The sequence below is a fragment of the Pseudomonas sp. HAR-UPW-AIA-41 genome (genome assembly GCF_002304225.1).
GTDB lineage: Bacteria > Pseudomonadota > Gammaproteobacteria > Pseudomonadales > Pseudomonadaceae > Aquipseudomonas.
Genome location: NZ_NSLB01000001.1, coordinates 794454 through 850405 on the forward strand (window position 1 = coordinate 794454; position 55952 = coordinate 850405).

Genomic DNA, 55952 nt, shown 5'->3' on the forward strand with positions numbered 1-55952 from the left:
TGCTGAAGGATCTGAAACTCCTCGACAAGATGGAGCAGAAGGTCAACCTGCACGGTGGCGCCATCGCTCTGGGTCACCCGTTCGGCTGCTCCGGTGCCCGTATCTCCGGCACCCTGCTGAACGTGATGAAGCAGAACGGCGGTACTCTGGGCGTGTCCACCATGTGTGTGGGTCTCGGCCAGGGCATCACCACCATCTTCGAACGCATCTAAGCGGTCTAAGATGAAAAAGCCGGGGCTATGCCCCGGCTTTTTGTTTTTCCAGCGAACAGAAATGTGCGGAGTGCAGATGAATATTCAGCCGGGCCTCTATCGCCACTACAAAGGTCAGCAGTACCGGGTGTTCGGTACGGCGCGGCATTCGGAGACCGAGGAAGAACTGGTGGTTTACCAGGCACTCTATGGCGACTATGGTCTGTGGGTGCGGCCGCTGAGCATGTTCTGCGAAACCGTGCTGGTGGATGGCGAGCAGATTGCCCGCTTCGCCTTGCTGACTGCCGAGTCATCTCCTCTGCTGGACCAGAGCGGCACAAAGGCCAAGTAGCAGCGCGCTTGACCTGCCGATACTGGCCACTATATATAGCGGTGCCGCTGTAGACGGCTCCCGCCTTCTTTCTTTTTATTGCATTCAGGAATTTTCCGATCCATGGGCAAATCGCTGGTCATCGTGGAATCCCCGGCCAAGGCCAAGACGATCAACAAGTACCTGGGCAACCAGTACGTGGTGAAGTCGAGCATCGGCCATATCCGTGACCTGCCCACCAGTGGCGGAGCCAAGGAACCGGTCAAGCGTGGCAAAGCTGCGGCTGCCGAAACTCCTGCGCTGTCGCCCAAGGAGAAAGCCAGGCGCCAGCTGGTTGCACGCATGGGCGTCGATCCTGAGCATGGCTGGAAGGCCAAGTACGAGATCCTTCCCGGTAAGGAGAAGGTGATCGAAGAACTGCGTCGTTTGGCCAAAGATGCCGACACCATCTATCTCGCAACCGACTTGGATCGCGAAGGGGAAGCCATCGCCTGGCACCTGCGCGAGGCCATCGGCGGTGACGACAGCCGCTACAAGCGGGTGGTGTTCAACGAGATTACCAAGAAGGCCATCCAGGAGGCCTTTTCCGCCCCCGGCGAGCTGGATATCAACCGGGTCAATGCCCAGCAGGCGCGCCGCTTCCTCGATCGCGTGGTGGGCTACATGGTTTCGCCGCTGCTGTGGGCCAAGATCGCCCGCGGACTTTCTGCCGGACGCGTGCAGTCGGTCGCAGTGAAACTGGTGGTCGAGCGCGAGAAGGAAATCCGTGTCTTTGTTCCGGAAGAGTACTGGGAAGTACATGCTGACCTTGCCACTGCCAAGAACGCCAATGTGCGTTTCGAGGTGGTCCGTGAGAAGGGCGAAGCGTTCAAGCCGGTCAATCAGACCCAGGCCATGGCCGCTCTTGAACAGCTCAAGTCTTCTGCCTACAGCATCGCCAAGCGTGAAGACCGGCCGACCAGCAGCAAACCCTCTGCACCTTACATTACATCGACCCTGCAGCAGGCAGCGAGCAACCGTCTCGGCTTCGGGGTGAAGAAGACCATGATGATGGCCCAGCGTCTCTACGAGGCCGGCTACATCACGTATATGCGTACCGACTCGACCAACCTCTCGGCCGATGCCGTTGAGATGGTGCGTGGATTCATCGAGAGCGAGTACGGCAAGAAGTACCTGCCGGCCAAGCCGAATGTCTATTCGAGCAAGGAGGGCGCTCAGGAGGCTCACGAGGCGATTCGCCCCTCCGATGTCAATCTGCGGCCGACCCAGCTGTCCGGCATGGAGCGTGATGCAGAACGCCTTTACGAGCTGATCTGGCGTCAGTTCGTTGCCTGCCAGATGCCGCCTGCCGAATACCTGTCGACCAGCGTTACCGTGGCTGCTGGCGACTTCGAGCTGCGCGCCAAGGGGCGCATCCTCAAGTTCGACGGTTATACCAAGGCCCAGCCGCAGCAGAGCAAGCCGGGTGAAGACGATGTGCTGCCGGACATGAATGAAGGCGAGGCGCTGAAACTGATCAAGCTCGATCCCAGCCAGCACTTCACCAAGCCGCCGGCGCGCTTCTCCGAAGCGAGTCTGGTCAAGGAGCTGGAGAAGCGGGGGATCGGTCGTCCATCCACCTATGCAGCCATCATCTCGACCATTCAGGAGCGTGGCTATGTGGCGGTTCAGAACCGCCGCTTCTATGCCGAGAAAATGGGCGACATCGTCACCGAGCGCCTTAACGAGAGCTTTGCCAACCTGATGGACTACGGGTTCACGGCGGGCATGGAAGAGCATCTGGACGATGTGGCTCAGGGGCAACGTGACTGGAAGCACCTGCTCGATGAGTTCTATGGCGACTTCAAGAAAAAGCTTGAAGTGGCGGAAGTGGCTGACGGCGGCATGCGTGCCAATCAGCCGACCCTGACCGATATCGCCTGCCGCGACTGTGGCCGGCCGATGATGATTCGCACCGCTTCCACGGGCGTATTCCTGGGCTGCTCTGGCTACGCGCTGCCGCCGAAGGAGCGTTGCAAGGCCACCATCAATCTGATCCCCGGTGGCGAGATTGCCGCCGATGACGAAGGTGAGTCCGAGTCGCTGGTGCTGCTGAACAAGCACCGCTGTCCAATCTGCTCGACCGCCATGGATGCCTACCTGCTTGATGAAACCCGCAAGTTGCATATCTGTGGCAATAATCCGGACTGTTCGGGCTACGAGATCGAGCAGGGCCAATACCGCATCAAGGGCTACGAAGGTCCTAGCCTGGAATGCGACAAGTGCGGCAGCGAGATGCAACTGAAAACCGGCCGCTTCGGCAAGTTCTTCGGATGCACCAATGCCGAATGCAAGAACACCCGCAAACTCCTCAGAAACGGTGAGGCGGCGCCACCCAAGTGCGACCCGATCAAGATGCCGGAGCTGCGCTGCGAGAAGGTGGACGACGTTTACGTACTGCGCGATGGTGCTTCCGGTCTCTTCCTTGCCGCCAGCCAGTTCCCCAAGAATCGTGAGACCCGCGCGCCTCTGGTGCTGGAGTTGCTTCCCCACGCTGAAGAGCTGGATCCGAAGTATCAGTTCCTGCTCAAGGCGCCGCAAAAAGATCCGGATGGCCGCCCTGCGGTGATCCGGTTCAGTCGCAAGAGTAAGGAGCAGTACGTGCAGTCGGAGATAGATGGCAAGCCGAGCGGCTGGCGCGCCTTCTATGCCGATGGGAAGTGGCAGGTTGAAGACAAGCGCTGAGACGGTGCTGAGGTAAGGCAGGAGGTTTGGTTATGGCCAATGAGCGTTACACCCGCACGAATCAGAAATTGTACTTTGCAGGCGTATCCCTGGATTTCTGGCGCAAGGCCGAGGCGGGGAAAGCCATGAACTGGCAGGCGCAGGTACAGGCCGAGCGGGAGGCCTGCCTGTTTCATCTGTACGGTGCGCTGCTGGGCCTGTGCCACGAAATTGCCGGCTATTACCGCCTGCCTCAGGCCGACGCCGGCACTGTGGAGCAACTGCTCAGCACTGAGCGTCTGGCGGCATCGCCCAGCCCTGAGATGGCTGAGCTGGTTGAGCTGGCTCAGCAGTCCGAAACCTGGCTGGCCAAGCTGCTGAGCAGCTATCACGCGCTGTTTCTGCCACCGCGGGAAGCTGTTCAGGCCAAGCCGGATGTGACCCTGCCCCTGATCACGGCAGTGACTCTGGAGGACGAGGTTCAGCCGGTTTCAGCGGATGAACTGGAGTTCTGTCGGCAACAGCTCAAGGAACTGGCCCTGCGCTTTCGCAGCACACTGAGCGAGTGGTAAAGACTCGGGTTTTGGCCGCGCACTTGTAGTGACTCCCGGCTGGAGCCCTGACGAGGCGACGGCAGACCCTAGGGCTCCGGGCATGTCGACTGTTACAATGGCCGACTTGCTTGGAGACACCTTAATGCCCACTTCCTTTCTCGAAATCGTCGAACTGCCCGATGGGCGCATCATTCTGCGCCGGGCGGACGATGAAGAAGCCCTGGTTACCCTCGATTTCTCCGCCGACGCTCGCGCCTTCATGCAGGGCCATCATGTCGAAGTGGCCAAGGCCATGCTCAATGTCGGTGTGCAGATGGCCGGCCGTCTGGCCGATGGTGAGTTGGATCGTGATGATCACGACAGCAGCTCACGCGTACTGCACTGAGCTGCGCTTCAGACGCAGCGGATATTCAACAGTTGCGTATGGCCTTCGCGGGTGGCTGCTTCAAGAGCCTGACGCGCGGTATTGCCAATCTCGTTTAGCCAGCAAACCACAGTATGACTGCGACCAAGGCTGAGGGCCTGACAGGTCAGCTCCAGTGCGCTTTGGGTTCCTCTGGGTTGCAATACGAGGATGCGTTCGCGGTTGAGTCTGGCCTGGCGTAGCCATTCCTGATTGAGGCTGCCTGGCGGAGCGATCAGGGTTATCCAGCGATTACCGCTATTGCTGCTGAGCTCTCGCAGGATGGGCGCCAATAGCAGTTGGTAGTTGCTGGCGCTGGCGTTCAGTTGCAGTTCGCTGATGTGCTGGGAGCTGAAGGTATCGCTGCCGGCTGTTACAGGCTCGGCCAGTGACGGCGCGACGCTGGAGCTGAACAGGGCTTCTTGAAAAAGTGACAGTTGAGGGCGATGGGTCAGCGATTGCGAGTACTGCATACAGCCTCCGTTAGCGGCGAATGACGCCGACACTCAAGCCTTCAATGATCAGTTCCTGCTCTTCGAGATTGATCTCGATAGGGGCGAACTCAGGGTTTTCGGCGATCAGCCAGACGTGATTGCCTTCGCGCTTGAAGCGTTTGACCGTGACTTCTTCATTGATGCGCGCTACGACGATCTGTCCATTGCGGGCTTCGCGGGTGGCATGTACAGCGAGCAGATCGCCATCGAGAATGCCGATGTCCTTCATGCTCATGCCGCGTACGCGCAGCAAATAGTCGGCTTTGGGGTGGAAAAAGTCCGGGTTGATGCGGCACGATTCCTCAACATTCTGCTGTGCCAGGATTGGCGCACCAGCCGCTACGCGGCCAATGACAGGGAGTCCATCCTCTTCCTGGCTGTGAGGCTCGAAGCCTGGAATGCGGATACCCCGTGAGGCGCCGGGGGTCATTTCAATCGCCCCTTTGCGCGCCAGGGCTTTGAGGTGCTCTTCGGCGGCATTGGGTGACTTGAAGCCGAGCTGTTGCGCAATTTCCGCGCGAGTCGGTGGAAAGCCGTTGTCTTCGAGGCATTGCTTGATGAAGTCGAGGATTTCGGACTGGCGTGGGGTGAGCTTCAGCATGGCTTTCTCTGTTTTTTTATACAGTTGCTGTGAATATATACAGTGATTTATGGCTTGGCAACTGTTGTTTGTTTTCAGTCTCGGGCATGCTTTTTTGTGCGTGCTAGTCTGCTGATCTTATGAAAGTGACCGTTGCGTCATTTATTTCGAGCGTGACTTGACAGAGTCTCGGGCTGAAACGTATGTTTCAAACAAGTGTTTGTCAGGTGGGTGGTCCATGGCGCAGTCGGAAACAGTTGAACGGATTCTTGATGCGGCAGAACAGTTGTTTGCCGAGAAGGGTTTTGCCGAAACCTCGTTGCGTCTGATCACCAGCAAGGCGGGGGTCAATCTCGCTGCCGTCAATTATCACTTCGGCTCCAAGAAAGCGCTGATTCAAGCGGTGTTTTCCCGCTTCCTCGGGCCGTTCTGTCAGAGTCTTGAGCGTGAGCTCGACCGTCGTCAGGGCAAGCCTGAGCAGGCGGCTAATCTGGAAGAGCTGCTGGAGTTGCTGGTGGCCCAGGCTCTGGCAGTCAAGCCGCGCAGCGGCAACGATCTGGCCATCTTCATGCGTTTGCTCGGTCTGGCTTTCAGTCAGAGCCAGGGGCACCTGCGCAAGTATCTGGAAGAAGTCTACGGCAAGGTCTTCCGTCGCTACATGCTGTTAGTCAATGAGGCTGCACCGAAGGTGCCGCCGCTTGAGTTGTTCTGGCGCGTGCATTTCATGCTGGGGGCTGCGGCATTCAGCATGTCTGGTATCAAGGCCCTGCGGGCCATGTCGGAAGCCGATTTCGGCGTTAACACCTCGATCGAGCAGGTAATGCGTCTGATGGTGCCGTTCCTTGCTGCCGGGATGCGGGCCGAGACCGGGCTGACTGAGCCGGCGCTGATCAATGCGCAACTACGCCCGCGCAGCAAGGCGCCTGTCAAAGCCTGATCACGCTGCAGGGCACTGGCGGTTGCGTTAAGCTAGCGCCCCATGCAGATCCCCGACCTTCTCCTGATCAGCCTCGCTGAGCAGCGCTTATACGTCTATAACGGCAAGCAGCTGTTGCGTTCCTATGCCATTTCCACGGCCAAAAACGGTCCTGGGGAGGCTTCGGGTTCGGGTTGCACCCCGCGGGGGTGGCACCAGGTTCGTGCAAAGATCGGTGCTGGGCTTGCGCTCGGGGCAGTGCTGCGCAGCCGCCGCTGGACTGGAGAGGTCTGGACAGCAGAGCTGCACCAACAGTTTCCCGGTCGTGACTGGATACTCACCCGCATCCTCTGGCTCTCGGGCCTTGAGCCGGGGCGCAACCGGCTGGGCGCTTGTGACACCTTCCAGCGCTATATCTACATCCACGGCACACCGGATTGCGAGCCGATGTCGCAGCCCGAATCCCATGGCTGTATCCGCATGCGCAATGCCGATGTCCTTGAGCTTTTTGAGCAGGTTCCCGCGCATTGCCGGGTTTTGATCGGCGAGGCCCGGCACGCCGAGCTCGCCTCCATGTTTTGACAGGAATGATGGTATGCATGGTTCGCTGATGCTGGATATTGCCGGCACCTGCCTGACGGCTGGGGATCGCCAGTTGTTGCGTGCCCCGCAGGTGGGCGGTCTGATTTTGTTTGGGCGTAACGTCGAGCATCCGCGCCAGGTGCGCGAGCTGTGCACGGCGGTCAGGCGTGTCCGACCGGATCTGTTGCTGGCCATCGATCAGGAAGGCGGCCGTGTGCAGCGGCTGCGGCGTGGTGTGGTGCGTCTGCCGGCCATGCGTGATCTGGGTCGCTGTGCCGACGCCGCGGCGCTGGCGCGCGAATGTGCCTGGCTGATGGCGACCGAGATGCTGGCCTGTGGCCTGGATCTAAGCTTTGCGCCGGTGCTGGATGTCGACTATGGCCGCAACACGGTGATTGCTTCGCGGGCTTTTGCCGACAATGCGGCGCAGATCGCGCAGCTGGCTGGTGCTTTCATCGATGGCCTGCATGAGGCCGGGATGGCCGCTTGCGGCAAGCACTTCCCCGGTCATGGTTGGGCGGATGCCGATTCGCATGTGGCCATTCCGCGTGATGAGCGCAGTCTGGAGGCGATTCGCCAGACGGATATGCAGGCGTTTTCGCTGTTGAGTACCAAGCTGGATGCGGTGATGCCGGCGCATGTCATCTACCCGCAGGTCGATGAGCAGCCGGCTGGTTTCTCCTCGCGCTGGTTGCAGGGTGAACTGCGTGGTCAGCTGGGATTTACCGGCGTGATTTTCAGCGACGACCTGTCCATGGCCGGTGCTCATGTTGCCGGTGATGCCGCTGCGCGCATTGAGGCGGCGCTGGTGGCGGGCTGCGACATGGGGCTGGTGTGCAACGACCGTGCGGCTGCCGAGCTGGCTCTGGTTCGTCTGCAGCAGCTCAAGGTGACGCCGGCGGCCGGGCTGGCTCGGATGCGTCGCCGGCAGTTTCCGGGAGTTGACTATCAACAGTCGCCACGCTGGCAAGCCGCAGTGGTTGCCTTGCGTAGCGCTCAGTTGCTGAATTGAGGGAATGCCAGTGATCGCACTGATTGGTGGTTCGGGCCTGACTGAACTGGATGGGCTTGAGCTCAGCGATTCCCTCGTGGTGTCGACGCCTTATGGGGCTCCTTCGGCGCCGTTGCTCAAAGGCCGCTATGCGGGTCGCGACGTTCTCTTTCTGGCGCGTCATGGCCATCCTCACCGGATTCCCCCGCACCAAGTGAATTACCGGGCCAATTTGTGGGCTCTGCGAGAGGCCGGTGCCCATGCGGTGATTGCCGTCAATGCGGTGGGCGGGATTCATCCGGCCATGGGGGCTGGGCATCTGTGCGTACCCCACCAACTGATCGATTACACCTGGGGTCGGGCCAGCACCTTTTTCGAGGGTGAGCTTGAGCATGTCACCCATGTCGATTTCAGTCATCCCTATGACGCGTCCCTGCGGGAGCGACTCTGTCAGGCGCTGCGTGACTGCGGTGAGGTATTTTCCGAGTGTGGCGTGTATGCCTGTACGCAGGGGCCGCGCCTGGAGACAGCCGCGGAGATTGTCCGACTGGAACGCGACGGCTGTGACATCGTCGGCATGACCGGCATGCCCGAGGCCGCTCTGGCGCGTGAGCTGGAAATGCCTTATGCCTGCCTGGCGCTGGTGGTTAATCCTGCGGCGGGTAAATCCACCGAGCTGATCAGCATGTCGGATATCGAGTCCGAACTCGGGCGTGGCATGGGGCGGGTACGCCGCGTTTTGGCGGTTTTGCTCGCGACGCTCTAGAGCGCTTGTTCCAGGCTGGGTGGGAGATTGCTGCGCAATCTACAACCAAGGTTGCAGTTGTTGCTGCTTGGTTGCCCTGCAGGTGGGTTTCTTAGCTGAAACGGTAATTTTTATTATCGGTATTAATTAGTTAGGGTGGCCCCGGAGTTCAGCATGGAGGAGAACTTGGATGGGCATCAGCGTTTCACCACCGTTCACGACGCCATTGGCCGCAGATCTTGTGCTGCTTAGTGGCAATGAGCTGTTGGCGCAGCTATTTCGGCACTACATCGAGCAGCAGCCGGCTCTGACCCTGCACATGGGTGGAGAGGCGGGCCAGTCGAAGTCTGGGTTGTGGCTTCTCGATGTGCAGAGCTTCACGGTCAATGAGTTGCCTCGGGTGTTTGCCGATCTTTATGGTAAAGGGCCTGTGGCGCTGGTCAACGTCACCCAGGAACAGGCGCAGCCTCTGGTTGAGCAGTATCCGTGGATCAAGGGCGTGTTTGTCAGCAGTTGCCCGCGTGAACAGTTCCTGCGCGGGGTCGATACGCTCCTGCAGGGTGGCGACTGGTTGCCGCGTGGTCTGACCGAGGTGTTGTTGCAGCAGCTGCGCAGGCGGCATGAGCCTGCCGAGATAAAGGTTCGCCTGACTTCGCGTGAGCGGGAGATTCTTGAACTGGTGCGCAAAGGGCTGCCCAATTCACAGATCGCCGAGCAACTCTGCCTAAGTCCGCACACTATCAAGAGTCATGTGCACAACCTGCTGCGCAAGGTCGGTGCCGCCAACCGCGGCGAAGCGGCCTTTCTGGTGCTGGGTGGTGGTCTGGCATGACCTCTAGGTCATGACTGGTCTGATGCGTCGTGCATGAACTGTTCGACACTGTGCAGGGAAATCTCAGGCTGCCCCCGGCCCTTTGGTTATCATGCGCACCAGGCAGCAGGTCGGGCTGAGGGAGCTGAGGTGCAATGGAAGGTTTAAAAGCGGCGGGTGTGGGCGGGGACCACTCAATGCCGTCGACCCGGCGGACGTTGTTTTTTCTGGCTCCTCACGATTCTGCTGCTGCCCATCTGCAAGATTTTCTGAGCCTCAATGGCTATTCGCTGCGTAGCGGCGCCGAAACGCTTCTGTCCGAGATGTCCGCCGACAGTCTTGGCTTGCTTGATCTGCGCATTCTTGAACAGGGGCCTGGTCTGTCATTGCCTATTGAGTGCCTGCTGGCACGCGGTCGCTGGCTGTTGATCAATGCTCAGGAGCCTTTTCGCGACGACTTCCTGTTTTTCAATGCTGGCGTCTGTGGTCTGCTTTCGGGCAGGGAGGCGCCATCCCGCATTTTGCAGGCACTGGATCTGATTGCGCAGGGTGAGTTGTGGATGCCCAGGGCGATTCTGGCCGAGGCTTTCCGGCGTCAGCGGGCCCGCCACACGTCACAGGAAACGGTGCTTCCGGCACTGACACGCCGCGAGTGGCAGGTGCTGCGCGGTTTGCTGGTGGCCGAGAACAATCGCGAGATCGCCGCGCGCCTTGGGGTGGAGGAGAGCACTGTCAAGCGCCACCTGTATAACCTGTTCCGCAAGGTGGGTGTACGCAATCGTCTGGAGGCGCTCAACTGGGCGCGGGCGGCTGGCTTGCAGGCGACTCAGGAGTTTCGGCCGGCCAACAGAGTCTGTTAGTCGCAAGGCGCGCTCTGGCTCGGAGCGCGCCGCGACAGGGGGTTATAGCGGGCTGACGCGCAGCAGCACACCCAGACTGCGGTGATCCAGATAGGTCAGCGTGCCTTCCTTCAGGCGTGTGCTCTGCTGCAGGTGCTCGCTTGCGGTCAGCAGGCCATCGGCGTCGAACTGATTGGCCCAGAAGCTGGCATCCAGATTGAGCACTTCGTTCTGCTGCAGGGTCAGCGTGCCTTCGACTGGGTAGTGGCCCAGTTGCGGCTCACCGTTGCTCAGCGCCACGCGGCTCGGGTTGATGCCAACGTTCTGGCTCCAGCTCTTATGCAGCAGCACTTCATAACCGTTGGCGGGCGTCAGCTTGGCGGCTTCGCCCTGCAGGGCCAGTGGTTGCTGGGCAAAACCGTCGATGCTCTGGCTGTCGGCCGCCCAGTCGTCAGGAGCCGGCTGGCTGGCTGGCAGTGGTTCGCCGGCCTGGCGGAAGACAATCACCTCGACCTGATACAGGCGGTCGGCCCAGGCCAGGGGGGCGAGGAGGCTCAGCAGCAGGGCGGCGAGAAAAGGGGTACGACGCATGGGGCAGTCCTTTACTGAGAGGGAGTCAGGCGCTCGAACAACGCCTCCAGGGTATTGAATCGTTCTTCCGGGCGCTCCATCGGCACCTGGAATTTGAAGACGGTGGCACCTTCGAATTTGTAGCGGTTGGGCTGGCTCTGGATCAGCTTGATCAGCGTCAGCGGATCGACGCAGGTATTGGCGGCAAACTCGATGCGGCCGCCTTGCGGGCCGGCATCGACTTTGCGGATGCCGAGCTTTTCCGCCTGCAGCTTGAGCAGGGTCAGGCGCACCAGATTCTTGGTGGCGTCTGGCAGCAGGCCAAAGCGGTCGATCATCTCCACCTGCAGCTCCTTCAGGCCGTCTTCATCGATGGCCGAGGCAATGCGCTTGTAGAGGATCAGGCGGGCATGCACATCGGGCAGGTAATCATCGGGGATCAGTGCCGGCACCCGCAGGTTGACCTCTGGGCCACCGCCCAGTGGCTGCTCCAGGTTCGGTTGTTCGCCTTTGCGGATGGCTTTCACCGCGCGTTCGAGCATTTCCATGTACAGGGTAAAGCCGACGGCCTGGATCTGTCCGCTCTGACCGTCGCCGAGCAGCTCGCCGGCGCCGCGGATTTCCAGATCGTGGGTGGCCAGAACGAAACCGGCTCCCAGGTCCTGGGCGTTGGCGATGGCCTCCAGGCGCTTCTGCGCATCTTCGGTCATGCCCTTGCGTGGTGGTGTCAGCAGGTAGGCGTAAGCCTGGTGGTGGCTGCGGCCCACGCGGCCGCGCAGCTGGTGCAGCTGGGCCAGACCGAACTTGTCGGCACGCTCGATGAGGATGGTGTTGGCGCTGGGTACGTCGATACCGGTCTCGATGATGGTCGAGGCCACCAGGACATTGAAGCGCTTGTGGTAGAAGTCGCTCATCACCCGTTCCAGTTCGCGCTCGTTCATCTGCCCGTGGCCGATGGCAATGCGTGCTTCGGGTACCAGTGCAGCCAGATCGGCGGCGCACTTCTCGATGGTCTTTACATCGTTGTGCAGGTAGTACACCTGACCACCGCGCAGCAGCTCACGCAGCAGTGCTTCCTTGATGGTCGGCTCGTTCTGCTCCATGACGAAGGTGCGCACCGACAACCGGCGTGCCGGCGGCGTGGCGATGATCGACAGGTCGCGCATGCCTGATACGGCCATGTTCAGTGTGCGCGGAATCGGCGTGGCGGTGAGGGTTAGTATGTCCACTTCGCTGCGCAGCGCCTTGAGCTGCTCCTTCTGGCGAACGCCGAAACGGTGTTCCTCGTCGATGATCACCAGGCCGAGGTTGTTGAACTTCACGTCGTCCTGCAGGAGCTTGTGGGTGCCGATGATGATGTCGATCTTGCCCTCGGCCAGTCTGGCCACGGCTTCGTTGACTTCCTTGGCCGACTTGAAGCGGCTCATCACCTCGACCGTCACCGGCCAGTCGGCGAAACGGTCGCGGAAGCTGTTGTAGTGCTGCTGGGCGAGCAGGGTGGTGGGCACCAGCACGGCCACCTGCCGGCCGCTGTGCACGGCGATAAAGGCGGCGCGCATGGCTACCTCGGTCTTGCCGAAGCCCACGTCGCCGCACACCAGTCGGTCCATCGGCTTGCCGGCCAGCATGTCGCTGCGCACCGCGTCGATGGCCGCCTGCTGGTCCGGGGTTTCCTCGAAGGGGAAGCCGGCGCTGAAGGTGGCGTAGTCGGCTGCCGGATCCTTGAAGGCATAGCCTTCGCGTGCCGCGCGGCGGGCATAGATATCGAGGAGTTCAGCGGCGACATCACGTACCTGCTCGGCGGCCTTGCGCTTGGCCTTCTGCCAGGTCTCCGAACCCAGTCGGTGCAGCGGTGCAAGGGCGTCGTCGTTGCCGGTGTAGCGGGCGATCAGGTGCAGGCTGGAGACCGGCACGTATAGCTTGGCTTCCTCGGCATACATCAGGGCGAGGAATTCGGCGGCCTGGCCGTCGAACTCCATGGTCACCAGTCCCAGATAGCGGCCGACGCCATGGTCGATATGCACCACCGGCGCGCCTTCGCGCAGCTCGGTGAGGTTCTTGATCACGTTGTCGCCGCCGTCGCGCGACTTCTCGCGGCGGCGGCGCTGCATCACGCGCTGGCCGAACAGCGGGCTCTCGGCGATCAGGGTGATCTGGTCGAGCAGCAGGCCTTCGTCCAGCGGGGCGATGCAGATGGCCAGGCGCTCACGGCTGGCGGTGAATTCATGCCAGTTGGCCACTTCCAGCGGCTTGAGCTTGAGGCGCGCGAGCAGCTCCAGCAGCACCTCGCGGCGCCCGGCCGATTCGGCGCAGAACAGCACGCGGCCCGGATAACCCTCGATAAAGCGGCGCAGTGCCGCCAGTGGCTCGCTGGCCTTGGCCTGGATGGCCAGCTCCGGCAGCGCCTGGGCATTGAAGCGTTCGCGGCCGACGCCGACCTCGACGTCTTCCTGGCTGACCACCACACGTGACCACTGTTTCAGACGGGCGAAGCAGTCCTCCACCGGCAGGAAGATATCGGCAGGCGGCAGCAGTGGCCGCTCGGGGTCATAGCGGCGGTCCTCATAGCGGTTGCGGGCATCGCTCCAGAACTGCTCGGCAGCCTGTTCGATGCCAGGCAGGGAGAACACCTGGGTCTCGGCCGGCAGGTAGTCGAACAGCGTGGCGCTTTCATCGAAGAACAGCGGCAGGTAGTACTCGATACCGGCCGGAGTGATGCCCGAGGCGAGGTCCTGATAGATCGGGCAGCGGCGGAAATCCACATCGAAACGCTCGCGGAAGCGGCCGCGGAAATCGGTAACGGCCTTTTTCTCCAGCGGGAACTCGCGAGCCGGCAGCAGGCGGATCGACTCCACCTTGTCCACCGAGCGCTGGGTCTCGGGGTCGAAGGTGCGAAGGGTCTCGATTTCGTCGTCGAACAGATCGATGCGGTAGGGCGTCTCGCTGCCCATGGGGAACAGATCGATCAGGGCGCCGCGCACGGCGAACTCGCCATGCTCGTATACGGTGTCGACGCAGCGGTAGCCGGCGGCTTCCAGACGTGCGCGCATTTCCTCGACATCAAGCTTCTGGCCGACATCCAGCACCAGGCCGGAGCCAAGCAGGAAACGGGTCGGCGCCAGGCGGTGCAGGGCGGTGGCAATGGGCACGACCAGCACGCCGTGCTTGATCTGCGGCAGGCGATAGAGGGTGGCGATGCGCTGGGAGATGATGTCCTGATGCGGCGAAAACTGGTCGTAGGGCAGGGTTTCCCAGTCCGGGAAGTGCAGCACGGGCAGTTCCGGGGCAAAGAACGACAGCTCCTCCTGCAGGCGCTCGGCGCTCTGGCTGTCGGCGGTCAGCAACAGGGTAAAGCGGCGGGCCGCGCTGGCGGCTTCGGCAATGGCCAGCGCCTGGGCGGCTCCCGGCAGGTTGCCCCAGAGCTGTTTGCCGGCGGCAGCCGGTAGTTTCGGCAAGTGCAGTACGGACACAGGCATCGGCCCCAAAATGACAAGGTGTCGATTGTAGCGAGGCGGGTAGGCGGGAGGCGAGCGCTAAGGTGCCCGTGAAAGTAAGCAGGCAAACGGCGACAGTCGTGCATTGCTCCGGCAGGGCGAGGCCGGCATAATGTAGCCCCTTTTTTCAGCCCCTACATATCGGAAGGTATTGCCCGTGACTCAGAAGCCCGACCAGTGTCTCGGTGAATGGATCGATCGTGAAGCCCTCGCTGAGGCCATGATTCCTCTGATCGGTCAGCTCTACCGCAACAACAATGTGGTGACCTCGATCTACGGCCGTGGCCTGATCAACCGTTCGGTGATCTCCATCCTCAAGGCCCATCGTTTCGCCCGTCACCGCATCGAAGGCGAGGCCGAACTGTCGGTCCACGATACCTTCCCGATTCTCAAGGCCATGAGCGAGCTCAAGCTGGGCGCCGCTTCCGTGGACCTGGGCAAGATGGCCAGCAAGTTCAAGGCCGAAGGCAATGGCCGCAGCGTCGAGCAGTTCGTCCAGGACGAGCTGGCGACCGTAGCGGGTCAGCAGGGCGTCAATCAGCGCAAGGGCACCGACGTGGTCCTGTATGGCTTCGGTCGTATCGGCCGTCTGCTGGCGCGCATCCTGATCGAGAAAACCGGTGGCGGCGATGGCCTGCGTCTGCGTGCCATCGTTGTGCGCAAGGGTGCCAGCAATGACCTGGTCAAGCGTGCCAGCCTGCTGCGTCGCGACTCGGTACATGGTCCGTTCGATGGCACCATCACCATCGATGAGGAAAACAACACCCTGACTGCCAACGGCAACCTGATTCAGGTGATCTACGCCAAGGACCCGAAGGAAATCGATTACACCCAGTACGGCATCAACAATGCTCTGCTGGTCGACAACACCGGTGTCTGGCGTGATGCCGAGGGCCTGGGTCAGCACCTGACCTGCCCGGGTATCGATCGCGTGGTGCTGACCGCGCCGGGCAAGGGCGCGCTGAAGAACATCGTGCATGGCATCAACCATGGTGACATCACTGCTGATGACAAGATCATCTCCGCCGCTTCCTGCACCACTAACGCCATCGTGCCGGTGCTGAAAGCCGTGAATGACCAGTACGGCATCGTCAACGGTCACGTCGAAACCGTTCACTCGTACACCAACGACCAGAACCTGATCGACAACTTCCACAAGGGCAGCCGTCGTGGCCGCAGCGCCGCGCTGAACATGGTGATCACCGAGACCGGTGCCGCCACTGCAGCTGCCAAGGCTCTGCCGGTACTGAAGGGCAAGCTGACCGGCAACGCCATTCGCGTACCGACGCCGAACGTCTCCATGGCCATCCTCAACCTGAACCTGGAGAAGGCCACCACCCGCGAAGAGATCAACGAGTACCTGCGCCAGATGGCCATGCACTCGGATCTGCAGAAGCAGATCGACTTCGTCAACTCGCAGGAAGTGGTCTCCACCGACTTCGTCGGCTCCCGCCACGCCGGTGTGGTCGATGCCGAAGCCACCATCGCCAACGACAACCGTGTCGTGCTGTACGTCTGGTACGACAACGAGTTTGGCTACAGCTGCCAGGTGGTTCGCGTGATGGAAGACATGGCCGGGGTCAACCCGCCGGCTTTCCCGCGCTAAGCTAGGCGAGAAGAGAAACGGGAGCTTCGGCTCCCGTTTTTCGTTGTGGCCGGTGTGCGGCGATCCTGCGCAACGGCCATTTCAGCGTCGGCGAATGAAGCCTGACGCAGTGGTCTTACAGGAGCTACCCATGCACACGGGCGAACTCAAACGTGGTCTGCAAAACCGTCATATCCAGCTGATCGCCCTTGGTGGTGCGATTGGCACCGGTCTGTTCCTCGGCTCTGCCGGAGTGCTGAAATCGGCCGGCCCTTCGATGATTCTCGGCTACGCGATTGCCGGCTTCATCGCCTTTCTGATCATGCGCCAGCTGGGCGAAATGATTGTCGAAGAGCCGGTAGCCGGCTCGTTCAGCCACTTTGCGCACCAGTACTGGGGTGGTTACGCCGGTTTTCTTTCCGGCTGGAACTACTGGGTGCTCTATGTGCTGGTCGGCATGGCCGAACTCACCGCGGTGGGCAAGTACATCCAGTTCTGGTGGCCGGAGGTGCCGACCTGGGCGACCGCGGCGGCCTTCTTCGTGCTGATCAATGCCATCAACCTGTTCAACGTCAAAGTCTTCGGTGAGACCGAGTTCTGGTTTGCGCTGATCAAGGTGGTGGCCATCATCGGCATGATCATCCTTGGTCTGTACCTGCTGGTTTCCGGCAACGGTGGCGAGCAGGCGGCAGTGAGCAACCTGTGGGCCCATGGCGGCTTCTTCCCCAACGGCCTCACGGGGCTGGTGATGGTGCTGGCGATCATCATGTTCAGCTTTGGTGGTCTGGAGCTGGTCGGTATTACCGCGGCCGAGGCCGAGGAGCCGAGGAAGGTGATTCCCAAGGCCATCAATCAGGTGATCTGGCGGATTCTGATCTTCTACATCGGTGCGCTGAGTGTACTGCTGATGCTCTATCCGTGGGACAAGCTGCTGGAAACCCTCAATGCAGCGGGCGATCCGTACAGTGGCAGTCCGTTCGTGCAGATCTTCTCGCTGATCGGCAGTGACACGGCAGCGCATATCCTCAACTTCGTGGTGCTGACCGCGGCGCTGTCGGTCTACAACAGCGGTGTGTACTGCAACAGCCGCATGCTCTTCGGCCTGGCCGAGCAGGGGGATGCGCCGAAGGTGCTGATGACGGTGAACAAGCGCGGTGTGCCGGTTCTGGCCATCGGCGTGTCGGCGCTGATCACGCTGCTGTGTGTGGTGGTGAACTACCTGGCGCCGCAGCAGGCGCTGGAAATGCTCATGGCGCTGGTGGTGGCCAGTCTGGTGATCAACTGGGCAATGATCAGCCTGTCGCATCTCAAGTTCCGTAAGAGCCTGATGGCGCGTGGCATTGAGCCCGGCTTCAAGTCGCTGTGGTACCCGTTCTCCAACTACCTGTGCCTGGCCTTTGTCGGCCTGATTCTGGTGGTCATGCTGCAGATTCCGGGTATCAACCTGTCGGTCTACGCCATCCCGCTGTGGCTGGCGTTCATCGGCGTGTGCTACTTGCTCAAGCGCCGCGCAGCGCGTTGAGGGGCTTCAGCGTTCGGCGAGCAGCGCATCGCGCAGCTCGTCGGACAGCCCTTCGGGGGCCAGCCAGATGCCGAAATACAGCTGAGCCAGGCGGGTATCGTCACTTTGGAAAATGACTTCGCCATTGCGCTGCAGGCGCAGGCCTGTTGCCTGGCTGTAGTCCAGGCCATAGCGGTCGCCGGGGCGAATATCGATAAAACTGGCATGCAGCCGGTCGAGTTCGCTTCGCAGGGGTTGAAGCACTTGCGGGCTATGCTGACGTTCCAGCGTGACCCAGGCGGCTTTGATCACGTCGTCACGGCTGATCTCGCGGAAGTAATACAGCTCCAGGTGACGATCGCGTTGTTCGCGCAGGGCGCGCTGTGGACTGACCTGGGCTTCGCTGTAAAAGGCTGCGGCATACACGTCGGCCCAGAGGTAGCGCAGCAGGCTCTGGTTCTTAAGCTCCAGAACCGTGTTCTGGTGCTGCAGCTGAGGCGCAAAGGCGGCCTGCTGCAGGCGGCTGGCCTCATCGGCGGCGACTGGCAGGCTCAGCAAACTCAGGATCAGTAGCCAGCGATGCATGGTGGTCAACCCTCGCATGGTGATGAACGTTTATTTATCAGCAGTGCGCTGGGGTCAATGCGGGTTTTGTTGCGACGTATTGCCTGTCGCGTTTGTGGATGGTGGCCAGGGTGCCGGCATCCCTATAATTGACCGGTTGTTCAGGCCGGGACCAGTAAGCCAGAGAAATCAGTCTGGCTCTGCGTTGGGGGAGTGAAATGATAAGAATCAAACAGGGGCTGGATCTGCCGATTGCAGGCGAGCCCGAGCAGAGCATCGAGCAGGCGCGGGCAGTACGCAGTGTGGCTGTGCTCGGCTGTGACTATCACGGGATGAAGCCGACCATGACGGTCCAGGTAGGCGACCGGGTCAGGCTTGGCCAGGTTCTGTTCTCCGACAAGAAAAACCCGGGCGTGCATTTCACCGCGCCGGGTGCTGGCGTGGTCAGTGCCATCCATCGCGGCGAGCAGCGCGTGCTGCAGTCGGTGGTGATTGACCTGGAAGGCGATGACGCCGTCGAGTTCGCCCGCTATGACGCCGCGCAGTTGCCGGCGCTCGATCCCCAGGCGGTGCGCGACAACCTGCAGCAGTCCGGTCTGTGGACTGCACTGCGTACGCGTCCGTTCAGCAAGGTACCGGCGGTCGACGTGGTGCCCAGCTCTATCTTCGTCACCGCCATCGATACCCACCCACTGGCGGCTGATCCGGCGCTGATCATCAACGAGCGTGGGGCCGACTTCGCCAACGGTCTGACCGTGCTGGCACGCCTGGCCCGGGTTCAGCTGTGCAAGGCGCCGGGTGTGGCGCTGGCCGGCGAGGTGCAGGCCAATGTGCAGGTCAGCGAGTTCGCCGGCCCGCATCCGGCGGGGCTGCCGGGCACGCATATCCACTTCATTGATCCGGTGTCGGCCAGCAAGAGCGTATGGCAGATCGGTTATCAGGACGTATTGGCCATCGGTGCCCTGTTCACCTCCGGCCGGCTCAATCCCGAGCGCGTGGTGGCGCTGGCCGGCCCGGCGGTCGACAAGCCGCGCCTGCTGCGAACTCGTCTGGGCGCGAGCCTGGAGGAGCTGAGTGCCGGCGAACTCAAGCCGGGGCTGAACCGGGTGATTTCCGGCTCGGTGCTGGGCGGGCGTACCGCCCGCGGCGCCTTCGCCTACCTCGGCCGTTACCACGTGCAGGTGTCCTGCCTGCATGAAGGCGATGAGCGCGAGTTCCTGCATTACCTGCGTGCCGGTGTGAACAAGCACTCGGTGCTGAACATCTTCGTCTCCAAGCTGATGGGCGGCCGCAAGCTGGCCATGGACACCAGCACCAACGGCAGCCCGCGCGCCATGGTGCCGGTGGGCAACTACGAGGCGGTGATGCCGCTGGACATCCTGCCCACCCAGCTGCTGCGCTACCTGATCGTCGGTGACACCGAGATGGCGCAAAAGCTCGGCTGTCTGGAACTGGACGAAGAAGACCTGGCCCTGTGCACTTACGTGTGCGCCGGCAAGTATGAGTACGGCCCGATCCTGCGGGATAACCTGACTCGCATCGAGAAGGAGGGCTGATTGATGTCCTTGCGTAAATTCCTCGACAAGATCGAGCACCACTTCGAGAAGGGTGGCCGCTACGAAAAGTGGTATGCCCTGTATGAAGCCTTTGACACCTTCTTCTACCGCCCCGGCAGCGTGACCAAGAGCACCGCCCATGTGCGTGATGGCATCGACCTCAAGCGCATGATGATCACCGTATGGCTGTGCACCTTCCCGGCCATGTTCTTTGGCATGTGGAACATCGGCTATCAGGCCAACAGCCTCTTTGCCGGCAACGCCGAGCTGCTGGCAGCACAGGATGGCTGGCGCTTTGGTCTGATCGGCGCGCTGGCCGGCTTCGATCCGACCAGTGTGTGGGACAACTTCATCCAGGGAGCTGCCTTCTTCCTGCCGGTGTACCTGACCACCTTCATCGTCGGCGGTTTCTGGGAGGTGCTGTTCGCCTCCATCCGTCGTCACGAGGTCAACGAAGGCTTCTTCGTCACTTCCGTACTGTTCGCACTGACCCTGCCGCCGGATATCCCCCTGTGGCAGGTGGCCCTGGGCATCAGTTTCGGCGTGGTGATCGGCAAGGAAGTGTTCGGCGGCACCGGCAAGAACTTCCTCAACCCGGCCCTGGTTGGTCGTGCCTTCCTGTTCTTCGCCTATCCGGCGGACATGTCCGGCGACATGGTGTGGACCTCGGTGGACGGCTACGCCGGCGCCACCACGCTGTCCGTGGCTGCCGCCGGCGGCATGGAGCAGGTCGCAGCCAGCGGTCTGACCTGGTGGAATGCTTTCGTTGGCCTGGAGCAGGGCTCTATGGGCGAGACCAGCACTCTGGCCATCTTCATCGGCGGTGCCTTCCTGCTGCTGACCAAGATCGCCTCCTGGCGCATCGTCTCCGGTGTGCTGCTCGGCATGATTGCCACCAGCACGCTGTTCAACAGCATCGGCTCGGATTCCAACCCGATGTTTGCCATGCCCTGGTACTGGCATCTGGTGGTCGGCGGTTTTGCCTTCGGCATGATCTTCATGGCCACCGACCCGGTCTCGGCATCCATGACCAATACCGGTAAGTGGATCTTCGGCGCGCTGATCGGCCTGATGGTCGTGCTGATCCGCGTGGTCAACCCGGCCTTCCCGGAGGGCATGATGCTGGCGATCCTGTTCGCCAATCTCTGCGCCCCGCTGATCGACCATTTCGTGGTGCAGGCCAACATCAAGCGGAGGATCGCCCGTGGCTAACAAGGAATCGACCGTCCGTACCCTGACCGTCGCGGTGCTGGTGTGCCTGGTCTGCTCGGTGTTCGTTGCCGGTGGTGCCGTGGCGCTCAAGCCCATTCAGGCGGAGAACCGCCAGCTGGACAAGCAGCGCAGCATCCTGGCCATTGCTGGCCTGGGTGAAGCGGGCATGTCCGCCAAACAAGTGAAGGCACTGTTTGCCGAGCGCATCCAGGCCCGCGTGGTCGATCTGGACAAAGGCACCTTCAGCGACGCTCAGGATGCCGCCAGCTTTGACCCGCTCAAGGCCGCCAAGGACCCCAAGCTGTCCCAGGCCCTGCCGGGTGAGAAGGACATTGCCTCGATCAAGCGTCGCGAGCATTTCTCCACTGTCTATCTGGTGGAGAAGGACGGCGTGCTGGACACCCTGATCCTGCCGGTGCGCGGCTACGGCCTGTGGTCGACCCTGTACGGCTTTATCGCCGTGAAAGGGGACTTGAACACCGTGGTTGGCTTCGGCTTTTACCAGCATGGCGAGACCCCCGGCCTCGGTGGCGAGGTGGACAACCCGAAGTGGAAGGCGCTGTGGACCGGCAAGACCCTGTTCGATGAGCAGGGCCAACTAGCCGTGGAGATCATCAAGGGCAGCGTCGATGCGCAGTCGCCCAAGGCCAGCCATCAGGTCGACGGCCTGGCCGGCGCGACCCTGACCAGCAAGGGCGTCAACAACCTGCTGCATTTCTGGCTTGGCGAAAACGGCTTCGGCCCGCTGCTGGCCAACCTCAAGAAAGGGGAGGCATAAGCATGTCGCAACCCACCTACAAGAGCGTGCTGCTCGACCCGATCCTGCACAACAACCCCATCGGCCTGCAGATCCTCGGTATCTGCTCGGCGCTGGCGGTGACCTCCAACCTGAAGACCGCGCTGGTGATGTCGATCGCCCTGACTCTGGTAACCGGCTTCTCCAATCTGTTCATCTCGATGATTCGTCAGCAGATTCCGAGCAGCATCCGCATGATCGTGCAGATGGTGATCATCGCATCCCTGGTGATCGTGGTGGATCAGGTGCTCAAGGCCTTTGCCTACTCGCTGGCCAAGCAGCTGTCGGTGTTCGTCGGCCTGATCATCACCAACTGCATTGTGATGGGCCGCGCCGAGGCCTTCGCCATGCAGAACCCGCCGCTGCTGTCGTTCTGCGACGGTATCGGTAATGGCCTGGGCTACAGCGCCATGCTGATAGTCCTCGGGGTGATCCGCGAGCTGTTCGGTGCCGGCAAGCTGCTCGGCTACAGCGTGCTGCCCACTGTCAGCGAAGGCGGCTGGTACCAGCCCAATGGCCTGCTGCTGCTGCCGCCCTCGGCCTTCTTCCTGATCGGCCTGATCATCTGGGCGTTGCGCAGCTGGAAGCCGGAACAGAAAGAAAAACCCGCGTTCCACATGGCCCCGCAGGTTTCGGATAAGGAGGCCTACTGATGGAGCACTACCTCAGCCTGTTCGTGAAGTCCGTGTTCATCGAGAACATGGCGCTGGCCTTCTTCCTCGGCATGTGCAGTTTCATCGCCATTTCCAAGAAGGTCGAAACGGCCATCGGCCTCGGCATTGCCGTGGTGGTGGTGCAAGCCATCACCGTGCCGGCCAACAACCTGCTGTACACCTACCTGCTCAAGGAAGGCGCACTGGCCTGGGCCGGGCTGCCGGAGGTGGACCTGTCCTTCCTCGGCCTGCTCAGCTACATCGGGGTGATCGCCGCGCTCGTGCAGATACTCGAGATGCTGCTGGATAAGTACATGCCAGCACTCTACAACGCCCTCGGTGTGTTCCTGCCGCTGATCACGGTGAACTGCGTGATCATGGCCGGCTCGCTGTTCATGGTTGAACGCGACTACAACCTCGGCGAGAGCGTGGTCTATGGCGCTGGTTCGGGTATCTCCTGGGCCCTGGCCATCGCGCTGCTGGCCGGCATCCGCGAGAAGCTCAAGTACAGCGATGTCCCCGAAGGCCTGCAGGGTCTGGGCATCACCTTCATCACCATCGGTCTGATGTCGTTGGGCTTTATGTCTTTCGGCGGCATTCAGCTGTAAGGAGCGTCTGATGGGTTTTGAAATCGCATTGGCCATCGGCATGTTCACCGGCATCGTGCTGGCGCTGGTGGTGGTCATCCTGGCGGCGCGCGCCAAGCTGGTCTCCAGCGGCGACGTGAACATCGTCATCAATGGTGAGCGCACCCTCACCGTGCCGGCCGGCGGCAAGCTGCTGCAGACCCTGGCGGCAAACAACGTATTCCTGTCCTCGGCCTGCGGCGGCGGCGGTACCTGTGCGCAGTGCAAGTGCATTGTCGAAAGCGGCGGCGGCGAGATGCTGCCGACCGAGGAGTCGCACTTCACCAAGCGCGAGGCCAAGGCCGGCTGGCGCCTGTCCTGCCAGACTCCGGTCAAGCAGGACATGCACATCGAGGTGGAAGAGTCGGTGTTCGGCGTGAAGAAGTGGGAATGTACGGTGGAGTCCAACCCCAACGTCGCCACCTTCATCAAGGAACTGACCCTGCGCCTGCCGGAAGGCGAGAGCGTGGACTTCCGCGCCGGTGGCTACGTGCAGCTGGAGTGCCCGCCGCACGTGGTCAGCTACAAGGACTTCGATATCCAGCCCGAGTACCGAGGCGACTGGGACAAGTTCAACCAGTGGAAGTACGTGTCCAAGGTCGACGAGCCGGTGATCCGCGCCTACTCCATGGCCAACTACCCGGACGAGAAGGGCATCGTCAAATTCAACATCCGCATCGCCTCGCCGCCACCGGGCAAGGACCACTTGCCGCCGGGCCAGATGTCGTCCTGGGTGTTCAACCTCAAGCCGGGCGACAAGGTCACCGTGTACGGCCCGTTCGGCGAGTTCTTCGCCAAGGACACCGATGCCGAGATGGTCTTCATCGGTGGTGGCGCCGGCATGGCGCCGATGCGCTCGCACATCTTCGACCAGCTCAAGCGCCTGAAGTCCAAGCGCAAGATCAGCTTCTGGTACGGTGCGCGCTCGCTGCGCGAGGCCTTCTACGTCGAGGAGTACGACCAGCTCGCCGCGGAGAATCCCAACTTCGAGTGGCACCTGGCGCTGTCCGATCCGCAGCCGGAAGACAACTGGACCGGCCTCAAGGGCTTTATCCATAACGTGCTGTTCGAGCAGTACCTCAAGGACCATCCGGCCCCCGAGGACTGCGAGTTCTACATGTGCGGCCCGCCCATGATGAACGCCGCGGTGATCAAGATGCTGCTGGACCTGGGCGTCGAGCGGGAGAATATTCTGCTGGACGACTTCGGTGGTTAAACCCGCCTTGTTCGCCCTGCTTGCCAGCGTCCTGCTGGCCGGTTGCGGTGAGAAGATCGAGGAGTTCGGCGGCCCGACCATGGGCAGCCACTACTCGCTGAAATATGTGGCAGGCGAGGGTGCGCCTGAGCCGGCCGCGCTCAAGGCTGAAGTTGAGGGCGTGCTGGCCGAGGTGGATCAGCAGATGTCCACCTGGCGTGCCGATTCCGACCTCTCCGAGTTCAACCGCCTGCCGGCCGGCAGCTGCCGCGCCATGTCGGCCCCGGTGCTGGAACTGGTGCGTTTCGGCGAGCAATTGTCAGCAGACAGTGATGGCGCCTTCGACCTGACTCTGGAGCCGCTGCTCGACCTCTGGGGCTTCGGCCCGCATTCGCGCGGCGAGCGCGTCCCGACGGAGGAGGAGATCGCCGAGGTGCGCCAGCGCACCGGTCATCGCCATTTGCGTATCGACGGCGACCAGCTGTGCAAGGGCGCCGCCGTGCAGCTCGACCTCAACAGCATTGCTGCCGGCTACACCGTAGACCGCATCGCCGCGCGTCTGGCCGAGCTGGGTGTGCGCAGCTACCTGCTGGACGTCACCGGTGAGATCAAGGCCGCAGGGCGCAAGCCGGACGGCAGTGCCTGGCGCATCGCCATCGAGGCGCCGCGCGATGATCAGCAGGTGGCGCAGAAGGTTATCGCACTGGATGGTCTGGGCGTGTCGACGTCCGGGGACTACCGCAACTACTTCGAGCAGGATGGCCGTCGTTACTCACACACGCTGGACCCGCAGAGCGGCAGGCCGATCACGCATCGTCTGGCCTCGGTCACGGTCATTGATCCCTCGGCGCAGAGGGCTGACGGGCTCTCGACACTGATCATGGTGTTGGGCCCGGAGCGCGGCATGGCCTATGCCGAGCGCGAGCAGATTGCCGCTTTTTTCGTGACGCGCCAGGGCGATGCTTTCGTCACCCACAGTAGCCCGGCATTTGCCCGGCAGTTCGATGGAGATCAGCCATGACCTGGTTAATCGTTTTTCTCACCATGCTGCTGGTGGTTCTGGCCATGGCCGTCGGTGTGATGTTCGGCCGCAAGCCGATTGCGGGCTCCTGTGGGGGGATTGCCGCGCTGGGTATCGAAAAAGAGTGTTCGATCTGCGGCGGCAACCGGCAGAAGTGCGAAGAAGTGAATCGCGCCAAAGATGTAGTGAAGACAAATCTCGCCTACGACGCGACCAAGCGCTAATGTGCAGGCCGAATTTGGCTAGCTAGGCTTGTGTTTCAGATACGGGCCGCGTGGCAGAGGCGCCTGCAGGGCGTCTTGGTGCAGTACAAGGAGTGAATATGACGGTTTACAACTATGACGTGGTGATTCTGGGCACGGGCCCGGCGGGCGAGGGCGCGGCGATGAATGCCGTGCGTCAGGGCAAGCGTGTGGCCGTGGTCGACAAGCGCAAGGTGGTCGGCGGCAACTGCATGCACCTGGGCACCATCCCGTCCAAGGCATTGCGTCATTCGGTGCGGCAGATCATGCAGTACAACACCAATCCGCTGTTCCGCCAGATTGGTGAACCGCGCTGGTTCTCCTTCCCGGACGTGCTGAAAAGCGCCGAGAACGTGATTTCCAAGCAGGTCGCTGCACACACCGTGTACTACTCGCGCAACCGTATCGACATGTTCTGCGGCACTGCCAGCTTTCTCGATGAGCGTACCGTCGAGGTCGTGACGCCGGGTGGCACGGTCGAGCGTCTGATCGCCGATCAGTTCGTCATCGCCACCGGTTCGCGCCCCTATCGCCCGCTGGATATCGATTTCACCCACCCGCGGGTTTACGACAGCGACACCATCCTCAGTCTGACCCACACGCCGCGCCGCCTGATCATCTACGGCGCCGGTGTAATTGGTTGCGAATATGCGTCGATCTTCAGCGGCCTTGGTGTGCTGGTCGATCTGATCGACACCCGCGACCAGTTGCTCAGCTTCCTCGACGACGAAATTTCCGATGCGCTGAGCTACCACCTGAGCAACAACAACGTGCTGATCCGTCACAACGAGGAGTACGAGCGTGTTGAGGGCCTCGAAAACGGTGTGGTGCTGCACCTGAAATCGGGCAAGAAGCTCAAGGCTGACGCCTTGCTCTGGTGTAACGGCCGTACCGGCAACACCGACCAGCTGGCGCTGGAGAACGTCGGTATCAAGGTCAACAGCCGTGGCCAAGTCGATGTCGATCAGCGCTACCGTACCTCGGTGCCGAACATCTATGCCGCCGGCGACGTGATCGGCTGGCCGAGTCTGGCCAGCGCCGCCTATGATCAGGGCCGTTCGGCTTCGGGCAGCATGGCCGAGAACGACAGCTCGCGGTTTGTCGATGATGTGCCGACCGGTATCTACACCATTCCGGAGATCAGCTCGATCGGCAAGAGCGAGCAGGAACTGACCCAGGCGAAGATTCCCTACGAAGTCGGCAAGGCCTTCTTCAAGGGCATGGCGCGGGCGCAGATTTCCAACGAGCCGGTGGGCATGCTGAAAATCCTGTTCCACCGCGACACCTTGGAGATCCTCGGCGTGCACTGCTTCGGCTACCAGGCTTCGGAAATCGTCCACATCGGTCAGGCGGTGATGAACCAGAAAGGTGAGGCCAACAGCCTCAAGTACTTCGTCAACACCACCTTCAACTACCCGACCATGGCCGAGGCCTATCGTGTGGCTGCCTTCGACGGCCTCAACCGGCTTTTTTGAGCGGCTCCGACCGCTGGCCTGAAGCGGGGGGAGCGTACTTGAGCGACGGCCAGTGCTGGCACTGGCCCAACCGCGAGAGCTTCTGAACAGGCAATAAAAAACCGGCCCATGTGGCCGGTTTTTTATTGCTCGCGGCGCGGGCTCAGGACTTGAGGGTGACGGTCGCCAGACCCGGAAAGTCGGTGATGATGCTGTCGGCGCCAAAGTCGGCCAGGCGCCGCATCAGGGCCGGTTCGTTGACCGTCCAGACCGACACGTGCAGCCCGGACTTCTGCGCCTTGAGCAGGCGCTCCGGGGTGCACAGGGTCCAGTTCAACGCCAGCAGGTGGCAGCCGTGATGGCGGGCAACCTTGATCGGATCGAGCCAGGCGTATTCGGCGACAAGGCCGCGCTTGAGCGTGGGAGTCAGGCGGTTCAGTGCCCGCAGCACCTCGCGTGAGCTGGAGGTGACGGTAACCTTGTCCAGCAGGTTGTAGCGGCTGGCCAGCGCCTCGATGGCCTGCACCGTGCGCGCAGCGCGCACGCGAGAAGCGCTTTTCACTTCCAGCTGCCAGTGCTCGAACGGGCACTGCTGGAACAGTTCCTCCAGCCGAGGAATAGGGCAGGGCTGCGGCCAGGGCGGGCAACCCAGGCGGGCATCATGCTGCATCAGCTCTTCGGCGCTGTGCTGGCTGACCTTGCCACGATGGCCTGTGGTGCGCTTGAGGGTGGCGTCGTGGATTACCATCAGTTCGCCATCGCGCGACAGGTGCAGGTCCAGCTCGCAGCGGGTGACGCCATGTTCCAGGCAGCGCTGAAAGCTGGCCAGGGTATTTTCCGGGGCTTCGCCTTTGGCGCCGCGGTGTCCGTAGATAACCGTCATGGTTGTTCCTTCAGGTACTGGGGACGGTGGTGGCGAACGCTGTTCACCACATGGTCGTATTCGAAATACACGCTGAATTCGCGGTAGTCCCAGCGGGTAATGGGCGGCTGGCCGACGGGGGCATGTTCCTCATCGGCCAGGCCAAAACGCTCCAGCACGCTGCGTCGGGATTCGCCGGTCTGTGGCAACTGGGTCAGCTGCGGATCGCCTTGCTCACCGAGGGGGATTTCCAGCGTTTGCGCCTTGAGCGGTAGCGTCGTGATCAGCAGCAGGGTGAGGCACAGAGAGCGCATGACTATTGGTTATCCTGTTCACGGGCCTGGCGGCGCTCCAGTGCCTGTTTCTGCAGAATGTGCCGGGCCAGCAACTGACGCTGGGTATCGGTCAGCGCCTCGAACTCGGCGCCGATCTCGTAACTGCCATCCTCGCGCAGGCGGCAGTGGGCAATCTGCGCGCGCAAGAGCAGGCCGAGGGCCTGCGGCATCAGCACCATCTTCAGCGCGACATGGCTGCCGATTTCGGCACTCTGGCTGCTGGGGAAGCTAATGCCTCCCTCGGACAGACTGACCTTGCGTGGGGCACCGATTTCGCGCAGCAGACCCTGGGCCATGGCCTGGCCGAGCAGGTCGATGCGCTTGTTGATGATTTTCAGGTAGTCGGCCAGGGTGCGGTCGCGCCCGCTGATCTGCCGTTGCAGGTGCTGCGACTCGTAGTCCAGCAGGTGTAGTTCGCTGAGCAGATTGAACAGTGGCGACGGGTCGTGCAGCACATCCTGAGCCAGTGCCTCGGGGCCGCTCAGGGGGTGAAATTCCAGTGCGATCGTATCTTCGATACGGTAGTATTCGCGGCGGTCATCCGCGTCTGGTGTCGACATGGCGAACCCCGACTGGTAGCGATGGTCTGAGTGTAAACGCTGCCAGCCAAGCCCCGCCACAAGGACGTTTTTTCCCTCCGTATTTCAGGCCGACATGTTCAGACCCTTTCCCGTTTTCATCGGCAGTCGCTATACCCGTGCCCGCCGCCGCAGCCACTTCATTTCGTTCATCTCGCTGACCTCGATCATCGGCCTCGCCCTGGGCGTACTGGTGATGATTCTGGTGCTGTCGGTGATGAACGGCTTCGACCGTGAAATGCAGCAGAAGGTGCTCGGCATGGTGCCGCACGCCACGCTGGAGGCCTATCAGCCGCTGGGCAACTGGCATGAGCTCAGCGACGAACTGAGCGCCCGTCCGGAAGTCGCCGCGGTAGCGCCGTTCATTCAGCTGCGTGGGCTGCTGAGCAATAACGGCGTGGTGCAGAAGGTGCTGCTCAATGGCGTGCAGCCCGAGTTGGAAGACCGCGTGTCGATCATCTCGCGCTTCTTTCTGCCCGAGCAGGGCAGTCTGGCCAGTCTGCAGCCCGGTGAATTCGGCATTGTCATCGGCGACAAGGCGGCCAACAACCTGGGCGTGAAGATCGGCGACAAGGTCACCTTCATCGCGCCAGATGTGGCGGTGACACCTGCCGGCGTCTTTCCGCGGATGAAACGCTTCACCGTGGTAGGGCTGTTCCACGTGGGCGCCGGCGAGCTGGATGGCTACCTCGGTCTGGTGCACATCGCCGATGCCGGCCGCCTGCACCGCTGGAAGCCTGATCATGTGCAGGGTCTGCGCCTGAAGTTGCACGACCTGTTCCAGGCCCCGCAGCTGGCCTGGGAGCTGGTGCGGGATCGCTCGAACAAGGATTACGACTATTACGCCAGTGACTGGACGCGCAGCCACGGCAATCTGTACCAGGCCATCCGCATGGAGAAGTCGATGATCGGCATGTTGCTGCTGCTGATCATTGCGGTGGCGGCCTTCAACATCATTTCCACGCTGATCATGGTGGTGAACGACAAGCGTTCGGATATCGCCATTCTGCGCACCCTGGGCGCCACTCCACGTCAGATCCTCGCCATTTTCATGGTGCAGGGCACGGTGATCGGCGTGATCGGCACCGCCATTGGCTGCGTGCTGGGCATACTCGCCGCGCTCAATGTGAGTGCCGCCGTGCGCTGGCTGGAAGGTGCGCTGGGCCACCAGTTCCTCAATTCCGACGTGTATTTCATCGATTATCTGCCGTCCCAGGTGATGGCTCAGGATGTGCTGCTGATCTGTGGCGCGGCACTGCTGCTGAGTTTCCTGGCGACCCTGTATCCGGCCTGGCGTGCCTCGCGCACGCAGCCTGCGGAGGCTTTGCGTTATGAGTGATAAGGCGGTTCTGAGCTGTCGCAACCTGGGCAAGTCCTACGAGGAAGGCCCGCAGTCGGTACAGGTGCTGGCCGGGGTCGAGCTGGAGCTGCATGCCGGCGAGCGCGTGGCCATCGTCGGTTCGTCCGGGTCAGGGAAGAGCACCCTGCTGAACATGCTCGGCGGCCTCGATGTGCCCAGCGAGGGCAGTGTCTGGCTGGCCGGCGAGGAGCTTTCGGCGCTCAGCGAGACGGCGCGCGGCATGCTGCGCAACCGTGCGCTGGGCTTCGTCTACCAGTTCCACCACCTGCTGCCGGAGTTCAGCGCTCTGGAAAACGTCTGTATGCCACTGCTGATCGGCCGTACGCCGATCGCCGAGGCCCGTCAGAGCGCCACCACCTTGCTGGAGCGTGTAGGGCTGGGCCATCGCCTGTCGCACAAACCGGCCGAACTCTCCGGTGGCGAACGCCAGCGCGTGGCGATTGCCCGTGCGCTGGTCAACCAGCCGCAACTGGTACTGCTCGATGAGCCCACCGGCAACCTCGATCAGCACACCGCTCATGGCATTCAGGAGCTGATGCACGAGCTGGCTCAGTCGCTGCGCACGGCCTTTCTGGTGGTGACCCACGACATGAACCTGGCGCGGCAGATGGACCGTGTCCTGCGCCTGGAGGAGGGTCGCCTGGTGGCGGCCTGATCAGACCATGTTCAGACCCCTGGCGATCTACATCGGCCTGCGCTACACCCGTGCCAAGCGGCGCAACCAGTTCATCTCCTTCATCTCGCTGACGTCGATGATCGGCCTGTCACTCGGCGTGCTGGCGATGATTCTGGTGCTGTCGGTGATGAACGGTTTCCAGAAGGAAATGAGTTCGCGCATTCTCGGCATGGTGCCGCACGCCAGTCTCAACGGCGTGCAGCCGCTGGATGACTGGCGGGCGGTGGCGGCGACTGCCGCGCAGCATCCGCAGGTGATCGGCGTGGCGCCGCTGACCCAGCTGGACGGCATGCTGTCGTTCCGCGGCATGATGCAGCCGGTGCAGATCGATGGCGTGCTGCCGGCCGAAGAGGCCAAGGTCTCTATCGTCGCCCGGCATCTGGTGCGCGGTAAGCTCGAGAACCTGGTGGCCGGTGAGCAGGGCATTGTCATTGGCGACCTGACCGCCCGGCGCTTCCGCGTTTCGGTGGGGGACAACCTGACCCTGATCGTGCCGGAGGCCTCCACGGGCGCCGGCGGGATTACCCCGCGCCTGCAGCGCTTCACCGTGGTCGGGATCTTCAAGGTTGGTGCCGAGCTGGATGGCAGCCTGGCTATGATCCACGTTGCCGATGCTGCCAGCCTGCAGCGCTGGCAGCCCGAGCAGGTGCGTGGTGTGCGTCTGAAGTTGCGCGATCTGTATCAGGCGCCGCAGGTTTCCCAGCAACTGGTTGCGCACCTGGGGCTGGGGTTCAAGGCGGACGACTGGACCCACACCCAGGGTGGCCTGTTCAGCGCCATGAAGATGGAAAAGACCATGATCGGCCTGCTTCTGCTGCTGATCATCGCGGTCGCGGCCTTCAACATCATCGCCACTCTGATCATGGTGGTGACCGACAAGCGCACGGATATCGCCATCCTGCGCACGCTGGGCGCCACGCCACGGCAGATCATGGCGGTGTTCATGGTGCAGGGTTCGGTGATCGGCGTGATCGGCACACTGATTGGCGGTGTGCTCGGGGTGATCGGCGCGTTGAACATCAGCCAGTGGGTGCTCAAGTTCGAGCAACTGCTGGGCAGTCATGTGTTCACGTCGGATGCCTACTACGTCAGCTCGCTGCCTTCCGACCTGCAGGCCGGTGATGTGCTGCTGGTCTGCAGTGCGGCCCTGCTGATGAGTTTTCTCGCCACCCTCTACCCGGCACTGCGGGCCTCGCGTACTCAGCCTGCCGAGGCGTTGCGCTACGAGTGAGCTTGTCAGGGTAAAGAAAAAGCCAGCTACTGCTGGCTTTTTTCATGCTGCTGACGTCGCTGCTGGCAGCGTTTTCGCCAGCTGTGCGCCACGTGCAGGCGCCACAGCCAGTGGGTCAGGAAAAAACACAACGTGGCGCTGACAAGTCCGGTGATCACCGAACCCAGCAGGAAGGGTTGCCATAGGGTACTCAGCTCATTGCTGATCCAGGCCCAGGTCAGTTCGTCTGGCAGGCTGCGCGGCGGAACATCCATCAGCCAGGCGCCTAGTAAATAAGTGCAGTAGAAAATCGGTGGCATGGTGATGGGGTTGGTCAGCCAGACCAGACCGACAGAGATCGGCAGGTTGCCGCGAAGCCAGACCGCCAGAAAGGCGGCCAGCAGCATCTGCATGGGGACGGGGATGAAGGCCGCGAACAGGCCGGCGGCCATGGCGCGGGCTACCGAATGGCGGTTGAGGTGCCAGAGGTTGGGGTCATGCAGCAGAGGACCGAGAAAGCGCAGCGACTTGTGTTCGCGGATGCTGTCCGGGTCGGGCATGTAGCGTTTGATCAGGTGACGGGGCATGGCCGGGCTCGTGGCGAAAACCGCCGGCTATTATGCATGCAGGTCATGACGCTGGCTGTCACAAGGTGTGACAGGGCGGTGACCCGAAAGGCCACAGGGATGATTGCCGATGCGCACAGGGATGCTGGCGCTGATTGCCGGTTTGCTCAGCCTGCGCGGCTTGAGCGAACTGCCACCACTGGGTTGGCTGCTGCCGCTGCTGGCCGTGGCGCTGATGCTGCTGCCTTACCGGCTGTACTGGCTGGGGCTGTTTATGCTGGGCTTCTGCTGCTCGGTGCTGATGGCGCACGGCGTGTTGGCCGACCGCCTGGCCCCGGAGCTGGATGGCCGCACGCTGTGGCTGGAAGGGCAGGTCAGCGGTCTGCCTGAGCGACGCGAAGGGCTCCTGAGTTTTCAGCTGGAAAATCCCACCGCCCGCCGCGCCTCTTTACCGACCCGCCTGCGCCTGAGTTGGCGCGATGCCCCCGATGTGCGTGCCGGTGAGCGCTGGCGGTTGGCAGTGAAGCTGCGCCGGCCGGTGGGTATGAGCAATCCGCAGGGTTTTGACTACGAGGCCTGGCTGGCCGCCCAGAGCATTGGCGCGCTGGGCTCGGTCAAGGCCGGGCAGCGCCTGTCCGCCGTGCCGCTGGCCGGCTGGCGCGAAGAGCTGCGCCAGCGTCTGCTCAGCCACGCCGCCATGTGGAGGGAAGGCGCGGTCGCGGCGCTGGTACTGGGCGATGACAGTGGCCTGAGTGATGCCGACTGGCAGGTGCTGCAGGCAACCGGCACGGTGCATCTGCTGGTGATTTCCGGTCAGCATGTGATGCTGCTGGCGGCGCTGGTGTATGCCCTGATCGCCGGGCTGGCGAGTTTGGGCTGGTGGCCGGCAGGTTGGCCATGGCTTGGGCCGGCCTGCCTCGGTGCCTGGCTGGCGGCCCTGGGGTATGGCGTTCTGGCTGGCCTGGAGGTGCCGGTACAGCGTGCCCTGGTGATGCTGGCGCTGATCCTGCTGTGGCGTTGGTGCTTTCGCCAGCTGCGGGTCTGGGATGGCTGGCTGCTGGCGATGCTGCTGGTATTGCTCTGGCAGCCATTGGCCAGTCTGCAGGCTGGTTTCTGGCTGTCGTTCGGGGCCGTGGGCTGGCTGATCTGGGGGCTGGCCGGACGGCTGGGCGGTTATTCGTTCTGGCAGCTGCTCTGGCGTCCACAGTGGCTGCTGACCCTGGGCCTGCTGCCGGTCCTGCTGGCGCTGGGGCTGCCGCAAAGCCTGAGTGCGCCGCTGGCCAATCTGCTGGCGGTGCCCTGGGTCAGTTTTGTCAGTGTGCCACTGGCCCTGCTGGGAACGCTCTGTCTGCCGGTTCCGCTGCTTGGCGAGGGATTGCTGTGGCTGGCCGGGGCCTCGCTGCACGGTCTTTTCTGGCTGCTGCAGGTCATCTCCGGCTGGATTGCTCCCTGGTACGCACCCTCGGTTCCAGGCTGGGCGGTTCTTCTGGCGTTACTGGGTGTGGTTTGCCTGACACTGCCCGCCGGCTTGCCTGTGCGCGTGCCCGGTATCCTGCTCTGCCTGCCGCTGTTCTGGCCGCCGACGGCGTTGCCGCCGAAGGGGGAAGCGCAGGTATGGTTGCTGGATGTCGGTCAGGGGCTGGCCGTGCTGGTGCGAACCCGGGAGCACGCGCTGTTGTATGACGCCGGGCCCGCCGTGCCGGGTTTCGACACCGGAGCGCGGATTGTCGTGCCCAGTCTGCGCTATCTCGGTGTGCGCCAGCTCGATCTGTTGCTGCTCAGTCATGCCGACCGCGACCATACCGGTGGTGCGCAGGCGCTGCTGGACGCCCTGCCCGTTAAAGCTGTGGTTAGTGGTGAGCCCGGTCAGTTGCCAGCCAGTTGGGCCGTTCAGCCTTGCCCGGTGCGCCAGTGGCACTGGAATGCCGTGCGTTTCAGCCAGTGGCAGTGGGCGGCGGGCGAGGGCAACAGTGCCTCCTGTGTCCTGCTCATCGAGGCCGCCGGCGAGCGCCTGCTGCTGACCGGTGACATGGATAGCGCGGCTGAACAGCAATGGCTCAAGGCGCATCCCGGTATCAGCGTGGATTGGCTGCTGGCGCCGCATCATGGCAGTCGCACTTCCTCTTCCCCTGCGTTGCTGGCGGCGACACGACCGCCTCATGTCCTGCTGGCACGAGGCCGCTACAACCCATTCGGCCATCCCCATGCCGAGGTGCTGGCGCGTTATCGGGAGGCTGGTGCAAAGGTGCACGACACCGCGCTGCAAGGCGCCATACGTATTGAGCTGGGTGCGCAGCGGTCGGCGCTGCATTGGCGGCAGCAGGGTGGCTTTTGGCAGGAAAAATGAGAACGAAGGCCGTCGGCGCGCCAAGGGCTCTGTGATAGTCTCTCTGCCCAGATCGCGCGCTGTGGCTGAGGCCTTCGGCGAGCGGTCATCCAATAAAAAGTGTTGTGCTTGATCTAGGGGAATTCACACCGTGTGGGAGCTGGTTAAAGCTGGTGGCTGGATGATGCTGCCGATCATCCTGTGTTCGATCGCCGCAGCCGGCATCATTGCCGAACGTCTGTGGACCTTGCGCCCGGCGCGCATTACCCCCAGCCACCTGCTCGGTCAGGTGTGGTTGTGGATCAAGGACAAGCAGCTCAACAGTCAGAAGCTCCGGGAGCTGCGTGCCAGCTCGCCGCTGGGCGAGATCCTCGCGGCCGGTCTGGCCAACTCCAAGCATGGTCGCGAGATCATGAAAGAGTGCATCGAGGAAGCGGCCGCCCGTGTGATCCATGAGCTGGAGCGCTACCTCAATGCGCTTGGCACCATCGCCGGTATCGCCCCGCTGCTCGGTCTGCTGGGCACGGTGCTGGGCATGATCGATATCTTCAGTGCCTTCATGGGCAGCAACATGGCCAATGCCTCGGTGCTTGCCGGCGGTATCGCCAAGGCGCTGATCACCACGGCGGCCGGTCTGTTTGTCGCCATCCCGGCTCTGTTCTTCCACCGTTTCCTGCAGCGCCGCGTCGATGAGCTGGTGGTGGGCATGGAACAGGAAGCGATCAAGCTGGTTGAAGTGCTGCAGGGTGACCGCGACGTCGACATGGGCGAGAGCCCGGAAGTGGCGAAGAAGGACAAGAAAGAGGGCAGGAAGGCGTGAAATTCCGGCGCAAGGCGCGGGAGAACGTCGAGATCAACCTGGCGTCGTTGATCGACGTGGTGTTCATCCTGCTGCTGTTCTTTGTGGTCACCACCACCTTTACCCGCGAAACCCAGCTCAAGGTTGATCTGCCCGAGGCGGCCAGCGGCACGCCGCCGCAGCCCAGCGAACTGAAAACCCTGGAAGTGCTGATTGGCGTGGACGGCGGCTATTCGCTCAATGGCCAGACTCTGCTGAAAAGCGACCTGCCGAGCCTGATGAGCGCGCTTCAGAAAGAGTCCGAGGGTGACAACAGCCTGCCGGTAGTGATCTCGGCCGATGCCAAGACCCCGCACCAGGCTGTGATTACCGCCATGGATGCGGCCGGCAAGCTCGGCTTTGCTCATCTGCGCATCACTACGGTCGAGGCGCAGGCGGAACAGCCCTGACATGAGCGTTGGCGATCGCCTGCTGGCGGCCTGGTACAACGGCCATCCGGCGCTGTGTGTACTCAGACCGCTCTCGGCGTTGTACCGCCGGGTGGTGCAGGGCAAGCGCGCGGCCTTTCTCAGTGGCCGCAAGCCGGCTTACCGCGCACCGGTGCCGGTCATTGTGGTTGGCAACATCACCGTTGGCGGCACCGGCAAGACGCCGCTGATTCTCTGGTTGATCGAACATTGCCGCCGTCTTGGCCTCAAGGTCGGCGTGGTCAGCCGTGGCTATGGCGCACAGCCACCGAGCTATCCCTGGCGGGTGCGCGCCGAGCAGCCGGCCAGTCAGGCGGGCGATGAACCGCTGCTGATCGTGCAGCGTAGCGGCGTTGCGCTGATGATCGATCCCGACCGCAGTGCGGCCGTGCGCGCGCTGCTGGCGGAAGAAGATCTCGACCTCATCCTCTGTGACGACGGCCTGCAGCATTACCGTCTGGCCCGTGATCTGGAACTGGTGCTTATTGATGCCGCGCGCGGCCTGGGCAATGGCCGCTGCCTGCCGGAGGGGCCGCTGCGTGAGCCGGCCGAGCGCCTGCAGAGCGTCGATGCCTGTCTGTTCAACGGTGCTGCGCAAGACTCGCAGGCGGGTTTTGCCTTCCGTCTCAATCCCACCGAACTGGTCAACTTGCACGATGGCGAGCGCGTCTCGCTCAGTCATTTCCCCCCGGGGCAGGCCATGCATGCTGTCGCCGGCATTGGCAATCCACAGCGTTTCTTCACCACCCTCAAGGGGTTAAACTGGCAGCCTGTCGAGCATCCATTCGCCGATCATGCGCCGCTGAGCGCCGAGCTGCTGCGTTTTGCGCCGCCGCTGCCGCTGGTGATGACCGAGAAGGATGCCGTTAAGTGCCGCCATTTCGCCGCCCCTGACTGGTGGTACCTGGCGGTGCAGGCGCAGCCATCGCCTGCCTTTATCGCCTGGCTGGACGGGGAGCTGCAGCGACTGCTGCCCGGACGCCTGTAACCGTACCCGCCGTCTTCATTCAAGGAACCGCCCGATGGATCCCAAACTGCTCGATATCCTCGCCTGTCCGGTCTGCAAAGGCCCGCTGCAACTGTCCGAAGACAAGACCGAGCTGATCAGCAAGGGCGCCGGCCTGGCCTATCCGATCCGCGACGGCATTCCGGTGATGCTGGAAAGCGAAGCGCGCACCCTGAGCACCGACGAGCGCCTGGACAAGTAAGCATGAGTACTGCCTTTACCGTCGTCATTCCGGCCCGTTACGCCTCCAGCCGTCTGCCCGGCAAACCGCTGCAGGACATCGCCGGCAAGCCCATGGTTCAGCATGTCTGGGAACAGGCGAAGAAAAGCGCCGCCAGCCGCGTGGTCATTGCCACCGACGACGCGCGCATCGTCGAAGCCTGCCAGGCCTTTGGTGCCGAGGTCCTGCTGACCGATGCCGGGCACAATTCCGGCACCGACCGCCTGGCCGAGGTGGCTACTCAGCTGCAACTGGCCCCTGATGCCATTGTGGTCAACGTGCAGGGCGATGAGCCGCTGATTCCCCCGGCCATCATCGATCAGGTTGCGGCCAATCTGGCGGCTCACCCCGAGGCGGGCATTGCCACTCTGGCCGAGCCGATCGACAGTATCGAGACGCTGTTCAATCCGAACGCCGTCAAGGTTTCCAGTGACATCAACGGCCTGGCGCTAACCTTCAGCCGTGCTCCACTGCCTTGGGCGCGCGATGCCCTGGCCCGTAGCCGTGATGAGCTGCCAGCCGGTGTGCCATACCGCCGTCACATCGGCATTTATGCCTACCGCGCGGGTTTTCTCCACGATTTCGTGGCCTGGGGACCATGCCTGCTCGAGGATACCGAGTGTCTGGAGCAGCTGCGGGCACTCTGGCATGGCGTGCGTATCCATGTGGCCGATGCCCTGCAATCGCCGCCGGCCGGGGTGGATACCCCCGAGGACCTGGAGCGGGTACGCCGTCTGCTGGCCTGATTCGGCCGGTCGCGTTCGTTGCGACCGACCATTTTCCCCTCTCCGGGCCACAAGCCCGCTGGGGTGAGCCGGTCCACAGGCCGGCTCCCGAGCTGATCGAGGTGCCTTGATGCACGTGCTGTTTGTTTGTCTGGGCAATATCTGCCGTTCGCCCACGGCCGAAGGCGTTCTGCGCCACAAGTTGGCGGAGCAGGGGCTGAGCAAGCAGGTGCTGGTGGACTCGGCCGGCACCGGCGACTGGCACGTGGGCAAGGCCCCCGATCCGCGTACCCGAGAAGCCGCTTCCCGTCGCGGGTATGATCTTTCGCCCCTGCGTGGCCGTCAGGTAACAACTGACGACTTTGCCCGCTTCGACCTGATTCTGGCCATGGATGCTCATAACCTGGCCCATCTGCAACGCCTGCGCCCGGCACAACCGAGGGCGGAGCTGGATCTTTTTCTGCGCCGTTATGATTCGCCTCTCGATGAAGTTCCCGACCCCTATTACGGTGGTGCGCAAGGCTTCGAGCAGGTGCTCGATCTGATCGAAGACGCCTGTGACGGCCTGATCCGTGAAATCCGGGGGCGCCTGTGAGTCTGACCGTACGGGAAAACCAGTCGCTGAAAGCCTTCAACACCTTTGGCATCGAGGCGGCGGCGCGTTACTTCGCCGAGGCACAGAGCGATGCCGAGGTGCGCGAAGCCTTGCAGTGCGCGCAGCAACTGGGGGTGCCGATGCTGGTCATCGGTGGCGGCAGCAACCTGCTGCTGACTGCTGATGTACCGGCGCTGGTGCTGCGCATGGCCAGCCGTGGGCGGCGCATGCTGCCGGGTGATGGCGAACAGGTCATCGTCGAGGCTGAAGCCGGCGAACCCTGGCATGAGTTTGTGCAGTGGACCCTGGGGCAGGGACTGCAGGGCCTGGAAAACCTCAGTCTGATTCCCGGGACCGTGGGCGCCGCGCCCATGCAGAATGTCGGGGCCTACGGGGTCGAGATCAAGGACGTGTTTGCCGGCCTGACGGCGCTGGACCGGCAGACCGGTGAACTGCGCGACTTCGCCCTGGAAGACTGCGCCTTTGCCTATCGCGACAGCCTGTTCAAGCGTGAGCAGGGGCGCTGGCTGATCCTGCGTGTGCGTTTTGCCCTGCGTCAGGCCGGTAGCCTGCATCTGGACTACGGTCCGGTGCGTCAGCGCCTGCTGGAAATGGGCATCGAGCAGCCAACGGCGAAAGACGTCGGGGCGGCCATCTGCGCGATCCGTCGGGAAAAACTGCCCGATCCGGCCGAGCTGGGCAATGCCGGCAGTTTTTTCAAGAATCCGCTGGTGCCGCAGGCGCTGGCAGAGCGGATACGCGCCGAGCATGCCGATCTGGTGGCTTATCCGGCAGGCGAGGGAATGGTCAAACTGGCCGCCGGCTGGCTGATCGACAAGGCCGGCTGGAAGGGCTTTCGTGAAGGCGATACCGGTGTCCATCGCCATCAGGCGCTGGTGCTGGTCAACTACGGTCAGGCCAGCGGTCGCCAGATTCATCAGTTGGCCCAGCGCATTCAGGCCGATATCCAGACGCGTTTTGGCGTGACTCTGGAGATGGAGCCGAATCTGCTCTGAGACGGTTGCTCGGCTAGGCTTGTCAGGATTGAGGTCTTGGTTCAGGAGTCACCATGCCGGAGGCATTTCCCCGTGGCCTGAGCCAGGCTGAAGCGGCGGCGCGTCTGGCCGCCGAAGGCGGCAATCAGTGCCAGCAGGAGTCGGCTCGGGGCTGGCGTATTCTGCTTGGCCAGTTGCTGCGCGAGCCGATGTTTGTCCTCCTGCTGGCCGCGGGCAGCCTGTATCTGATGATGGGTGACAGCCGCGAAGCGCTGATTCTGCTGGGCTTCGTGGTCATCATCATGACCATCACCCTGTTGCAGGAGCGCCGCACCGAGCGGGTGCTGGAGGCGCTGCGCGATCTGTCCAGTCCGCGCGCGCTGGTGGTCCGTGACGGTCAGCCTCAGCGTATCCCGGCAACGAATGTGGTGTGCGACGACATTCTGCTGCTGGCCGAGGGCGATCGCGTGCCGGCCGATGGTGTGCTGCTGCAGGCTCATGAGCTGGCGTGCGACGAGTCCATGCTCAGTGGCGAATCGGTGCCCGTGGCCAAGTTTGCCGATGGCGCCAGCGCTTATGCCGGGACGCTGGTGGTGCGGGGGCAGGGTGTGCTGCGGGTGACGGCTACTGGCAAGCACACGGAGCTGGGACGGATTGGCCAGTCGCTGCAGGCGATTGAGGTCAGCGACTCACCGCTGCGCCAGGAAATGGCCCGCCTGACCCGACGCCTCACGCTGCTGGCCGGCCTGCTCTGTATCGGTCTGGCTTTGCTGCACTGGTGGTTGAGCAGCGGCTGGCTGGCCAGCCTGCTCAGCGGCATCACCCTGGCCATGGGCATCCTGCCGCAGGAGTTCGCGGTCATCCTCATCGTGTTCATGGCTCTGGGCGCACGCCGGCTGGCGCAGCATCAGGTGCTGACCCGGCAATTGAACAGTATCGAGACGCTGGGGCAGACCACCGTGCTGTGCGTCGACAAGACCGGCACGCTGACTCATAACCGCATGCGGGTAGCGGCGTTGCAGGTTGCGGACGGCTATCTGGATGTTCAGGCCTGGCAGGATCAGGCGCTGCCCGAGGCCTACCACGAGTTGCTTGAATACGCGGTGCTGGCCAGCGAAACCGCACCGCAGGATCCGATGGAGCTGGCGTTCCAGCGTTTTGCCGATGAATTTCTCAGTGGTACCGAGCACCTGCACGCCGACTGGGCGCTGGTGCGCGAGTACGAGCTGTCGGCGCAGCAACTGGCCATGTCCCATCTCTGGCAGGCGCAAGCTCATGAACCCCTGTTCGTAGCCTGCAAAGGTGCTCCCGAGGCGATTGTCGATCTGTGTCATTTGAACGACGAGGAGCAGGCCAAGGTCTTGCGGCAGGCGGCGCAGATGGCCGAGGTCGGCTTGCGCGTGCTGGCAGTGGCCAAGGCCAGGCATGTCCAGGCTCTGGGTTGGCCGGAGTGTCAGCATGACTTCGAATTCAGTCTGGTCGGACTGATCGGCCTGCTCGATCCGTTGCGTGAAGAGGTGCCGGCGGCCATTGCCGAGTGTCAGCAGGCGGGCATCCGCGTGCTGATGATTACCGGTGATCACCCCCGTACTGCGCGGGCCATTGCCCAGTCAGCCGGGATACAGGCAGGAGAGGTGCACAGCGGGTCGGAGCTGGCCGCCATGTCGGCCATCCAGCTGAGTGATTGCGTGGCGCGCAGTGCCGTATTTGCCCGGGTCTCGCCGGCGCAGAAGCTGGCCATCGTCGAGGCGCTCAAGGGCAATGGCGAAGTGGTGGCCATGACCGGTGACGGGGTCAACGACGCACCGGCACTGAAGGCGGCGCATATCGGCATCGCCATGGGCAAACGAGGTACCGATGTGGCCCGCGAGGCGGCGGCGCTGATTCTGCTGGAGGATGACTTCACCGCCATTGTCCGGGCGGTGGCGCTGGGCCGGCGCATCTTTGCCAACCTGCGTCAGGCGCTGATCTATACCCTGGCGGTGCATGTGCCGATCATTCTGCTGGCACTCCTGCCGCTGCTGTTCGGCTGGCCGCTGTTGCTGGCCCCCATGCATATCGCCTTTCTCGAACTGGTCATCGATCCGGCCTGCTCGATCGTGTTCGAAGCTGAATCGGGCTCCCGGCAGTTGATGAAGCAGCGGCCGCGTCCGCTGACAGAAGCGTTAGTGAGTAGGGCGCATGTGCTGATGAGTCTGTTGCAGGGCGCGGGTGTCGGTGTGGCGGTGGCTGTGCTGTATGGTGGCAGCCTGCGTTACGGTGTGGCGGTCGAGGTCGCGCGCGGCATGGCGTTCAGTGCGCTGGTGCTGAGCAATGCACTGCTGATCTTCGCCTGTCGCTCGGCTCGGCTCGGTTGGCGGGCGATGTTCGGTGGTTTGTCGCGAACCGGTCTGTGGGTGCTGACGGCAACGCTGGCCGGGGTGCTGCTGGTGTGTGGTGTGCCGGCGGTGGCGCCGTTGTTCGCCTTTGAGCCGCCGAGTGCGCTGCAGTGGCTGCTGGTTGTGCTGGTGGCGCTGTCACTACTGGGGTATTTCAGTCTGCTCAAATGGCTGCTGGCGGGGGCTCAGCTCCAGCCGAGCGTCAGGGCGCAGAGCAGCAGATAACGCCCGGCCTTGGCCAGAGTAACCAGCAGAAGAAAACGCCACAGCGGTTCGCGCAGGGTGCCGGCGATTAGTGTCAGGGGGTCGCCAATGATCGGCATCCAGCTCAGCAGCAGGCTCCAGTGACCGTAACGGCCATACCACTGTTGTGCCCGCAGCAGTTGCGCGGGGTTGAGCGGAAACCAGCGGCGGTCACGCAGATGCAGCAGGTAGCGGCCCAGCCACCAGTTCACCAGCGAGCCAAGAATATTGCCCAGGCTGGCGACTGTCAGCAGCAGCCAGAGTGCTTGTGGTCGGTCCATCAGCAGGGCGACCAGCAACGCTTCCGACTGCAGCGGCAGCAGGGTGGCGGCACCGAAGGCGCTGATAAACAGCATGAGCAGCTGGCTGATTAGGCTCATGAGGGGACTCGGAGGCGTGGGGGTAGACCTGAGTGGTCCGGCAGCAGATATAAAAAAGGGGGATGCTTGTGGCATCCCCCTTTTTCATTACGCGGGTGATTAGACCTGCGGCTTTTCTACTTCGGCTTCATCGGCGCTGAGCGCAACAGGCTGCGGCTCGGCGCTGACTGCTTCAGCTGTGACAGGCGTTTGTTCGACAGCCGCTACTGCTGCTTCGGCCACGGCTGGCTGCTCACTGCTGACGCTGGTATCCACCGCTGTTTCAACCACTTCGGCGACAACCTCGGCAGCTACCGGCGCTGCCTTGGCGGCTTCGGCGGCCTCACGGGCCAGGCGCTCGGCTTCCAGGCGCTGACGACGACGCTCGCGCGGGTCGTTCAGTGCACGCCCGGTTTCCGCCACGATTGCCGGAGCGATGACCTCGCTGGCGACAACAGGCGCAGCCTCGACAGCGCTTTCTGCCGGGGCAGGTGCCTCAGCCTGGACCGCTACTACTTCAACAGTCGGCTCAACAGCGGCCGGGGCAGGTGCGGCTTCATGCGCCACTGCTGGCTCAGTCTGGCTTTGCTCTGGTTCTGCTGCGCTGGCTGCTTGAACCGGGCTGGCCGGCTCTTCGCTGACAACGTTGGCTTCGGCAGCAGGCTGGCTGACTTCAACGCTGCTGGTCTGTGCTTCTGCGGCGGCTTCAATGACCTCGCTGACAACGGCAGCGACGCTGGCGGCCACTACAGTGCTGTCGGCAGAGGCGGCAGCGGCAGCGCTCTCGCCACTCTCTTCTGCCACATCAATACCGGCTTCGCGCTGACGGTCACGACGGTTGCTGCGACGGCGCTGGCCACGCGAGCGGCGGCGTGGGCGATCACCTTCGCTGCCTTCTGCGCCTTCGATGCCCTCATCCTGCAGCAGCTCTTCGTTCGGCAGTTCTTCCTCGGCTACCGGGGCGGCATCCAGGATCGGACGCAGCTGGCGCTCTTCACGCGGCTGGCGGCCTTCGCGTGGTTGACGCTCTTCGCGCGGGGCGCGCTCGGCACGCTCTTCACGAGGCTGACGCTCTTCACGTGGAGCGCGTTCTTCACGCGGCCTGGCGCTCTTCGCGAGGAGCACGTTCGGCACGCTCTTCGCGAGGCTGACGCTCCTCACGCGGGGCACGCTCGCGGCGACCTTCCTGGCCTTCACGCGGTTGGCGCTCTTCGCGCGGGGCGCGCTCACGACGGGCTTCCTGGCCTTCGCGCGGCTGACGCTCTTCACGCGGCTGGCGTTCGCCACGTTCTTCGCGGTTGCCGCGCTCTTCACGTGGTTTGCGCTCTTCATCGCGGCGGCCGTCACGGCGGCGATTCTGGCTGCGGCCGTCGCGGCGCTCACTGCGCTGCGGCTGACGCGGAGCCGGTTCGGCCGGAGCAGCAGCTACCGGTTGTTCTTCCTTGCTGGCGAACAGGCTGACCAGCGATTTAACCAGGCCCTTGAACAGGCTCGGCTCGGTAGCAGGCTGCGGAGCCAGAGCGGCCGGAGCCGGCGCCGGGGTAGCAGCAGGAGCCGGCTGGCTCGGCGCTACGGTTTTTACTGCGGCTTCCTGGCGAACCAGGGTGCGGGTGGCGCTGACCGGCTGGGCATCTTCCGCTTCGCTCGGGGCCATTTCGTAGCTCGACAGGCCGGCCATGACTTCCGGGCTGTCATCGCGCAGACGCTGCACTTCGAAGTGCGGCGTTTCGAGATGGTCGTTCGGCAGAATGATGATGCGCGCGCGGGTGCGCAGCTCGATCTTGGTGATGGCGTTGCGCTTCTCGTTGAGCAGGAAGGCGGCAACCGGGATCGGCACCTGGGCGCGAACCTCGGCGGTACGATCCTTCAGCGCTTCTTCTTCGATCAGGCGCAGGATGGCCAGCGACAGGGATTCGACGTCGCGGATGATGCCCTGACCGTTGCAGCGCGGGCAGACGATGCCGCTGGTCTCGCCGAGGGACGGACGCAGGCGCTGACGGGACATTTCCAGCAGACCGAAGCGCGAAATGCGGCCGACCTGGACGCGGGCGCGGTCGGCTTCCAGGGCTTCGCGGACTTTTTCTTCCACAGCGCGCTGGTTCTTGGCTGGAGTCATATCGATGAAGTCGATGACGATCAGGCCGCCGATATCACGCAGGCGCAGCTGGCGGGCGATTTCTTCGGCCGCTTCCAGGTTGGTCTGCAGGGCGGTTTCTTCGATGTCGCCGCCTTTGGTCGCGCGCGCCGAGTTGATGTCGATGGACACCAGGGCTTCGGTCGGGTCGATGACGATGGAGCCGCCGGACGGCAGCTTCACTTCGCGCTGGAAGGCGGTTTCGATCTGGCTTTCGATCTGGAAGCGGTTGAACAGCGGCACGCTGTCTTCGTATAGCTTGATCTTGCTGGCGTACTGCGGCATGACCTGCTGGATGAAGGACAGGGCTTCTTCCTGGGCCTCGACGCTGTCGACCAGAACTTCACCGATGTCCTGGCGCAGGTAGTCGCGGATGGCGCGGATGATGACGTTGGATTCCTGATAAATCAGGAACGGCGCGCTTTTCTCGCCCGAGGCGTCCTTGATGGCGCTCCACAGTTGCAACAGGTAGTCGAGGTCCCACTGCAGTTCTTCGCTGGAGCGGCCAAGACCTGCGGTGCGCACGATCAGGCCCATGTCGGCCGGTGCGTTGAGGCCGTTCAGAGCCTCACGCAGTTCGTTGCGCTCCTCACCCTCGATGCGGCGGGAGATGCCACCGGCGCGCGGGTTGTTCGGCATCAGCACCAGATAGCGGCCGGCCAGGCTGATGAAGGTGGTCAGGGCAGCGCCTTTGTTGCCGCGCTCTTCCTTCTCCACCTGAACGATGACTTCCTGGCCTTCCTTCAGGACTTCCTTGATGTTGACGCGGCCTTCGGGGGCCTTGGTGAAGTATTCGCGGGAGATTTCCTTGAGCGGCAGGAAGCCGTGGCGCTCGGCGCCGAAGTCGACGAAGGCAGCCTCGAGGCTGGGTTCGACGCGAGTAATGCGGCCCTTGTAGATGTTGGCCTTCTTCTGCTCACGAGCACCGGATTCGATATCCAGGTCATAGAGCTTCTGGCCATCTACCAGAGCAACACGCAACTCTTCAGGTTGAGTTGCGTTAATCAGCATTCTTTTCATGTAGTACCGTTCGGTCTCCGGGCTATCCGGAAGCGGCGGTCGGCACACACGACTCTCTTGGTCGGTGTTCAGGTGCGCTGCAGGGGAGGCGGGCCTTCCCTGTGTCCAGCAAATGCAGCCTGTGGCCACATTGCGACGGCGTCTCCTGCTTGCTGTAACGACAGGAAGCAATCAATCAGGAGGAGGAATCAATCGGGGGCAGCGGACAAACTAGCGCATCATCTCGATGCGGGGTCACTTGCTGCAGGCCGGTTGTGCGTCTCCACCCTACACATCAATCCAGAAAATCGGGTGCCGCTCACTGAATCCGGAAGCGGGTTTCACATTGGGCAAATCATCAACGCGATTTGCTCGTTCTCATTTCCAGTACTCGGTTTACGAATGGTGCACGTTGTTGGGGCATTCATTCGAAGGACGGTCTGGCGTCCTCTTATCGGGTCGCAGGCGGCGCATATGGGACTTTTCCCCTTGTGGCGCGGCCAGGCCGCTTTGGACGGCTTCGCGACTATAGCAGCAACCATTAAGTGCTTCAATTGCATAAAAATTGTTATCATCTGGGCATGACAACTCCTCCCTCTCCAACTGCTGGCGTGCAAATGCTGGAAGTTGCGCCGGAATATGCCGGTCAGCGTATCGATAACTTTCTCCGCACCCAGCTCAAGGGTGTGCCCAAAACGCTTATCTATCGCATTCTGCGAAAGGGTGAGGTGCGGGTGAACAAGGGGCGGATCAAGCCCGAGTACAAGCTGCAGGCCGGTGATGTGGTGCGTGTTCCGCCGCTGCGGGTGGCTGAGCGTGACGAGCCTGCGCCGCTGGCGCAGGGGCTGCTTGAGCGGCTTGAGGCTGCCATCGTCTACGAGGACAAGGCGCTCATCGTGCTTAACAAGCCGGCCGGTATTGCCGTGCACGGCGGCAGTGGCCTCAATTACGGCGTGATTGAAGCGTTCCGGCAGTTGCGGCCGGATGCCAAGGATATCGAGCTGGTCCACCGTCTGGATCGCGATACCTCGGGCCTGTTGATGATTGCCAAGAAGCGCAGCATGTTGCGCCATCTGCATGAGGCGCTGCGCGGTGATGGCGTCGACAAGCGCTACCTGGCGCTGGTGCGCGGCAGTTGGCCGACCGCCAAGAAAAAGATCAGTGCTCCGCTGCTGAAGAACAATCTGCGTTCCGGCGAGCGTATGGTTGAGGTCAATCCCGAGGGTAAAGAGGCGCTGACCGTGTTTCGCGTGGTGCGCCGCTTTGGTGAGTTTGCCACCCTGGTCGAGGCCAGTCCGATTACCGGGCGCACCCATCAGATCCGTGTGCATGCCAGGCACGCCGGGCATGCCATTGCCGGTGATCCTAAATATGGTGATGAGGATTTCACCCGCGTGATTCGCGAGCTGGGCGGTAAGCGTCTGTTCCTGCATTCTCATGCGCTGCGCGTCACCCTGCCGGATGGGCAGGAGCTGAGCCTCGAAGCGCCGGTCGATGCGATGTGGGCGAGTACGCTGGAGCGTCTGGGTGGCTAGGTATCAGGCGCTGATTTTCGACTGGGATGGCACTCTGGTCGATTCCATTGGTCGTATTGTCGAGTCTCTGCGTGAAGCGGCCGAGGTCTGTGCGCTGCCGCAACTCTCCGATAATGCCTTGCGCGGCATCATTGGCCTGGGTTTGCCAGAGGCGGTACGGGCTCTGTATCCCGATATGCTTGATCCGGCGCGGGTTCAGCGGTTCCGTCAGGCCTACAGCGAGCATTACCTGCATCTGGAGTCCGAGCCTTCGCGACTGTTTCCCGGTGTTGCCGACGCCTTGGAGGCTTTTCGTGATCAGGGCTATCGTTTGGCGGTGGCGACCGGCAAGAGTCGCCATGGTCTGCAGCGAGTGCTCGAGGGGCGGGGTTGGGAGAATTATTTCGATATCACCCGCTGCGCCGACGAAACAGCCAGCAAGCCGAATCCGCGGATGCTGGAGGAGATTCTCGAGTATTTCGCGTTGCCTGCCGCGGCGGCTGTGATGGTGGGGGATTCTTCCTTCGATCTGCAGATGGCCAGAAATGCGGGTATGGATTCGGTGGCGGTGGGTTACGGTGCGCAGTCACTTGATGGGTTGCGCGAGCACGGGCCGGTATTGGCTGTCGAGCATTTTGATCAGTTGCGTCACTGGCTGGAGTCAGGGGTGGCGCCGAAGGTAAAGGAAGAGGCCTATGTCGGATGATCTGAAGTCGGGTGACGAGCGTAGCTGGAAACTATTGGAGAAGACTCTGCTGGCTGGTGTGCAGGAGCAGAAGCGGGCGCGTCGCTGGGGCATTTTTTTCAAGCTGCTGACCTTTGTTTATCTGTTCGGTGCTCTGGCATTGTTTGCTCCGCAGATGGATCTCCAGGATGCGGCGGCGCGCGGCAAGGCGCATACCGCCGTGGTGGAGGTGCGCGGCATGATCGCTGACCAGGAGCCTGCCAGTGCCGACAATATCGTGGGCAGCTTGCGGGCGGCCTTCAAGGATCCGAATACCAAGGGTGTGGTGCTGCGTATCAACAGTCCGGGCGGCAGTCCGGTTCAGTCCGGCTATATCTACGACGAGATCCGTCGCCTGCGTGCTGAGCACAAGGAAATCAAGGTTTATGCGGTCATTACCGACCTTGGTGCTTCCGGGGCTTACTACATCGCCAGTGCTGCTGATGCTATTTATGCCGACAAGGCCAGTCTGGTCGGATCGATTGGGGTGACGGCATCCGGCTTCGGCTTTGTCGGCGTGATGGATAAGCTGGGTGTTGATCGGCGCATCTATACAGCCGGCGAGCACAAGGCATTTCTGGATCCGTTCCAGCCGCCAAAGGATGAGGAAACGGCATTCTGGAAAACTGTGCTGGAAACCACGCATAAGCAGTTCATTGCCAGTGTCAAGCAGGGGCGCGGTGAGCGCCTCAAGGACAAGGAGCATCCGGAGTTGTTCAGTGGCTTGATCTGGTCGGGTGAGCAGGCGCTGCAGCTTGGTCTGATCGATGGTCTGGGTAACAGCAGCTATGTGGCGCGCGAAGTGATCGGGGCGAAGGATCTGGTGGATTACACGCATCAGGAAACGCCGCTGGACCGTTTTGCCAAGAAGCTGGGCGCCAGTGTGGCTGAACATGTGGCGATCTGGGCTGGTTTTGCCGGGCCGCAGTTGCGCTGAGTGTTCTGTATCGGTGAAAGAGCCCGGCAATGCCGGGCTTTTGCTTTAGGGGAGGGTAATCCCTTCATTTATTAGCATGTCGACCAGGCGGATCAGGGGGAGGCCGATCAGGCTGGTGCTGTCTCTGCCCTCGGTGCTGGCGAACAGGCTGATGCCCAGTCCTTCGGACTTGAAGCTGCCGGCGCAGTCGTAGGGTTGTTCGGCATGCAGGTAGCGCTCGATCTGGGCGTCGCTGAGTTGGCGGAAATGCACGGTAAAGGGTACGCAGGCGACCTGGCAGTGGTTGTTCTGGCTGTTGAAAAGGCACAGGCCGGTCAGGAAGGTTACGCTGCGGCCACTGGCAGCCTGCAGTTGTGCTTTTGCGTTGTTGAATGTGTGCGGTTTGCCGATGATCTGTCCGTCCAGGGTGGCGACCTGGTCTGAGCCGATGATCAGGTGCGCCGGATGGCTGCTTTGGAGGGCGCGGGCCTTGGCTTCGGCCAGTCGGCAAACCAGCTGTTCGGGGTGTTCGCCGGCTAGTGGGGTCTCATCGGTTGCGGGCGGCGAGGTGCTGAACGGCAGGCGCAGGCGTTCCAGCAGTTCGCGGCGATAGCGAGAGGTGGAGGCCAGAACCAGTGGCAGCATGGCGAATTCTCAATCTGAACAAGGAATTGCGATTTTAGCGGGCGCCAGGGAGAAAGGCGGAATTTTCTTTGACAGCGCCTGGGGGCATCCCTAGAATGTCGCGCCTATGTTGAATGCACCGATTCCACCTCATGTCGATCCGCGCAAGCTGGCTGATCGCGGAATAACTCTCGAGGGGGTTGTTCCGGTAAAAAGCCTGCCGCGGTTGTGCGAGCAATTGACCGATGACCTCGGTGAAGTGCAAGTACGGCTGACATTCGAGCGTGATGAGCAGCGTATACCGGTTATCCGGGGCTCGCTCGATGTTGAGGTCAGGATGATTTGCCAGCGTTGTCTGGAGCCGGCGGCTTTGCCGGTTCATGGCGAATACATCTACGCCATGGTAAGAGAGGGCGATTCTGAGCGCTCTCTGCCTAAAGGCTACGATGCGCTGGAAGTGGGTGAAGAGCCCTTGGATGTGCTGACAATGGTTGAAGACGAGCTTCTGCTCTCTTTGCCGATTGTTCCTGTCCATGATGCAAAAGTTTGCCAGCAGCCGGCGGGCCAAGATGAGCCAGAGCCGAATGAGAACGAGGTTTCGCGGTCCAACCCGTTCAGCGTACTGGCTCAGTTAAAGCGTGACCCAAACGTTTAGGAGTTAATCAGTTATGGCTGTTCAGCAGAACAAAAAATCCCGTTCCGCTCGTGACATGCGTCGTTCCCATGACGCTCTCGAGGCCAGCACCCTGTCCGTCGAGAAGAGCACCGGTGAAGTCCACCTGCGTCACCACGTAACTCCGGAAGGCGTTTACCGTGGCCGCAAAGTCGTCAACAAGGACGCTGCTGAGTAATCTTGTCAGCTTCTGTTGTTGCGATTGACGCAATGGGCGGGGACTTCGGTCCCCGTTGCATTGTTCCGGCCTGCCTTTCGGCAATGGCTGAAAATCCCTCCCTCGAACTGATCCTTGTTGGTCAGGCTCCTGTTCTCGAAGACATTCTTTCCCGCCAGTCTGGTGTGGATCGCGCGCGCCTGCGCGTCGAACATGCCAGTGAAATCATTGCCATGGATGAGCGGCCTGCTCAGGCCCTGCGCAACAAGCCCGATTCCTCCATGCGTCAGGCGCTGGAACTGGTACGTCAGGGGCGGGCGCAGGCTTGCGTAAGTGCCGGCAATACCGGTGCATTGATGGCCTTGGCGCGCTATGTGCTGAAAACCCTGCCGGGTATTGACCGTCCGGCGATGGTGACGGCCATTCCCACCCAGACAGGGCGAACGCTGCTGCTTGATCTGGGTGCCAATGTCGATTGCAGTGCTGAGCACCTCTACCAGTTCGCGGTGATGGGGGCTGTTGCTGCTGAGGTGCAGGGCAAGTCCAGGCCGCGCATTGCCTTGCTCAATGTCGGCACCGAGGACATCAAGGGCAATCAGCAGGTGAAGCTGGCTGCGAGCCTGTTGCAGCAGGCAGATGAGCTGAACTACTGCGGCTTCATCGAGGGCGATGGTCTCTATCGCGGTGAGGCGGATGTGGTGGTGTGTGACGGCTTCGTCGGCAATATTCTGCTCAAGTCCAGCGAAGGCCTTGTCACCATGTTGTCGGCGCGGATTGCCTCGTTGTTCAAGGAAAGTCTGGGTTCGCGCCTGGTCGGCTCGCTGGCCATGCCGTTGCTGCGGCGTCTGCAGGATGAGCTGGCGCCTGCCCAGCACAATGGAGCAAGCTTTCTCGGGTTGCAGGGCATTGTGGTGAAAAGCCATGGCAGTGCCGATGAGGATGCCTTCAAGGTGGCGATTGCGCGTGCGGTGGTTGAGGTGCGCGAGAATCTGCCGCAGCGTTTGCACAGTCGACTGGGGAATCTGCTGCTGTAGGATGTGACCCTGTGCGTCAGGTGGTCATCCAACTGTCAGTTTGTTGTGGCTGGCTAGGCCAGACGTCATTCTCCTGTTATCTGTAGAAGGTTGCCTCGATGTCCGCATCTCTCGCGTTCGTCTTTCCCGGTCAGGGCTCGCAATCGGTTGGCATGCTGGCCGAACTGGCGCAGCAACAACCCCTGATCCAGCACACTTTTAGCGAAGCCTCCGACGCGCTTGGCTATGACCTGTGGGCGCTGACCCAGCAGGGGCCTGAAGAGTCGCTCAATCAGACCGATAAAACCCAGCCGGCCATCCTCACTGCCTCCATTGCCCTGTGGCGCCTGTGGCAGGCCGAGGTGGCTGTGCAGCCAGCTTTCGTAGCGGGTCACAGTCTGGGTGAGTACTCGGCGCTGGTCGCTGCCGGCAGCCTGTCTCTGGCCGACGCTGTGCGGCTGGTTGAGCGTCGCGGGCAACTGATGCAGCAGGCTGTTCCCGCAGGTCAGGGCGGGATGGCGGCGATTCTGGGGCTTGAGGATGCTGATGTCCTGGCGGCCTGCGCTGAAGCGGAGCAGGGCGAGGTGGTCAGTGCGGTCAATTTCAATGCGCCGGGTCAGGTGGTGATTGCCGGTGCGGCCAGTGCCGTGGCTCGTGCCATCGAGGCCTGCAAGGCGCGTGGCGCCAAGCGCGCCATGGCCTTGCCGGTCAGTGTGCCTTCGCACTGTGCGCTGATGCGTCCGGCTGCCGAGCAGTTCGCGGCGTCCGTTGAGGCGCTCAGCTGGCAGGTGCCGTCCATTGCGCTGGTGCAGAACGTGAGTGCGGCTGTGCCTGCTGATCTTGCCGCTCTCAAGCGCGATCTGCTGGCGCAGCTCTACAGCCCGGTGCGCTGGGTTGAAACCGTGCAGTATCTGGCGGAGCAGGGTGTGACCGAGCTGGTCGAATGCGGCCCGGGCAAGGTGCTGTCGGGCCTCAACAAGCGCTGCGTGAAAGGCGTGAATACCCATAATCTGGAAACCCCGGATGCCTTCGCGGCAGCCCGGGCGGCTTTGCTCTGAGAGGGAGTGACGATATGCGATTGCAAGGAAAAGTAGCCCTGGTCACCGGCGCCAGCCGAGGCATTGGTCAGGCGATTGCTCTGGAGTTGGGTCGTCAGGGTGCCGTGGTGATTGGTACGGCAACTACGCCAAGCGGTGCCGAACGCATTGCCGAAACGCTGAAGGCCAATGGTGTCGAAGGCGCGGGCCTGGTCCTGGATGTGGCCAATGATGAGTCTGTGGCCACAACGCTGGAACACATTCAGCAGCACCTCGGTCAGCCGCTGATTCTGGTGAACAACGCCGGTATCACCCGCGACAATCTGATGCTGCGCATGAAGGATGACGAATGGTTCGATGTCATCAATACCAACCTCAATAGCCTCTATCGCTTGTCCAAGGGTGTGCTGCGTGGCATGACCAAGGCGCGCTGGGGTCGCATCATCAATATCGGCTCGGTGGTCGGAGCGATGGGTAATGCCGGGCAGGTCAATTACGCGGCGGCCAAGGCTGGTCTGGAGGGCTTTACCCGTGCCCTGGCGCGGGAAGTCGGTTCGCGGGCCATCACCGTCAATGCCGTGGCTCCCGGTTTTATCGATACCGACATGACCCGTGAGCTGACAGATGCTCAGCGTGAGGCCATGCTGACGCAGATTCCCCTTGGTCGTCTGGGTCAGGCTGAAGAAATTGCTGGCGTGGTGAGTTTTCTCGCTTCCGACGCCGCTGCCTATATCACCGGTGCCACCCTGCCGGTAAATGGCGGCATGTACATGAGCTAAATGTGACTCGGCCCTGCGCGAAACTGTCATACAGGCTGTCTAAAATCGGTTATAAAACTGCCATGCGGTTTGCCGACCGATGGGCAAGCCAGTGCAAGGGGCTGCGGTCTTTGGCTTGAAAGTTAGAAAACCCTTTCTATACACTGCAGCCCGAGCTGCACGGAATTTTTCCATAGGAGTGAAAATACGGTATGAGCACCATCGAAGAACGCGTCAAGAAAATCGTCGCCGAGCAACTGGGCGTTAAGGAAGAAGAAGTCACCAACAGCGCTTCCTTCGTTGAAGACCTGGGCGCCGACTCCCTTGACACCGTTGAGCTGGTGATGGCTCTGGAAGAGGAATTCGAGACCGAGATTCCGGACGAGCAAGCCGAGAAGATCACCACCGTTCAGGAAGCCATCGACTACGTTACTGCGCACAGCAAGTAATTTGTAATCGCTGTTTGCTGATCCGAAGAACCGCACAGCCCTCAAGGCGTGCGGTTTTTCTTTAGGTGCGCCGCTGGGGCGCCGTACAGGTAGAGGATTTCGCTGTGTCGCGTAGACGCGTTGTGGTCACCGGGCTGGGCATGCTTTCTCCGCTGGGGGTGGATGTTGCCAGCAGCTGGCAAGGCATTCTGGCCGCCCAGAGTGGTATCGGCCTCATCGAACATATGGACCTTTCGGCGTACGCCACCCGTTTTGGCGGTTCGGTGAAGGGCTTCGACGTTGAGCAGTATCTGTCGGCCAAAGAGGCGCGCAAGCTGGATTTGTTCATTCAGTACGGTCTGGCCGCCAGTTTCCAGGCGGTACGGGATTCCGGGCTGGAAGTTACCGATGCCAACCGTGAGCGCATCGGTGTGGCGATGGGTTCGGGTATCGGTGGCCTGACCAATATCGAGAACAACTGCAAGTCGCTGATTGAGCAGGGGCCGCGGCGCATTTCGCCGTTCTTCGTGCCGGGCTCGATCATCAACATGATTTCCGGGTTCCTCTCTATTCATCTGGGGGCGCAGGGGCCCAACTACGCCATCGCCACCGCCTGTACCACCGGTACGCACTGCATCGGTATGGCTGCCCGCAACATTGCCTACGGTGAAGCTGACGTGATGATCGCCGGTGGAGCCGAGATGGCGGCCTGTGGTCTGGGGCTGGGAGGCTTCGGTGCTGCCCGCGCGCTTTCTACGCGCAATGACGATCCGCAGCGGGCCAGTCGCCCGTGGGACAAGGATCGCGATGGTTTCGTGCTGTCCGATGGTGCAGGTGCTCTGGTTCTGGAAGAACTGGAGCATGCCAAGGCGCGTGGCGCGCAGATCTATGCAGAGCTGGTCGGTTTCGGCATGAGTGGCGACGCCTATCACATGACTTCTCCGCCTGACGATGGTGCAGGAGCGGCACGCTGCATGCGCAATGCCCTGCAGGATGCACGCCTCAATCCTGATCAGGTGCAGTACATCAATGCTCATGGCACTTCCACCTCGGCCGGTGACAAGGCTGAAGCCTGCGCGGTGAAGAGCGTTTTCGGCGAGCACGCTTATCGACTGGCGGTGAGCTCGACCAAGTCGATGACCGGCCACTTGCTGGGCGCGGCGGGTGCGGTCGAGGCCATCTTCAGTGTGCTGGCCATTCGCGACCAGGTCGCGCCGCCGACGATCAACCTCGACAACCCGGATGAAGGCTGTGATCTGGACTTCGTCCCGCATCAGGCGCGGGCCATGGCCATCGATGCCGTGCTGTCGAACTCCTTCGGCTTTGGCGGGACCAACGGCTCGCTGCTGTTCCGTCGCTTCAACGGCTGATGCTCAGTTGGGTGGATGGACAGCCGGCCAGTCAGCTGCCGCTGACTGATCGCGGGCTGGCTTACGGCGATGGGCTGTTTGAAACCCTGCGCGTCAGTGGTGGCCGTATCCCGCTGCTGACGCTGCATCTGCGGCGTCTGGCTGCCGGAGCTCAGCGTTTGGCCATCGGGCTCGACCTGGCTCAGGTGGAAGAGGAACTGCGTACCTTCGCCGCGCTGCTGGGGCAGGGAGTGGCCAAATTGATCGTCACCCGTGGTGATGGTTTACGCGGCTACGCGTCACCGGCCGAATCGCGGCCGCGGCGCATTCTGCAGGCCAGTGCGTTGCCGCAGTGGCCGTCGCAGCATGCCGAGCAGGGTGTGCGACTTTTTGCCTGTCAGACACGTTTGGCCGAGCAACCGCTGCTGGCGGGGCTCAAGCACCTCAATCGTCTGGAACAGGTAATGGCGCGGGCTGAGTGGCAGGATCCGGCGTTTGCCGAGGGGCTGCTGTGCGACACGTCCGGGCGCATCATCGAGGGCGTGTTCAGCAATCTCCTGCTGGTCAGCGATGGTGTCTTGCTGCTGCCTGACCTGCAGCGTTGTGGCGTGGCCGGGGTGATGCGTGCGGCTTTGCTGCAGGCAGCAGACGAGCAGGGCATTGCCTGGCGCATCGATGATCTGTCGGTTGAAGACCTGCTGCGGGCCGATGAGGTGCTGCTGTGCAATAGCTTGTACGGAGTTTGGCCGGTACAGGGCTACCTGCAGCGCGACTGGCCGGTCGGCCCTCTCACCCGTAAACTGCAGGCCATTGCCCATACGCTGCTGGAAGGCTGACCCTTGATACGCAAACTGCTGCTCCTGCTGCAAGCTGCCGCCGTGCTGGCCGCGCTGCTGATCGGTTGGGCGGCCTGGTCACAACAGCAGGCGTTGCAGCAGACGCTTCGTCTGGAGCAGGAGCGCCTGCTGGATGTGCCGGCAGGCTCGTCGCCAAACCAGATGCTCAACCGCCTGGAACAGGATGGCGTGCTGTCCGGCGCATTGTGGCTGCGCCTGTACTGGCGCTTTAACCTGAAACAGCCACTGCACAGCGGGGAGTACCGGCTAAAGCCTGGTATGCGCGCCGAGGAGCTGCTGGGGCTGTGGCAACGGGGCGAGGTGGTGCAGTACAGCCTGACGCTGGTCGAAGGGTGGAACTTTCGTCAGGTGCGGGCTTATCTGGCCGCTCAGGAGCGCCTGCAGCAGACACTCACAGCCCTGAGTGATGCCGAGATCATGGCCAAGCTGGGGCAGCCCGGCGTTCACCCTGAAGGTCGTT

The 55952-nt window shown here is 62.3% G+C and carries 57 protein-coding genes and 1 pseudogene (2 of these 58 cut by a window edge); 46 read left to right on the top strand and 12 right to left on the bottom strand.

Annotated features, from left to right (window positions below; all coding sequences use genetic code 11):
• From fadA to CK486_RS03690, 5 genes are all read left to right on the top strand, one after another.
• On the top strand, positions 1-212 hold the 3' portion of the coding sequence (gene fadA, locus CK486_RS03670) for an acetyl-CoA C-acyltransferase FadA (RefSeq protein WP_095938913.1). The gene continues 964 nt to the left of window position 1, outside the view; only the last 212 of its 1176 coding nucleotides appear in the window; its start codon lies off the left edge, out of view; its stop codon occupies positions 210-212.
• Positions 213-288: 76 nt separating this feature from the next.
• Positions 289-543: a DUF1653 domain-containing protein gene (locus tag CK486_RS03675; protein WP_095938914.1), complete on the top strand. Its 255-nt coding sequence runs from the start codon at positions 289-291 to the stop codon at positions 541-543.
• A gap of 102 nt (positions 544-645) precedes the next feature.
• Positions 646-3246 carry a type I DNA topoisomerase gene (gene topA, locus CK486_RS03680; protein ID WP_095938915.1) on the top strand — a complete coding sequence of 867 codons (2601 nt, stop codon included), beginning with the start codon at positions 646-648 and terminating at the stop codon, positions 3244-3246.
• Between the two features lie 32 nt (positions 3247-3278).
• Entirely contained in the window at positions 3279-3797 is a 519-nt protein-coding gene (locus CK486_RS03685; RefSeq protein WP_095938916.1) for a DUF6586 family protein, read from the top strand.
• Positions 3798-3921: 124 nt separating this feature from the next.
• A complete protein-coding gene (locus CK486_RS03690; RefSeq protein WP_095938917.1) occupies positions 3922-4164 on the top strand; it encodes a hypothetical protein in 243 nt (80 codons plus the stop codon).
• A gap of 8 nt (positions 4165-4172) precedes the next feature.
• Here the strand turns inward: CK486_RS03690 and sulA are convergent, their stop codons facing one another.
• Positions 4173-4655, bottom strand: a complete 483-nt coding sequence (gene sulA, locus CK486_RS03695) for an SOS-induced cell division inhibitor SulA (RefSeq protein ID WP_095938918.1) — start codon at positions 4653-4655, stop codon at positions 4173-4175.
• Between the two features lie 10 nt (positions 4656-4665).
• Positions 4666-5277 carry a transcriptional repressor LexA gene (gene lexA, locus CK486_RS03700; protein WP_095938919.1) on the bottom strand — a complete coding sequence of 204 codons (612 nt, stop codon included), beginning with the start codon at positions 5275-5277 and terminating at the stop codon, positions 4666-4668.
• Positions 5278-5494: 217 nt separating this feature from the next.
• Between lexA and CK486_RS03705 the strand changes: the two genes are divergently transcribed.
• The 6 genes from CK486_RS03705 (at position 5495) to CK486_RS03730 (ending at position 10161) form a co-directional block, all read left to right on the top strand.
• Positions 5495-6193, top strand: coding sequence for a TetR/AcrR family transcriptional regulator (locus tag CK486_RS03705; protein WP_095938920.1), 699 nt, complete (start codon positions 5495-5497; stop codon positions 6191-6193).
• A gap of 42 nt (positions 6194-6235) precedes the next feature.
• Positions 6236-6754, top strand: a complete 519-nt coding sequence (locus CK486_RS03710; RefSeq protein ID WP_095938921.1) for a L,D-transpeptidase — start codon at positions 6236-6238, stop codon at positions 6752-6754.
• A 13-nt stretch (positions 6755-6767) separates the two neighbouring features.
• Positions 6768-7766, top strand: a complete 999-nt coding sequence (nagZ, locus tag CK486_RS03715; RefSeq protein ID WP_095938922.1) for a beta-N-acetylhexosaminidase — start codon at positions 6768-6770, stop codon at positions 7764-7766.
• 4 nt (positions 7767-7770) lie between these two features.
• Entirely contained in the window at positions 7771-8511 is a 741-nt protein-coding gene (locus CK486_RS03720; RefSeq protein ID WP_095938923.1) for an S-methyl-5'-thioinosine phosphorylase, read from the top strand.
• A gap of 169 nt (positions 8512-8680) precedes the next feature.
• Positions 8681-9322 (top strand): helix-turn-helix transcriptional regulator, encoded by a 642-nt coding sequence (locus CK486_RS03725; protein WP_256574348.1) that lies wholly within the window; start codon positions 8681-8683, stop codon positions 9320-9322.
• Between the two features lie 176 nt (positions 9323-9498).
• Positions 9499-10161 (top strand): response regulator transcription factor, encoded by a 663-nt coding sequence (locus CK486_RS03730; RefSeq protein ID WP_176481635.1) that lies wholly within the window; start codon positions 9499-9501, stop codon positions 10159-10161.
• A gap of 42 nt (positions 10162-10203) precedes the next feature.
• On the opposite strand, the gene CK486_RS03735 is transcribed toward CK486_RS03730, so the two are convergent.
• Positions 10204-10731 (bottom strand): CsiV family protein, encoded by a 528-nt coding sequence (locus CK486_RS03735; protein WP_095938925.1) that lies wholly within the window; start codon positions 10729-10731, stop codon positions 10204-10206.
• A gap of 11 nt (positions 10732-10742) precedes the next feature.
• Complete coding sequence (mfd, locus tag CK486_RS03740; RefSeq protein WP_095939053.1) at positions 10743-14180, bottom strand: transcription-repair coupling factor; 3438 nt, start codon at positions 14178-14180, stop codon at positions 10743-10745.
• Between the two features lie 181 nt (positions 14181-14361).
• On the opposite strand from mfd, the gene CK486_RS03745 reads away from it, so the two are divergent.
• Both CK486_RS03745 and CK486_RS03750 read left to right on the top strand, forming a co-directional pair.
• Positions 14362-15810 (top strand): glyceraldehyde-3-phosphate dehydrogenase, encoded by a 1449-nt coding sequence (locus CK486_RS03745; protein WP_095938926.1) that lies wholly within the window; start codon positions 14362-14364, stop codon positions 15808-15810.
• Between the two features lie 130 nt (positions 15811-15940).
• On the top strand, positions 15941-17311 hold the full coding sequence (locus tag CK486_RS03750; RefSeq protein WP_095938927.1) for an amino acid permease: 1371 nt from the start codon (positions 15941-15943) through the stop codon (positions 17309-17311).
• Positions 17312-17317: 6 nt separating this feature from the next.
• Here the strand turns inward: CK486_RS03750 and CK486_RS03755 are convergent, their stop codons facing one another.
• Positions 17318-17875 carry a chalcone isomerase family protein gene (locus tag CK486_RS03755; RefSeq protein WP_095938928.1) on the bottom strand — a complete coding sequence of 186 codons (558 nt, stop codon included), beginning with the start codon at positions 17873-17875 and terminating at the stop codon, positions 17318-17320.
• A gap of 197 nt (positions 17876-18072) precedes the next feature.
• Here CK486_RS03755 and CK486_RS03760 point away from each other — a divergent pair, with 197 nt between their 5' ends.
• The 9 genes from CK486_RS03760 (at position 18073) to sthA (ending at position 26630) form a co-directional block, all read left to right on the top strand.
• Positions 18073-19410, top strand: coding sequence for a Na(+)-translocating NADH-quinone reductase subunit A (locus tag CK486_RS03760; protein ID WP_095938929.1), 1338 nt, complete (start codon positions 18073-18075; stop codon positions 19408-19410).
• Positions 19411-19413: 3 nt separating this feature from the next.
• Entirely contained in the window at positions 19414-20622 is a 1209-nt protein-coding gene (locus CK486_RS03765) for an NADH:ubiquinone reductase (Na(+)-transporting) subunit B (protein WP_095938930.1), read from the top strand.
• A complete protein-coding gene (locus CK486_RS03770) occupies positions 20615-21400 on the top strand; it encodes a Na(+)-translocating NADH-quinone reductase subunit C (RefSeq protein WP_095938931.1) in 786 nt (261 codons plus the stop codon). Before CK486_RS03765 ends, CK486_RS03770 begins: the two co-directional genes overlap by 8 nt.
• Positions 21397-22071 (top strand): NADH:ubiquinone reductase (Na(+)-transporting) subunit D, encoded by a 675-nt coding sequence (locus tag CK486_RS03775; RefSeq protein ID WP_176481642.1) that lies wholly within the window; start codon positions 21397-21399, stop codon positions 22069-22071. Before CK486_RS03770 ends, CK486_RS03775 begins: the two co-directional genes overlap by 4 nt.
• Positions 22071-22679 (top strand): NADH:ubiquinone reductase (Na(+)-transporting) subunit E, encoded by a 609-nt coding sequence (nqrE, locus tag CK486_RS03780; RefSeq protein ID WP_076424699.1) that lies wholly within the window; start codon positions 22071-22073, stop codon positions 22677-22679. The genes CK486_RS03775 and nqrE overlap by 1 nt, the downstream gene beginning before the upstream one ends.
• Positions 22680-22686: 7 nt before the next feature.
• A complete protein-coding gene (nqrF, locus tag CK486_RS03785; protein WP_176481643.1) occupies positions 22687-23913 on the top strand; it encodes an NADH:ubiquinone reductase (Na(+)-transporting) subunit F in 1227 nt (408 codons plus the stop codon).
• The gene (locus tag CK486_RS03790; RefSeq protein WP_256574349.1) at positions 23906-24913 is read left to right on the top strand and encodes an FAD:protein FMN transferase; all 1008 of its coding nucleotides are present in this window, start codon (positions 23906-23908) and stop codon (positions 24911-24913) included. The genes nqrF and CK486_RS03790 overlap by 8 nt, the downstream gene beginning before the upstream one ends.
• The gene (gene nqrM / locus CK486_RS03795) at positions 24910-25137 is read left to right on the top strand and encodes a (Na+)-NQR maturation NqrM (protein WP_095938934.1); all 228 of its coding nucleotides are present in this window, start codon (positions 24910-24912) and stop codon (positions 25135-25137) included. The genes CK486_RS03790 and nqrM overlap by 4 nt, the downstream gene beginning before the upstream one ends.
• A gap of 98 nt (positions 25138-25235) precedes the next feature.
• Entirely contained in the window at positions 25236-26630 is a 1395-nt protein-coding gene (sthA, locus tag CK486_RS03800) for a Si-specific NAD(P)(+) transhydrogenase (RefSeq protein ID WP_095938935.1), read from the top strand.
• Between the two features lie 142 nt (positions 26631-26772).
• Here the strand turns inward: sthA and CK486_RS03805 are convergent, their stop codons facing one another.
• Genes CK486_RS03805 through CK486_RS03815 form a run of 3 tightly spaced genes read right to left on the bottom strand, consistent with a single transcriptional unit; the run spans position 26773 to position 28366 of the window.
• Positions 26773-27492, bottom strand: a complete 720-nt coding sequence (locus CK486_RS03805; RefSeq protein WP_095938936.1) for a glycerophosphodiester phosphodiesterase — start codon at positions 27490-27492, stop codon at positions 26773-26775.
• Positions 27489-27785: a phosphodiesterase gene (locus tag CK486_RS03810; RefSeq protein ID WP_095938937.1), complete on the bottom strand. Its 297-nt coding sequence runs from the start codon at positions 27783-27785 to the stop codon at positions 27489-27491. The genes CK486_RS03805 and CK486_RS03810 overlap by 4 nt, the downstream gene beginning before the upstream one ends.
• Before the next feature lie 2 nt (positions 27786-27787).
• The gene (locus tag CK486_RS03815; protein WP_095938938.1) at positions 27788-28366 is read right to left on the bottom strand and encodes a PilZ domain-containing protein; all 579 of its coding nucleotides are present in this window, start codon (positions 28364-28366) and stop codon (positions 27788-27790) included.
• Positions 28367-28460: 94 nt separating this feature from the next.
• Between CK486_RS03815 and CK486_RS03820 the strand changes: the two genes are divergently transcribed.
• Genes CK486_RS03820 through CK486_RS03830 form a run of 3 tightly spaced genes read left to right on the top strand, consistent with a single transcriptional unit; the run spans position 28461 to position 31651 of the window.
• Positions 28461-29723: a lipoprotein-releasing ABC transporter permease subunit gene (locus tag CK486_RS03820; protein WP_095938939.1), complete on the top strand. Its 1263-nt coding sequence runs from the start codon at positions 28461-28463 to the stop codon at positions 29721-29723.
• Entirely contained in the window at positions 29716-30399 is a 684-nt protein-coding gene (lolD, locus tag CK486_RS03825) for a lipoprotein-releasing ABC transporter ATP-binding protein LolD (RefSeq protein ID WP_095938940.1), read from the top strand. Before CK486_RS03820 ends, lolD begins: the two co-directional genes overlap by 8 nt.
• Positions 30400-30406: 7 nt before the next feature.
• On the top strand, positions 30407-31651 hold the full coding sequence (locus tag CK486_RS03830; RefSeq protein WP_095938941.1) for a lipoprotein-releasing ABC transporter permease subunit: 1245 nt from the start codon (positions 30407-30409) through the stop codon (positions 31649-31651).
• Positions 31652-31677: 26 nt separating this feature from the next.
• On the opposite strand, the gene CK486_RS03835 is transcribed toward CK486_RS03830, so the two are convergent.
• Positions 31678-32217, bottom strand: a complete 540-nt coding sequence (locus CK486_RS03835) for a DUF2062 domain-containing protein (RefSeq protein WP_095938942.1) — start codon at positions 32215-32217, stop codon at positions 31678-31680.
• A gap of 109 nt (positions 32218-32326) precedes the next feature.
• On the opposite strand from CK486_RS03835, the gene CK486_RS03840 reads away from it, so the two are divergent.
• The 9 genes from CK486_RS03840 (at position 32327) to CK486_RS03880 (ending at position 41932) form a co-directional block, all read left to right on the top strand.
• Positions 32327-34543: a DNA internalization-related competence protein ComEC/Rec2 gene (locus tag CK486_RS03840; RefSeq protein WP_256574350.1), complete on the top strand. Its 2217-nt coding sequence runs from the start codon at positions 32327-32329 to the stop codon at positions 34541-34543.
• 130 nt (positions 34544-34673) lie between these two features.
• Positions 34674-35342 (top strand): MotA/TolQ/ExbB proton channel family protein, encoded by a 669-nt coding sequence (locus tag CK486_RS03845; RefSeq protein ID WP_095938944.1) that lies wholly within the window; start codon positions 34674-34676, stop codon positions 35340-35342.
• Complete coding sequence (locus tag CK486_RS03850; protein WP_095938945.1) at positions 35339-35770, top strand: biopolymer transporter ExbD; 432 nt, start codon at positions 35339-35341, stop codon at positions 35768-35770. The genes CK486_RS03845 and CK486_RS03850 overlap by 4 nt, the downstream gene beginning before the upstream one ends.
• A gap of 1 nt (position 35771) precedes the next feature.
• On the top strand, positions 35772-36776 hold the full coding sequence (gene lpxK / locus CK486_RS03855; RefSeq protein WP_095938946.1) for a tetraacyldisaccharide 4'-kinase: 1005 nt from the start codon (positions 35772-35774) through the stop codon (positions 36774-36776).
• A 34-nt stretch (positions 36777-36810) separates the two neighbouring features.
• Positions 36811-36996 (top strand): Trm112 family protein, encoded by a 186-nt coding sequence (locus CK486_RS03860; RefSeq protein WP_095938947.1) that lies wholly within the window; start codon positions 36811-36813, stop codon positions 36994-36996.
• A 2-nt stretch (positions 36997-36998) separates the two neighbouring features.
• Positions 36999-37760: a 3-deoxy-manno-octulosonate cytidylyltransferase gene (kdsB, locus tag CK486_RS03865; RefSeq protein WP_095938948.1), complete on the top strand. Its 762-nt coding sequence runs from the start codon at positions 36999-37001 to the stop codon at positions 37758-37760.
• A gap of 109 nt (positions 37761-37869) precedes the next feature.
• A complete protein-coding gene (locus tag CK486_RS03870; RefSeq protein ID WP_095938949.1) occupies positions 37870-38334 on the top strand; it encodes a low molecular weight protein-tyrosine-phosphatase in 465 nt (154 codons plus the stop codon).
• Positions 38331-39350 carry a UDP-N-acetylmuramate dehydrogenase gene (gene murB, locus CK486_RS03875; RefSeq protein WP_095938950.1) on the top strand — a complete coding sequence of 340 codons (1020 nt, stop codon included), beginning with the start codon at positions 38331-38333 and terminating at the stop codon, positions 39348-39350. The genes CK486_RS03870 and murB overlap by 4 nt, the downstream gene beginning before the upstream one ends.
• A 53-nt stretch (positions 39351-39403) precedes the next feature.
• Entirely contained in the window at positions 39404-41932 is a 2529-nt protein-coding gene (locus tag CK486_RS03880) for a cation-translocating P-type ATPase (RefSeq protein ID WP_095938951.1), read from the top strand.
• Here CK486_RS03880 and CK486_RS03885 read toward each other — a convergent pair.
• Both CK486_RS03885 and rne read right to left on the bottom strand, forming a co-directional pair.
• Positions 41893-42321 carry a YqaA family protein gene (locus CK486_RS03885; protein ID WP_371915477.1) on the bottom strand — a complete coding sequence of 143 codons (429 nt, stop codon included), beginning with the start codon at positions 42319-42321 and terminating at the stop codon, positions 41893-41895. The two genes, CK486_RS03880 and CK486_RS03885, sit on opposite strands and share 40 nt — an antisense overlap.
• Positions 42322-42429: 108 nt before the next feature.
• Positions 42430-45463: pseudogene (rne, locus tag CK486_RS03890) on the bottom strand (ribonuclease E).
• Positions 45464-46023: 560 nt separating this feature from the next.
• Here rne and rluC point away from each other — a divergent pair.
• From rluC to CK486_RS03910, 3 genes are read left to right on the top strand one after another with little or no spacing between them, the layout of a single operon-like run.
• Positions 46024-46977 carry a 23S rRNA pseudouridine(955/2504/2580) synthase RluC gene (rluC, locus tag CK486_RS03900; protein WP_095938953.1) on the top strand — a complete coding sequence of 318 codons (954 nt, stop codon included), beginning with the start codon at positions 46024-46026 and terminating at the stop codon, positions 46975-46977.
• A complete protein-coding gene (locus tag CK486_RS03905; RefSeq protein WP_095938954.1) occupies positions 46937-47662 on the top strand; it encodes an HAD-IA family hydrolase in 726 nt (241 codons plus the stop codon). The genes rluC and CK486_RS03905 overlap by 41 nt, the downstream gene beginning before the upstream one ends.
• Positions 47652-48617, top strand: a complete 966-nt coding sequence (locus CK486_RS03910) for a S49 family peptidase (protein WP_095938955.1) — start codon at positions 47652-47654, stop codon at positions 48615-48617. The genes CK486_RS03905 and CK486_RS03910 overlap by 11 nt, the downstream gene beginning before the upstream one ends.
• Positions 48618-48662: 45 nt before the next feature.
• Here CK486_RS03910 and CK486_RS03915 read toward each other — a convergent pair whose 3' ends face one another.
• Positions 48663-49241, bottom strand: a complete 579-nt coding sequence (locus CK486_RS03915) for a nucleoside triphosphate pyrophosphatase (protein WP_095938956.1) — start codon at positions 49239-49241, stop codon at positions 48663-48665.
• A gap of 106 nt (positions 49242-49347) precedes the next feature.
• Between CK486_RS03915 and CK486_RS03920 the strand changes: the two genes are divergently transcribed.
• From CK486_RS03920 to mltG, 9 genes are all read left to right on the top strand, one after another.
• Positions 49348-49875, top strand: coding sequence for a YceD family protein (locus CK486_RS03920; protein ID WP_095938957.1), 528 nt, complete (start codon positions 49348-49350; stop codon positions 49873-49875).
• 13 nt (positions 49876-49888) lie between these two features.
• Positions 49889-50071, top strand: coding sequence for a 50S ribosomal protein L32 (rpmF, locus tag CK486_RS03925; RefSeq protein WP_095938958.1), 183 nt, complete (start codon positions 49889-49891; stop codon positions 50069-50071).
• Positions 50072-50073: 2 nt separating this feature from the next.
• Entirely contained in the window at positions 50074-51084 is a 1011-nt protein-coding gene (plsX, locus tag CK486_RS03930; protein ID WP_095938959.1) for a phosphate acyltransferase PlsX, read from the top strand.
• 98 nt (positions 51085-51182) lie between these two features.
• The gene (fabD, locus tag CK486_RS03935) at positions 51183-52121 is read left to right on the top strand and encodes an ACP S-malonyltransferase (protein WP_095938960.1); all 939 of its coding nucleotides are present in this window, start codon (positions 51183-51185) and stop codon (positions 52119-52121) included.
• A 14-nt stretch (positions 52122-52135) separates the two neighbouring features.
• Complete coding sequence (gene fabG / locus CK486_RS03940) at positions 52136-52879, top strand: 3-oxoacyl-ACP reductase FabG (RefSeq protein WP_095938961.1); 744 nt, start codon at positions 52136-52138, stop codon at positions 52877-52879.
• A 191-nt stretch (positions 52880-53070) separates the two neighbouring features.
• Positions 53071-53307 (top strand): acyl carrier protein, encoded by a 237-nt coding sequence (acpP, locus tag CK486_RS03945; protein ID WP_095938962.1) that lies wholly within the window; start codon positions 53071-53073, stop codon positions 53305-53307.
• 104 nt (positions 53308-53411) lie between these two features.
• Positions 53412-54656: a beta-ketoacyl-ACP synthase II gene (fabF, locus tag CK486_RS03950; protein WP_095939055.1), complete on the top strand. Its 1245-nt coding sequence runs from the start codon at positions 53412-53414 to the stop codon at positions 54654-54656.
• On the top strand, positions 54656-55471 hold the full coding sequence (gene pabC / locus CK486_RS03955) for an aminodeoxychorismate lyase (RefSeq protein WP_095938963.1): 816 nt from the start codon (positions 54656-54658) through the stop codon (positions 55469-55471). The genes fabF and pabC overlap by 1 nt, the downstream gene beginning before the upstream one ends.
• A 3-nt stretch (positions 55472-55474) precedes the next feature.
• Positions 55475-55952: the 5' portion of an endolytic transglycosylase MltG gene (mltG, locus tag CK486_RS03960; RefSeq protein WP_095938964.1), read on the top strand. The gene runs 572 nt beyond the window's last position; 478 of the gene's 1050 nt are visible here — the first part of the coding sequence; its start codon is at positions 55475-55477; its stop codon lies beyond the right edge, outside the window.

Excerpts from the sequence above, each read along its gene's own strand:
- CK486_RS03755 (WP_095938928.1), bottom strand. The coding sequence starts at position 17,875 with ATGCATCGCTGGCTACTGATCCTGAGTTTGCTGAGCCTGCCAGTCGCC.
- pabC (WP_095938963.1), top strand. The coding sequence starts at position 54,656 with ATGCTCAGTTGGGTGGATGGACAGCCGGCCAGTCAGCTGCCGCTGACT.
- CK486_RS03870 (WP_095938949.1), top strand. The coding sequence starts at position 37,870 with ATGCACGTGCTGTTTGTTTGTCTGGGCAATATCTGCCGTTCGCCCACG.
- CK486_RS03805 (WP_095938936.1), bottom strand. The coding sequence starts at position 27,492 with ATGACGGTTATCTACGGACACCGCGGCGCCAAAGGCGAAGCCCCGGAA.
- lexA (WP_095938919.1), bottom strand. The coding sequence starts at position 5,277 with ATGCTGAAGCTCACCCCACGCCAGTCCGAAATCCTCGACTTCATCAAG.
- fabD (WP_095938960.1), top strand. The coding sequence starts at position 51,183 with ATGTCCGCATCTCTCGCGTTCGTCTTTCCCGGTCAGGGCTCGCAATCG.
- CK486_RS03815 (WP_095938938.1), bottom strand. The coding sequence starts at position 28,366 with ATGTCGACACCAGACGCGGATGACCGCCGCGAATACTACCGTATCGAA.
- CK486_RS03860 (WP_095938947.1), top strand. The coding sequence starts at position 36,811 with ATGGATCCCAAACTGCTCGATATCCTCGCCTGTCCGGTCTGCAAAGGC.
- CK486_RS03750 (WP_095938927.1), top strand. The coding sequence starts at position 15,941 with ATGCACACGGGCGAACTCAAACGTGGTCTGCAAAACCGTCATATCCAG.
- nqrE (WP_076424699.1), top strand. The coding sequence starts at position 22,071 with ATGGAGCACTACCTCAGCCTGTTCGTGAAGTCCGTGTTCATCGAGAAC.
- CK486_RS03765 (WP_095938930.1), top strand. The coding sequence starts at position 19,414 with ATGTCCTTGCGTAAATTCCTCGACAAGATCGAGCACCACTTCGAGAAG.
- CK486_RS03760 (WP_095938929.1), top strand. The coding sequence starts at position 18,073 with ATGATAAGAATCAAACAGGGGCTGGATCTGCCGATTGCAGGCGAGCCC.
- lpxK (WP_095938946.1), top strand. The coding sequence starts at position 35,772 with ATGAGCGTTGGCGATCGCCTGCTGGCGGCCTGGTACAACGGCCATCCG.
- CK486_RS03880 (WP_095938951.1), top strand. The coding sequence starts at position 39,404 with ATGCCGGAGGCATTTCCCCGTGGCCTGAGCCAGGCTGAAGCGGCGGCG.
- sulA (WP_095938918.1), bottom strand. The coding sequence starts at position 4,655 with ATGCAGTACTCGCAATCGCTGACCCATCGCCCTCAACTGTCACTTTTT.
- rpmF (WP_095938958.1), top strand. The coding sequence starts at position 49,889 with ATGGCTGTTCAGCAGAACAAAAAATCCCGTTCCGCTCGTGACATGCGT.
- CK486_RS03910 (WP_095938955.1), top strand. The coding sequence starts at position 47,652 with ATGTCGGATGATCTGAAGTCGGGTGACGAGCGTAGCTGGAAACTATTG.
- CK486_RS03735 (WP_095938925.1), bottom strand. The coding sequence starts at position 10,731 with ATGCGTCGTACCCCTTTTCTCGCCGCCCTGCTGCTGAGCCTCCTCGCC.
- kdsB (WP_095938948.1), top strand. The coding sequence starts at position 36,999 with ATGAGTACTGCCTTTACCGTCGTCATTCCGGCCCGTTACGCCTCCAGC.
- CK486_RS03830 (WP_095938941.1), top strand. The coding sequence starts at position 30,407 with ATGTTCAGACCCCTGGCGATCTACATCGGCCTGCGCTACACCCGTGCC.
- sthA (WP_095938935.1), top strand. The coding sequence starts at position 25,236 with ATGACGGTTTACAACTATGACGTGGTGATTCTGGGCACGGGCCCGGCG.
- CK486_RS03840 (WP_256574350.1), top strand. The coding sequence starts at position 32,327 with ATGCGCACAGGGATGCTGGCGCTGATTGCCGGTTTGCTCAGCCTGCGC.
- CK486_RS03905 (WP_095938954.1), top strand. The coding sequence starts at position 46,937 with ATGCGATGTGGGCGAGTACGCTGGAGCGTCTGGGTGGCTAGGTATCAG.
- rluC (WP_095938953.1), top strand. The coding sequence starts at position 46,024 with ATGACAACTCCTCCCTCTCCAACTGCTGGCGTGCAAATGCTGGAAGTT.
- CK486_RS03685 (WP_095938916.1), top strand. The coding sequence starts at position 3,279 with ATGGCCAATGAGCGTTACACCCGCACGAATCAGAAATTGTACTTTGCA.
- lolD (WP_095938940.1), top strand. The coding sequence starts at position 29,716 with ATGAGTGATAAGGCGGTTCTGAGCTGTCGCAACCTGGGCAAGTCCTAC.
- fabG (WP_095938961.1), top strand. The coding sequence starts at position 52,136 with ATGCGATTGCAAGGAAAAGTAGCCCTGGTCACCGGCGCCAGCCGAGGC.
- nqrM (WP_095938934.1), top strand. The coding sequence starts at position 24,910 with ATGACCTGGTTAATCGTTTTTCTCACCATGCTGCTGGTGGTTCTGGCC.
- nagZ (WP_095938922.1), top strand. The coding sequence starts at position 6,768 with ATGCATGGTTCGCTGATGCTGGATATTGCCGGCACCTGCCTGACGGCT.
- CK486_RS03690 (WP_095938917.1), top strand. The coding sequence starts at position 3,922 with ATGCCCACTTCCTTTCTCGAAATCGTCGAACTGCCCGATGGGCGCATC.
- CK486_RS03820 (WP_095938939.1), top strand. The coding sequence starts at position 28,461 with ATGTTCAGACCCTTTCCCGTTTTCATCGGCAGTCGCTATACCCGTGCC.
- CK486_RS03725 (WP_256574348.1), top strand. The coding sequence starts at position 8,681 with ATGGGCATCAGCGTTTCACCACCGTTCACGACGCCATTGGCCGCAGAT.
- CK486_RS03920 (WP_095938957.1), top strand. The coding sequence starts at position 49,348 with ATGTTGAATGCACCGATTCCACCTCATGTCGATCCGCGCAAGCTGGCT.
- CK486_RS03710 (WP_095938921.1), top strand. The coding sequence starts at position 6,236 with ATGCAGATCCCCGACCTTCTCCTGATCAGCCTCGCTGAGCAGCGCTTA.
- topA (WP_095938915.1), top strand. The coding sequence starts at position 646 with ATGGGCAAATCGCTGGTCATCGTGGAATCCCCGGCCAAGGCCAAGACG.
- CK486_RS03915 (WP_095938956.1), bottom strand. The coding sequence starts at position 49,241 with ATGCTGCCACTGGTTCTGGCCTCCACCTCTCGCTATCGCCGCGAACTG.
- CK486_RS03720 (WP_095938923.1), top strand. The coding sequence starts at position 7,771 with ATGCCAGTGATCGCACTGATTGGTGGTTCGGGCCTGACTGAACTGGAT.
- CK486_RS03730 (WP_176481635.1), top strand. The coding sequence starts at position 9,499 with ATGCCGTCGACCCGGCGGACGTTGTTTTTTCTGGCTCCTCACGATTCT.
- CK486_RS03835 (WP_095938942.1), bottom strand. The coding sequence starts at position 32,217 with ATGCCCCGTCACCTGATCAAACGCTACATGCCCGACCCGGACAGCATC.
- CK486_RS03705 (WP_095938920.1), top strand. The coding sequence starts at position 5,495 with ATGGCGCAGTCGGAAACAGTTGAACGGATTCTTGATGCGGCAGAACAG.
- acpP (WP_095938962.1), top strand. The coding sequence starts at position 53,071 with ATGAGCACCATCGAAGAACGCGTCAAGAAAATCGTCGCCGAGCAACTG.
- CK486_RS03810 (WP_095938937.1), bottom strand. The coding sequence starts at position 27,785 with ATGCGCTCTCTGTGCCTCACCCTGCTGCTGATCACGACGCTACCGCTC.
- CK486_RS03675 (WP_095938914.1), top strand. The coding sequence starts at position 289 with ATGAATATTCAGCCGGGCCTCTATCGCCACTACAAAGGTCAGCAGTAC.